Source organism: Streptomyces sp. NPDC059166, assembly GCF_042755185.1.
In the GTDB taxonomy this organism is placed as follows: Bacteria; Actinomycetota; Actinomycetes; order Streptomycetales; family Streptomycetaceae; genus Streptomyces.
The window spans coordinates 1-57,620 of record NZ_JBHZCI010000046.1 but is presented as its reverse complement, the minus strand read 5'-3'; the positions used below and the strand labels follow the sequence as shown (position 1 = coordinate 57,620).

Sequence of the window (57,620 nt, the reverse complement as noted above, 5' to 3'; positions counted from 1 at the left end):
CGCCCTGGGGGGGCGGGCCCCGCCCCGGGCCGCGACGCCCCCCCCCGGGGTTCGTCGGGGGGGGGGGCGCGTTTCTCTCCCCCCCCCCCGCCCCCCACGCCCCTGTCGGCTCAGACCCCGGCGCCGAGCGCGGAGTTGATCTTCTGGGGGTCTCCGCACGCGATCATCAGCGCACCGGCGCGTTCCCGCGCCTCGGACAGCGCGCGGGCGGCCGTGGCGTCGATGTCGCCGTTGACCGCGACGACGACCACGGCACGCGGAGCGCAGCGGTCCGCGTCCGTCGTGCGGGCGAAGAAGACGTCGTCCCCGGCGTCGTGCTGGGCCCAGTAGGCGGCCTCGCCGAAGGACAGCTCGTGAGACGCCCACGGGTGCTGCTCACCGGTGGTGAGCACCAGGATGTCGCCGGGCGCCCGACCGGAGTCGAGCAGCAGGTCGACGGCTTCGTCCGCCGCGTCGACCGCGCCGCCGGCCGGGGCGGGGATGAGCTGGAACTGTGCTGCGGAACCGCTCTCGGTCAGCTTCCGTCCGGTCGCGGCCGGAGCTGCGGGGCGTGGACGCTGAGCCGGGGGTGCGGGCCGAGCAGGGCCGCGGCCGGGGCTTCCGGGACGCGGGGTGGACGCGGAACGCGGTCCGGGTACGGGACGAGGGGTCGGCGCGGTGCGGCCGGCGGCCGGTGTAACGCGGGGACCCTGGGCGCTCTCGGGAATCTGAGGCTCCTCGGGGGATGAGAGGCATGAATGGTTGTCTGTCACTGCCGACGCACACACGTCGGCGCATGGGTACGCCTGCGCGATCAGAAGTCGAAGCCGAGCTGGCCCCCGCTTTCCAGTGCCGCCGCCTCGTGGGAGAAACGGACCTTCTTCAGGTGCTGCCACCGGGGCAGCGCGTCGAGGTAGGCCCAGCTGAGGCGGTGGTGAGGCGTAGGCCCCAGCTCCTCAAGCGCGGCCCGGTGCACCGGTGAGGGGTAGCCGGCGTTCGCACCGAAGGCGAAGTCCGCGTACTGCCCCGTCTCCGCGCCGAGTTCGGCCATCATCGTGTCCCGCCGGACCTTGGCTATCACCGAAGCCGCGGCAACGGCGATGCATGACTGGTCGCCCTTGATCACCGTACGGACGTTCCAGGGCGCCCCGAGGTAGTCGTGCTTGCCGTCGAGGATCACGGCGTCCGGCCGCACGGGCAGGAGCTCGAGAGCCCTGACCGCCGCGAGGCGGAGTGCCGCCGTCATGCCGAGCTCGTCGATCTCCTCGGGTGACGCGTGCCCCAGCCCGTAGGCCGTGACCCACTTCTCCAGCGTCGCGGCGAGTTCCGTCCGGCGCCTCGGGCTGATCAGCTTGGAGTCGGTGAGGCCCTCGGGGGGCCTGCGGAGTCCGGTGACCGCGGCGCAGACGGTGACGGGGCCGGCCCACGCTCCGCGTCCGACCTCGTCGACACCGGCGACGGTCCTGGCACCGGAGGTGGCGCGCAGTGAGCGCTCGACGGTGTGCGTGGGTGGTTCGTACGGCATGGCGCCTGCCAGGGTACGCCGATGGAACCGGCAGGAACACCCCGGGGCGGCGTGCGGCGCTCCGGCACCCCCGGAACCACGACCGGAATCACACATTCCGCAGCTTCGCCGAGGTGCGGCGGCTTCGTCCCGCCCCAGGGCGAGGGTGTCGACCGAGGCGGCCACCGTCGAGCGAACCCGGCCACTCCTTCACTGGTGCACACAAGAGGATCGAACACATCCCAGCCAAAGCCCGCCCGGAATAGGAGAGAAGCAGCCTGCGCGGCACCAAGGATCACCGTAGCGAAGACTGAAACACGGCACCGGCCGCAGGAACGATCTTGACGGTTCGCAGCGCTCACACCGCCCGGGGACCAGGCGCCCGCTCACGCCCACCGGCCTCACCCGGATCCGTACGCTCCCCTCGAACATCTCCGGTGCAAGCGAGTGTTCGAGCTCATGAGCAGGGTTCACCGCATCGATCGCGCCGTCGTCCGGGACTGCTCGCCGGGACCTCGCGCCCCGGGCACGGGCACGGCTCCCGGCGACGCCCGCTCAGTACGGGTCGTAGGTGCTCTCGCCCTCCACGCCGTCCCGGTCGTCGACCTCCGGGCCGATCCGGTAGCAGTCGGTGCCCTGGTTCCGGGCCGGGCGCTCCTCGAGGATGTCCCGCGCCCTGGCCTCGCCCCAACTGGTCGCGTACCAGGGGGTCTCGTGGACGGCGAGTTCCCTCTGGAAGTTCTCCAGCGTGCAGGACCTCAACGGTTCCGGCAGTTCGTCCAGCGCCGGCACGGCGTCCGCGGAGAGCCCCTTGAGGTAGTCGATGTCGATCGTCCCGTGGCTGCCGTAGCGCTGCACGTTCTGCTCGGCGATCAGCCCGTCCGGCGAGATCAGGCCGAAGGCGAGCACCCCGGCGGCCGCACTCACCGCGATGGCGCGGGGCAGCATCCTGGCTCCGAGGATCCCGGCGGCGAGGATCAGGACGAGCACCACACCCAGCCAGAGCTCCACCGCGGCCACCGAGATCCTCAGCCGGGTGAGCCCGAAGGCGTCGACGTAGAGGTCCATCCGGCGGAGCGCGGAGGCGACCACGACCAGTGTGAGCAGGCACAGGGTGCCCAGGACTCCCCTGACGAGGTTGCGGTCACCCGGCGCGCCTCTCGGCGCCCAGCGCAGTGCGAGCGCGATCACCAGCAGGGTGAGGACGGTCGCCCAGAGGAGCTGCCAGAAGCCCTGGCGCGCGTACTCGGCCGGCAGCATTCCCGTCTCCTCCAGCACCTTGTCGTACCCGCCGAGCAGGACGGCCAACTGGAGCGCGATGAAGGCGGCGAAGAGCAGGTTGAGAACGATCAGCGGTACGGCCCACTCGGCCCGGCTCCTGGACGTTCCCGGGCGCACGGTGATGCGGTCCCAGCGCACCGGCGCGGCCGCGCTGTAGGCGGCTGAGAGCGCTCCTGCCGCTCCGAGCAGGAAGAGGAAGACGCGCCAGGGGGCCTCACCGACCGACAGGTCAGGGGTCAGGTCACCGAGCAGGTCCGCGAAGGCGGCGTCCGCCGAGGCGAACAGTCCGCCGAAGACGAGGAGGAGAACGACGGCCACGACCGTGGTGCGCACCGCGGTCCGCAGGCGGCCCCGGGACCCGCCGGTACGCTCACGCACCCCCTGCCAGCCCCAGCGCACGCCGCCCGCGGCGGAGGTGAACAGCCCGAACGAGCCGAGCAGGACTCCGGGCCAGCTGCGGCTGCCGTGCAGGGCGAGCGACCCCAGGGCGATCGCCGAGACCAGGGCGAGGAAGACCGGCCACCCGGCGTCCCGGAGCGCCGGAACCACCAGCAGCGCCAGACCGCCCATCGCCCACACCGCGGTCCACGGCCGCAGGACCCGCCCCGCGGAACGTGCGGCGAAAGAGGCGGCAAGAGCGGCGGGCACCGCCACGATCAGCGCGTTGACCCCCAGCCCGTCACCGAGCAGCAGGGCACTCAGGAGGGCGGTGGCGAGGACCGCCCAGAGCGTTCCCGGCAACACGCCGGGCGGGGAGGGATTCCTCAGACGGGCCGACAGACCGGGCTGCCTCTCCTGAGGCTTCCGCTGCCAGACGTCCCCCTGCTGGGGACGGCGCGCGTAGGCAGGCACCTCGGGCACCTCGGGTCCTGCATCCTGCGGCGGCACGGGCGGGGTCGAGGCCCGGTCGCGCCCTGCGGTCGTCGCCTCCCCCACGGCACGGGCTCCGGGAGCCGGACCGTCCTTCGTCGCGCGCGCTCCGAGGGCGGCCGCGGCCTCACGCTCGGGCTCATCCGGCGTGCCGGACGCGTCGGACTGCTGATCGGACATGAGGCCCCTCCCCCACCGGGACCGTCCGCCCGCGGTCCTGCGGCGGCGCGGCGGTTCCGGCATCTCCAGACACACCCACCAAGATCGATGGGGTCGCAGGCCGAAAGCGTAGAGGCTGAGCGATCCGTACGACCGTTCGGAGTCACGCTGTGGCAGTACCGTGACAAGCGGGCGGCCGGCGACGCCGAGGAGTGTCCGCCTCGGCCGGTGGCGCGCCCCGGGTCAGCGGCGCGCCGGTGCGGACGGAACCCAGTCGGGCAGGGCCTCCGTCCGGGCCAGCCACTCGTCCGGAGGTGCGCCGCCCGGACCGGCGGCGAGGATCCCGCCGACGATGGCGCAGGTGGTGTCGACGTCACCGCCCGCCTGTGCCGTCACCCAGAAGGCCCGCTCGAAGTCCCCGAGGCCTCGTGCGGCGGACCAGAGGGCGAAGGGCACCGTGTCGTGGGCACTCGTGCGACGGCCGTTGCCGAGCACCGCCGCGACCGTCCCCGCGTCCTGGTAGTCGAGCATGTCGCGTGCTCTGCGCAGACCGGCGCCGACCGCGCTGCGGGGGGTCAGGGCCACCACGCCGTCGAGCAGGTCCTCGGCGGACGGCGGCCCACCGGGCGCGGCGACGAGGGCGGCCGCGGCCGCCACGGCCATCGACCCGACCACGGCCTCACGATGCTGATGGGTGGTGTACGACGAGATCTCCGCCTGGTGGGTGGCCTGCTCCGGATCGTGCGCGTACCAGGCGCCCAGGGGTGCGATCCGCATCGCCGAACCGTTCCCCCAGGAGCCCTGCCCCTTGAAGAGCGCGGATGCCAGCTCACGCCAGTCGCCGCCTTCCCTCACCAGCCTGAGCAGGCGGTTCACGGCAGGGCCGTACCCCCGGTCGAAGTCGTGGTGGGCCGCGAAGGAGTGCGCCAGCGCGTCCTGGTCGATCCGGTCATGAGCGGCGAGCACGGCGAGCACGGAGCAGGCCATCTCGGTGTCGTCGGTCCACTGCCAGTCACCCGCCGGCAGGTCCTGGGTCCTGAGCAGGGGGTAGTTGGCCGGGACGAAGAACTGGGATCCGAGGGCGTCCCCCACGGACAGTCCACGCAGGCTGGCCAGAGCGCGTTCGAAGCGGCCGGAAGCAGAGTCAGCGGTCATGGTCATCGCCCTGCCACTCTAGCCGCCGTAGGGCTCCGGGGTACGCCAGCGCTCGAAGGGGCGGTCCAGCGTGTACCGGCCGTCGCCGCCCAGGAGAAGCGTCCTGGACTCTCCGTTGCCCGGGTTGGACAGTGACTCGAACTCCGCGACCGACCAGTGGAACCAGCGCATGCAGAAGAGCCGCATGGTCAGCCCGTGGGTGACCAGCAGGACGTTGGGGGGATGGTCGGGGTCCTCGAAGCTGCGGTGGAGACTCTCCAGGAACGCGTCGACGCGGTCGTACACGTCGGCACCGGACTCACCCTGGGCGAAGCGGTAGAAGAAGTGGCCGTAGGCGTCCCGGTAGGCCTTCTGCAGCCGTACGTCGTCCCGGTCCTGCCAGTTGCCCCAGTCCTGCTCGCGGAGCCGGGGCTCCTCCCGGACCCGTACGTTTCCGGGCTCGAGACCGAACGCCCTGAACGTCTCGTGGGTGCGGCGGTAGGGCGAGACGTAGACGCTGACGCGGTCGTCACCGAAGGTCTCACGCAGGCGCTCACCTGTCGCCCGCGCCTGGCCGAGGCCCTTGTCCGTGAGCCTGAGCGCGTGGTCGGGCTCCCGTTCGTACACCGTGTCGTCGGCGTTCCCCTCGGATTCACCGTGCCGGACGAGGACGATTCGCTGCGGTCGTGCCATGTGACGACCCTAGTCGTGCCATGTGACGGCCCTTGTGGGCGCTCCGTCCGGTCCGGCACCCGTACGGCCCGCACCAGGCATCGTGCGTCCGAGCGAGCTGCGGACGGACGCGGCGCGCCCGACCGAGGAGGCCGGGGCCGGACAGGGCGCGTGCGGCCGGGGAGTGCAGGGCGAACAGGGCGTGTGCGGCCGAGGGAGTGCAGGGCGAACAGGGCGTGTGCGGCCGAGAATGGGCTGCGCGCGGGCCCGTCAGACCGTCCAGGAGGGTTCGAGACCGACCACGTCACCGGTGAGCGTCCGCACGTCCGCCTCGGTCTCCGCCCGGGCCGAGAGCCTGGCGATGCTTTCCGGCCGGTACTTGCCGCGCTCGGCACTCGACTGCCACATCGACAGCACCAGGAACTCGTTCCCCGGTGCCTCTCCGAAGAGTCCGCGCAGCATGCCCGGCGATCCCGCCATGGCGGGGTTCCACACCTTCTGCTGCATGAGGGCGAAGTGCTCGGCGCGCTCCTCGTGGACCCGGCTGTGCGCCACCCTGACCACGTCCGCGTCGGTGAATTCCGGCTCGAATCCGGTCTTCACGTCGAAGCGGTACTCGAAGAGCTGCGCGCTCAGGTCCTTGTACATGCCCGGCTGCGGCGCCGTGGGCCGGTCGTGCGCGCGGGCCATGAAGGAGTCGTAGAACACCCGGTTCTCCCAGAAGGCGAACACATGGGCGACTTCGGGTGTGCTCCGGCTCCACCCGCCTCCCTGCCCCCGGAATCCCGGCTCGTCGAGCAGCCCCGCCCACCTACGCTGCCCCCGCTCGAAACCGTGGCGGTCCACCACGGTGCAGCGACTCCACTTGACCAGCACTGCGCCATCGTACGGCTCGCGGCGTGGCGCGGGTCACGCTCCGGGCGTACAGGTGGACTTCGCCCACTGTTCCGCGCGGGCGTGCCGGGCGGTGGCCCGAATGAGACGCCTGTTCCCGACGCGGTTGGATCCACGGTCGGTTACCGACATCATCTGGGGGTGGAAGAGGTCTGTCGGCCCATCAGCGAGGAGTCACGTCCGATGAGCGCTCCCAACAAGGACATCGAAAAGGTCGAGGTACGGGTCAAGTGGGACCCCAGCGCTGTCGGCGAGCCCGCCAACGACCTCGACATCATCGCGGCGGCCTACGGGACGGAGGCGCCCTACGGCAGCCCGGTCTACCTCGTCCACTTCGACAGCAGGTCACCGGACGGGACGATCACCCTGAACCGCGACAGCCGGACGGGACAGGGCTTCGGATTCGACGAGGTCATGACGCTCGAACTCGACCGGCTGTCGGAGGTCTACGCCAGGGTCGTGGTCGGTGTCGCCATCCAGCAGCGCGACGGCCGCAAGACCTTCGGCCAGATAGCGCACACGGCCGTGCAGATCCGCGAGGGCTACACGAATCTTGCGGAGGACGACTTCTCCGCCGTGTCCGGCGCCACCGCCGCGGTCGTCGCGGAATTCGTGCGGGACGCCTCCGGGTCCTGGGGCTTCGAGGGAGCCGTACGGGGGTTCGACGGCGCCCCGGGCTCGTTCGCCGAGGCGATGGGGAGCCGTGACGGCTGACATCCAGCGGGGCGCGCGCCCCCGAACTCCTCGTGAGGACGCATGAGAAAGATCATCCTGATGATTTCCACGTCCCTCGACGGCTTCTTCGAGGACGAGGACCGGGGTATCGACTGGCACCGTGTCGACGAGGAGCTGCACCAGCACTTCAACGACCGCACCAGGGCGGTGAGCGCCTTCCTGGAGGGGCGGATCACCTACGAGCTGATGGCCGAATTCTGGCCGACGGCCGACCAGGACCCCTCGTGCTCCCCGGTGATGGCCGAATTCGCCCGGCTCTGGAGGGACATGCCGAAGTTCGTGTTCTCCAGGACCATGGAGAAGGCGGACTGGAACACCACGGTCATGCACGACGTCGTCGCCGAGGAGATCCGTGCTCTGCAGGAGCAGCCGGGAGGGGACATGGTGGTCGGCGGACCGGACCTCGCCGCGTCATTCCTGCGTCTGGGGCTGATCGACGAGTTCCACCTGTACGTCCACCCGGTCGTCCTCGGCCGCGGCAGGCCGCTGTTCCCGCCGTCGGACCTGACCCCGATGGCGCTCCGGCACACGGGCACCCGGTCCTTCGGCAATGGTGTCGTCCTGCTCCGGTACGAACGCGCGGACGCCACGGGCTGACCGCGCGACCGCTCCGTCAACGGGGCCGTCGCCGTACGGAGGTGATCGGGGGTACGTCCCCGCTGCCCGTGTACGGCGGGAGGGGCACCGGCTGTCGCCGGTGCCCCTCCCTTGTCACTGCTGTCACCGCCCGCCCGGGCTACGCCCGCGCGAGGGTGCTCAGCTGCAGCCGCTGGTCGAGCCGCAGCCCTCGCAGATGTAGCAGGAGCCGGCGCGCTGCATCTTCGTGCCGCAGGAGAAGCACAGCGGTGCGTCCGCGCTGATGCCGAGCTGCATCTCGACCAGTTCGGCCGAGGTGTGCGCGGTCTTGGGGGCCGGCTTCTCCGCCGTCTCCTCGGGCGACGCGACGGCCTTCAGGGGCTCCACCCGGACGGGCGCGGACTGGGCCAGGCCGTCGAGGTCCTCGTCGCCGAAGGCGGGCTCGTACGACCCGGTGTCGAGGTGGCGCTGACGCTCCTCGGCCGAGTGGATGCCGAGCGCCGAGCGCGTCTCGAACGGCAGGAAGTCGAGCGCCAGGCGGCGGAAGATGTAGTCGACGATCGACTGCGCCATCCGCACGTCCGGGTCGTCCGTCATACCGGCCGGCTCGAAGCGCATGTTGGTGAACTTGGAGACGTAGGTCTCCAGCGGCACGCCGTACTGCAGACCGACGGAGACCGCGATCGAGAAGGCGTCCATCATGCCCGCGAGGGTGGAACCCTGCTTGGACATCTTCAGGAAGACCTCGCCGAGACCGTCGTCCGGGTAGGAGTTCGCGGTCATGTAGCCCTCGGCGCCGCCGACCGTGAAGGAGGTGGTGATGCCGGGACGGCCCTTGGGCAGGCGCTTGCGGACCGGGCGGTACTCGACGACCTTCTCGACGGCCTCGCGGATCGTCGCCTCGGTCTTCGCGGTGACCTCGGTCTTCTCCTGCTCCTTCTTCTTCGCGGAGAGGGGCTGGCCGACCTTGCAGTTGTCGCGGTAGATGGCGAGCGCCTTGACGCCCATCTTCCACGCCTCGAAGTAGACCTCCTCGACGTCCTCGACCGTCGCCGTCTCCGGCAGGTTGACGGTCTTGGAGAGGGCACCGGAGATCCACGGCTGGATGGCGGCCATCATGCGGACGTGGCCCATCGCGGAGATGGAGCGCTCGCCCATGGCGCAGTCGAAGACCTCGTAGTGCTCGAGCTTGAGGCCGGGGGCGTCGACGACGTTCCCGTTCTCGGCGATGTGGGCGACGATCGCCTCGATCTGCTCGGGCTGGTAGCCGAGGCGGCGCAGCGCCTGCGGCACGGTGCCGTTGACGATCTGCATCGAACCGCCGCCGACGAGCTTCTTGAACTTGACCAGCGCCAGGTCGGGCTCGAGGCCGGTGGTGTCGCAGGACATCGCGAGACCGATCGTGCCGGTCGGAGCGATGACCGAGGCCTGGGCGTTGCGGAAGCCGTTCTTCTCGCCGAGGCGGATCACGTCCTGCCAGGCCTCCGTGGCGGCGGCCCAGACCGGCGAGTCGAGGTCGTCCACGCGCACGGCCACGGTGTTCGCGTCCGCGTGCTGCTTCATGACGCGCTGGTGGGGCTCGGCGTTGCGGGCGTAGCCGTCGTACGGGCCGACGACCGCGGCGAGCTCGGCGGAACGGCGGTAGGACGTACCGGTCATCAGGGAGGTGATGGCACCGGCGAGGGCGCGGCCGCCGTCGCTGTCGTACGCGTGGCCCGTCGCCATCAGCAGGGCGCCGAGGTTGGCGTAGCCGATGCCGAGCTGGCGGAAGGCGCGGGTGTTGTCACCGATCTTCTGCGTCGGGAAGTCGGCGAAGCAGATGGAGATGTCCATCGCGGTGATGACCAGCTCGACGACCTTGGCGAAGCGCTCGGACTCGAAGGACTGGCGGCCCTCGCCGTCGTCCTTGAGGAACTTCATCAGGTTCAGGGAGGCGAGGTTGCACGAGGTGTTGTCCAGGTGCATGTACTCACTGCAGGGGTTCGAACCGTTGATCCGGCCGGACTCCGGGCAGGTGTGCCACTTGTTGATGGTGTCGTCGTACTGGATGCCGGGGTCGGCGCAGGCCCAGGCTGCCTCGGCCATCTTGCGGAAGAGGGACTTGGCCTCGACCTCCTCGATGACCTCGCCGCTCATGCGGGCACGCAGCCCGAACTTCCCGCCGGTCTCGACGGCCTTCATGAACTCGTCGTTCACGCGGACCGAGTTGTTGGCGTTCTGGTACTGGACGGACGTGATGTCGTCGCCGCCCAGGTCCATGTCGAAGCCCGCGTCCCGCAGGGCGCGGATCTTCTCCTCCTCCTTCACCTTCGTCTCGATGAAGTTCTCGATGTCGGGGTGGTCGACGTCGAGGATGACCATCTTGGCCGCGCGGCGGGTGGCGCCACCGGACTTGATCGTCCCGGCGGAGGCGTCGGCGCCCCGCATGAAGGAGACCGGGCCGGAGGCGTTGCCACCGGAGGAGAGCAGCTCCTTGGAGGAGCGGATACGGGAGAGGTTCAGGCCGGCGCCGGAGCCGCCCTTGAAGATCATGCCCTCTTCCTTGTACCACTCGAGGATCGACTCCATGGAGTCGTCGACGGCCAGGATGAAGCAGGCGGAGACCTGCTGCGGCTGGGGCGTACCGACGTTGAACCACACCGGGGAGTTGAAGCTGAAGATCTGGTGCAGGAGGGCGTAGGCCAGCTCGTGCTCGAAGATCTCGGCGTCGGCGGGGGCGGCGAAGTAGTTGTGGTCCTCGCCGGCCTTCCGGTACGTCTTCACGATCCGGTCGATCAGCTGCCGCAGGCCGGTCTCACGCTGCGGCGTGCCGACGGCGCCACGGAAGTACTTGCTGGTGACGATGTTGACCGCGTTCACCGACCAGAAGTCGGGGAACTCGACGCCACGCTGCTCGAAGTTGATCGAGCCGTCGCGCCAGTTGGTCATGACGACGTCACGGCGCTCCCACGCGACCTCGTCGTACGGATGCACGCCGGGAGTCGTGTGGACGCGCTCGATGCGCAGGCCCTGCTTGGTCGCAGTCGACTTGGCTCCCTTGGTGCGGGAACCTCGTGCCGGGCCGCTCGCCGTCTCTGTCATGCCGCCTCCCATATGTGGGCAAAAACGCCCTGAAGTGCCCAGTTCTTCCCAGGGCACAGTGTGTGTCCGACGCTCCGGACGCCGCGCACAGCGTCTCGGAACAGGTATTGGTGCCGCGCGCCGCCCGCCCGGCCGCCCCGAAGGGCGGACGGGTGATCAATCAGCGGCCACCGCGGCGGGGGCGGGGACCCCTGGGGTCTCGCCGCTCCCGCTCCGTTCTGCACGAGGCCGTTCTTCGCGGAGTTCCGCGATGGCTGCCTCGAAGTCCTCGAGCGAGTTGAACGCCCGGTACACCGACGCGAAGCGCAGGTATGCGACCAGGTCGAGCTCCCGCAGCGGGCCGAGTATGGCCAGGCCCACGTCGTGCGTGGTCAGCTCGGCACTGCCGGTGGCCCGTACGGCCTCCTCGACCCGCTGGCCGAGCTTCGCCAGGGCGTCCTCGGTGACGGGACGCCCCTGGCACGCCTTACGGACCCCCGAGATGACCTTGGTGCGGCTGAAGGGCTCGGTCACGCCGCTGCGCTTGACCACCATCAGCGAGCAGGTCTCCACCGTCGTGAAGCGACGGGAGCAGTCCGGGCACTGCCGGCGCCGGCGGATCGACGTCCCGTCGTCCGTCGTGCGGCTGTCCACGACCCGGCTGTCGGGGTGCCTGCAGAAGGGGCAGTGCATGTCTCCGATCCCTCCTTCCACAGCACGACTGAATAGCCCTCGCAGGTCCGTCAAGGACCCCCGAAGACAGCCACAAGCATAGGCGATGAACTCGCTCCCGAAGGACCAGGGACCACTACTTGTGGGTGGCCATAACAGCACGACCACTACATCTAGGGTTTCGCACCATCTCGCGCCCCCGCGCGTGTCGGGCTTCCCGGCAGACCGTGGGGCAGCCTACGACCCCGGAAGAGGGTACGGGAAGCGGTTGGGCGCGGCGCCCCGGGCCCTCCGCGGCACCGGGACCCACGGCCCTCGGGGGATCCGCCCGCGGGGGCCGTTCGGACGTCACCGTCACAGGCGGGCCGGGAGCGCCGGACCGGCGGTCCGCACCTGCGGCCCGCACCGGCGGGAGAGCCGGGAAGCGCCTGCGTGAGCACTCCCCGTCCGGCGGACGAACCCTCTCGCCGCGTAAGCTCATACACCCCTCGACATGCCTACAACAGCCCCTTTTCTGTTTTTCACTCGAACGTGTGTTTGGCGCAACCTTTCGAAAGCTACTACCGTTGCCTAACCAGGGAGACCATTCGAGAGGGGCCGACGTGACGACCACCGCAGACAGTGCCACCATCACCGCCCAGGACCACCGCTCCCAGGGCCGACTTGAGCCGGTACACGCCATGAATGACACAGTCATGAACGCGGAGGGGCCCGAGCCCACCCGACCAGCACGCTCCTTGCCCGGTCGGCCTCCCGGCATCCGGGCGGACAGTTCCGGGCTCACGGACCGGCAGCGGCGGGTGATCGAGGTGATCCGGGATTCCGTGCAGCGGCGGGGGTACCCCCCGTCCATGCGCGAGATCGGCCAGGCGGTCGGGCTGTCCAGCACGTCATCGGTCGCCCATCAGCTGATGGCCCTGGAGCGCAAGGGGTTCCTGCGCCGCGACCCGCACCGTCCCCGCGCGTACGAGGTGAGGGGCTCGGACCAGCCCAGCACCCAGCCGACCGACACCACAGGCAAGCCCGCGGCCTCCTACGTCCCGCTGGTCGGCCGGATCGCGGCAGGTGGGCCGATCCTCGCCGAGGAGTCCGTCGAAGACGTCTTCCCTCTCCCCCGCCAGCTCGTCGGTGACGGCGAGCTCTTCGTGCTCAAGGTCGTCGGCGACTCGATGATCGAGGCAGCGATCATGGACGGCGACTGGGTCACCGTCCGCCGCCAGCCCGTCGCGGAGAACGGCGACATCGTGGCCGCCATGCTGGACGGCGAGGCCACGGTCAAGCGGTTCAAGCGCGAGGACGGCCACGTGTGGCTGCTCCCTCACAACTCCGCCTACCAGCCGATCCCCGGCGACGAGGCGACCATCCTGGGCAAGGTCGTGGCGGTGCTGCGGCGGGTGTGAGCCCCTGCAGGTTCGGACTGGGCCCCGGGATCTCTGCGCCGATCCCGGGGTCCTGGCATGCCCGCCCGGTCCGGGCGCTCATCTGGCGGCTCTGGCCGCCTCGTCGATGGCCGCGAGGGAGCGCCGCACCTGGTTCCGGTCGGTGGTGTACCAGAAGTCGGGCAGGGAGGCGCGGAGGTAGCTGCCGTAACGCGCATTGGCAAGACGAGGGTCCAGGACGGCGACCACCCCCTTGTCGCCCGTGGCCCGCACCAGGCGGCCCGCGCCCTGGGCCATCAGCAGTGCGGCGTGGGTCGCCGCAACCGCCATGAAACCGTTGCCCCCGGCTTCCTCCACCGCCTTCTGGCGCGCGCTCATCAGCGGGTCGTCAGGCCGGGGGAAGGGGATGCGGTCCATGACCACGAGCTGGCAGCTCGGCCCCGGGACGTCCACGCCCTGCCACAGCGAAAGAGTCCCGAAGAGGCACGTCTCGGGATCTGCCGCGAAGTTCTTGATCAGCTCCCCGAGGGTCTCCTCGCCCTGCAGCAGGACCGGCCTGTCCTGCCGGCCACGCATCTCCTCGGCGGCAGCCTGCGCGGCACGCATCGACGAGAACAGGCCCAGGGTGCGCCCGCCCGCCGCGTCCACCAGTTCGGCCAGCTCGTCGAGCATGTCGGAGCGTGAGCCGTCCCGGCCGGGCGTCGCCAGATGCCGGGCCACGTAGAGGATGCCCTGCTTCGGGTAGTCGAACGGTGAGCCGACGTCCAGGCCCTTCCACTGCGGGAAGTCGTCACCCGCCGTGCCCTCGGGTGCGAGGCCCAGTGAGGCCCCGACGCCGTTGAAGTCGCCGCCGAGCTTGAGCGTGGCCGAGGTCAGCACCACCGAACGGTCGGTGAACAGTTTCTCGCGCAGGAGACCTGAGACCGAAAGGGGCGCGACACGGACGGAGGCACCGAAGCGGTCGTGCCGCTCGTACCAGACGACGTCGTACTCGGAACCCTGGGTGATGCGCTCCGCGACGTCGTGGATGGACTCCACCGAGGCCATGGCCTGCTTACGCACCGCGTCCTCGTCCTGCACGGACTTGTCCCGGGTGCCTCCGAGGGCGGAGATCACCGTGCGCGCCGCGTCGCGCAGGGCCATCAGCGCGTACCCGAGGTCCTCGGGCACCTCCTCGAGGCGCCCCGGCAGCGCCAGCTCCATGACCCTCTCGAAGCCCTCCGACGCGGTGAGCAGGGCATCGGCGGCCTTCTCGTTGACCAGCTTGGCCGCTCGGCGCACCGCACGGTTCACCTGGCCGGGTGTGAGCTCCCCGGTGGCGACCCCGGTGACCCGGGAGACCAGTTCGTGGGCCTCGTCCACGATCAGGACCTCGTGCTTGGGGAGCACGGGGGCGCCCTCGATGGCGTCGATCGCGAGCAGGGCGTGGTTGGTGACGACGACGTCGGCGAGCTTGGCACGCTCCCGGGCCGCCTCCGCGAAGCACTCGGCGCCGTAGGCGCACTTGGTGGCTCCGAGGCATTCACGCGAGGAGACGGAGATCTGCGACCAGGCCCGGTCCGAGACACCCGGTGTCAGAGCGTCCCGGTCGCCGGTCTCCGTCTCGTCCGACCAGTCACGCAGGCGCAGCAGGTCCTGGCCCAGCTTGCTCGACGGCGCGGCCGCCTCGAACTGGTCGAAGAGACCCTCCTCCTCGTCCTGCGGCGCCCCCTCGTGGAGCCGGTGGAGACAGAGGTAGTTCGACCGGCCCTTGAGCATCGCGAACTGGGGCCGCCGGCGCAGCAGCGGCTGGAGCGCCTCCACCGTCCGCGGAAGATCGCGCTCCACCAGCTGGCGCTGGAGGGCGAGCGTGGCCGTGGCGACCACCACTCGCTCACCGTGCGCCAGAGCGGGCACCAGGTAGCCGAGGGACTTGCCGGTCCCCGTTCCGGCCTGGACGAGCAGATGGGCGTTGTCGTCGACGGCCTCGGCGACGGCCTCGGCCATGGAGACCTGGCCGGGCCGTTCCGTACCGCCGACCGCGGCGACGGCGGCGTGGAGGAGCTCGGGGAGAGATGGCTTCGTCATAGCGCGTCCACCCTACGGCGCCCCACCGACAACGACGATCGGTCCCGGACTCATGCGGAGGGATGCAGCGGGTTGGGCACCGCACCGTGGATCGCGGCGTGCGGACGCCGCGGCCGGTCACGGTAGCCGTCCAGATGCAGACGGTTGCGGTTGAGGCAGAGCCTCTCGATCGTCGGAGTCAGCATGTCGAAGATCTCGAACCGCTCCTTGAGCTCGGGGAAACGGGCGTGGTACCGCAGGATCTCCGCTCGGACGAGTGACCAGAATGCGCGCTCCGGCACACCGAGCTGTTCCTCGCAGATCGGGGACAGGTACCGGAACACGCCCACGAAGAGCCCGGAATGGATGAACTGGGTGAGGAAGGACGGGTCCTCCGTGAGCAGTACGTCCTTGACGTCCTGCGGCATCGTCCCGTGCTCGGGCAGAGGCCGCGAGCTGACGTTGACGTCGTCGACGAAGTCCTTGATCGCCAGGCGCACGGGGACGTCGTTCTCGTCGTAGACGACGATGGCGTTCTCTCCGTGTGGGGAGAACACGGTCCCGTAGCGGTAGAGGAAGTGCAGCAGCGGTGGCAGCAGCGAGGCGAAGAGCCGGGTCAGCCAGGCCGTCGGGCTCAGTCCCGAACGGGCGACCAGTTCGGCGGTGAAGGCCCGGCCGTCGGGGTCGGTGTGCAGCAACGAGGCGAGGGTACGCGCGCGTTCCCCCGGAGCGAGACTCGGCTGGAGGGGCTCCCGCCAGATCGCCCCGAGGATCTCCTTGAACTGGTACGGCACCTCAGGGAGATGGTCGTACAGGGGGTGCTCGACGGCGACGGAGGCCACTTCGCCGAGGAGGATCACGCCGCAGGTGTCCCTCAGGAAGGGGTCGCCGTCCCGGATCCCCTGGACCCAGGCCGTGACGGCCGGGGCGGCAAGGGTGCGTTCGGTGGGCAGGCCCCGCCAGACGAGGGTGTTGAGGATCGAGAGCGGCAGCTTCACCGTGTGCCGCTCGGGGCGCTCCACGTTGGTGAAGGTACGGATGGACTGCTGAGGCAGCCGGAGGTCGCCGTCGGTGTGCAGGGGCACGATGTCGCCGGCAGCGAGCGCCGGCGCGAACAGCGGGACGATCCATTCGTCCCACTGCCAGGGGTGCACCGGCAGGAGGAGGTAGTCGGCGGGGTCGTGTCCGCGGTCACGCAGGGCGGCGGCGAAGGACTCCCTGACGTCCGCGCTCAGTTCGTGCGCGTACAGGTCCTCCGGGGTGGCGACCCGGCCCACCCCTCGGAAGCCGGCTATCCGGGTGCTGACGGCGATCCAGGGCAGCGTGGCGGCGGACCTGGACTCCGGGGTGAAGCGGCTGGAGTCGGTGGCCGAGAATCCGAGCCGGCCCTTGTTGGCGACGAGCCAGGGATGGCCCGTCTGGTGTCCTTCGAGCTCGGCGTAGGGAAGATCCGCCAGCTGTGCGGCGGCGAGTGCCGTGCGGTCGAGGCGTGCGTCGGCTGCGAGCGTGGCCGTGAGCTCGCGGATGAGATGCCCGAGGGTGGCCCCGTCGAGTCCGAGCAGCCGGCTGCCCCTGGCAAGGAAGCGCAGCGGGTCACGGAACGGGGTGCCGTCGCTCTCGCCGTTCCCCTCGCCGGGGGTGAGCTCGTGGATCGACCCGGGGTCGACGCGCCAGCTTCCGTAGACTCCACGCCGGGCCCGGAAGGCGAGGGTCGCCCCGTCGTCGAGCCGCAGGGAGTAGGCCCCGGCGCGGTCCCCCGCACGCGGTTCGGGTTCGAGGACCTCCTCGTAGGCGAACTCGCCGATCATCTTCGCGAGGAGCCTCGCCGCCGCACGGTCCCAGACGGTGCGGTCGAGTTCAGGGGTGGCGAGCGGATCGTGGCCCTCCGCAGGACGACGGCTCGCGGGACATGTCGGCACGTGGACTCCTCCGGGTGGGACCGATGGGGCTCGAACGGGATGAGCGGTGCGGTGGGGTGCTCACAGACGGCCACGAAGGGCTCGGTCGCGCACCATGAGGGCGGCACGCTTGTCCGGCAGGTCGACTTCCTCGCAGAAGCGGAAGCCGGCGCTCAGGAAGGCTGACACGGACGGGGTGTTGCGCAGATCGGGCTCCGCGACGACCCGGGCGCAGAGTGGGCGGTTGTCGAGCACGAGGTCGGAGACGGCTCTCAGCAGGACGCTCCCGATGCCCCGCCCGCGATTGCCCACACCGCCGATGAGGAGGTGGAGGCCGATGTCGTGGGGCCGTGCGGCGTAGTGACGGGCCAGGGGGTCCAGATCCGCGCGGTAGATCTCCCAGTAGCTCATGGGCACACCGTCGAGGATCCCGAGGCAGGGGACGCTGCGGCCGTCCCCGTCGAGCTGGGCGCGGAGATGGCCGGCGGTCACTGGCTCAGGTCCGGCCAGCTCCCAGAAGGCGGCCACCGCGGGGTCGTTCATCCAGCGGCTGATCAACGGCACGTCCCGTCCCGCTTCGACCGCGGCGAGCTGGAACACTCCTGCGGGCGTCTCGACGGAGCTCCACGAGCCGGGATTTCCCACGAGCGTCGAGGCGGCGGCCGCCGCACCCGCGCCGGGGTCCTCCCCGAGCAGGGCCAGGAGCTCCTCGGTGAGCAGCAGTTCGAGGGTGTCCTCGGTTCCGGAGGTGTCGGGCGGGACTGCGCCTGAACCGTTTCCGGCATCCGCGTCGGCATCGGCTTGACGCACCGTGGTGTGCTCCTCTCGGTCGGGTCGGGGCTGTCCGGTTCCTCACCGGTCAGCCGTGGAGCGGGTTGTCGATCGTGACGTACACGGACTGGGTGTCGACCGGCCCGACGAGCTCGTCGAGTCCGTGCATCCGGGTCAGCATGTTGGCCTTGCACCGCAGCCGGTCCGTTTCCAGAAGATAGGCGGGCAGGGACGAGCCGAGGGGCACGGCCCGCTCGAGGAAACCTCGGAAGGCGGCGAGCAGCAGCTGTTCGTCGGCGAGCCGTTGTGCGCCGAACGCGCCGATCAGTCCGAACACGTTGTTGATGCCGAGGTAGTAGGCGAGCCGCTCGTCGGTGACTGCGTCGGAGACGAAGGTGTCGCTGACGGCACCGATGCCCGGAAGACGGCGTTCGAGGGAGGACCGGCGCGACTCGCGGAAGTAGTAGCCCTGGTTGTCGCGGTACCTCCCCCCGGCGGGCCAGCCGTCCGCGTCGAGGAGGACGAGGGTGTTCTGCTGGTGTGCTTCCAGGGCGACGCCCGCGTGCGCGTCGAGCCAGAGGACCGGGAGGACGACGCGGTCGAGGTAGCGCAGGAACCACTCCGCGCAGACTGCCGCGGTGGTCCTTCCGGTGCGCGCGGCCAGTGAGGAGACCGTTTCGGCGAGCCGGGAGTGGGTGCCGGAACGTCCGGGCCAGGGACGGGGGGCGGTGAGACCGGCGATGCAGACCGCGTCGTCCGGGGACCGGAACGGGTTGTGGCGGAGGATCACGTCGAGTCCGTGCACGGGGCCGCCGTCGGGGTGGTCGACGGCCAGCCAGGCGGGGTCACGGACGATGTCGAAGCCCGGGTGGGCGGTCTGCCACAGCTCGGCCAGTCCGGTGCGGAGCAGCCGGTGGACCTCGGCGCCGCGGTGGAGCTCCTTGCGGAGGTTCTCCCGGCGCGAGTTGGTGATGCGCACCCCGAGGGAGAGCTTCAGCATGAGGTCGGAGCCGGGCCGGTGCACGGTGCGGACGGACGAGGTGGGGTGCCAGTGTTCCCCGTACGGACCGAGGTCGTGCAGCAGGCGCTTCTCGCAGAGCGCGACGACCTCGGGGCGCCGGAGCACCTCCGTCGCCTGCCAGGGGTGGAAGGGGACGGCCGCGGTTCCTTCGGGGATCCGCAGCCCCTGGCGATGGGGCGCGAGGAGCGCTTCCGCGGTGACCGGCCTTCCGGCCCTGGTCCAGGACGAGTCCGTGGCCAGCACGGAGCGGTCTACGGCCATCCAGTGCAGCGGGAAGGATCCCCGCAACTCCGGTGAGTAGAGCAGGGTCTCGGACTCCGAGAGGCCCTCGCGGCTCTTCGGTGTGGGGTGCAGGGGGTGGCCGAGGACGAGGGACTGCTCCGCGGTGAGGAAGCGGTCGGTCTCGGTGGGGAGCTCCGGTGTCCGGCGGCGGTCCGCGAGGAAGACCGCGGTGTTGCGCACGGAATCGGCGACCCTGGCGACCAGGTCGAGCCCGGTGTCGCGCCCGCCCTCGCGGCTGAGCAGGGCCGCCACGGTCGCGGCGTCGGCCGCCGGGGCTCCGTCGGGGGCGTTCTCCAGGACTGCAGCCCCGAAGCGGTGCCAGCCGGTCCGGGACCAGTGGATGACGGGGACCAGGAGCGCGGTACCACTCGCCGGGAGGGGGATGCGCAGGGTGTCACCCGCCGGACGGGGCAGGTCGTTCTCCCTGGTCCAGCAGCGCAGGAGGTTCTCCGAGCCCGCGTGGTCCGCGGCGCGGAGCGGGTCCGGGTGGTCCAGGGGCTCCTGCCACGCGGGGCCGGGGCCCGGATCCACGGGGGCGCCGGCTCGTGCTTCCGCGCCGGCACGCGGGATTCCGTGCGGTCCGGCCTTCTGTCGCGGCACGGTCGTCGACTCGACGGCGAGGGGTCCGTCCGGTGGTTCTTGTCCTCGCTGCTGACCGGGGCGGGTGCCGTCGGCGTCGGGCGCGGGAGTGGGGTTCACGGCGGTCTTCCTTGTGAGAGGTCCGGGATCAGCGGGTCGGCCCGCCGACTGCCCGGCGGTACGGAGAGCACTCGGCCGCTCTCAGCGCGTCGGCGAGGCGGTCGACGACCGCGGTCGCCTGCTCGTCGGTGAGCGTGAGGGGAGGGAGCAGCCGGACCACGGCGCTGTGGCGTCCGCCGAGTTCGACGATGAGCCCGCGGCGCAGGCATTCCTGCTGTACGGCCGCGGCGAGGGCGGGGTCGGGCGGCGGGGCGGAGCCGGTCTCGGCGGTGACGGTGACCGGCTCCGCCCCGGGATCCACCAGTTCGATGCCGAGCATCAGGCCGCGGCCGCGCACGTCGCCGATGCTGGGGTGCTCCGAGGAGAGTGCCTGGAGCCGGGCGAGCATCCGGGCGCCGAGGATCCCGGCCCGTTCGGCGAGCCGGTTCTCCCTCACGTACGCGAGCGTCGCGGCTCCGGCGGCCATGGCGAGCTGGTTGCCGCGGAAGGTCCCGGCGTGGGCGCCTGGTTGCCAGCGGTCGAGCTCGGAGCGGTAGACGATCACCGCGAGCGGCAGCGAGCCTCCGATCGCCTTGGAGAGCACCATGACGTCGGGCACGACGCCGCTGTGCTCGACCGCCCAGAACGCGCCGGTCCGGCCCACTCCGGTCTGCACCTCGTCCGCGATCAGCGCGATCGAACGCTCACGGGTGATGCGGCGCATCCGGCGCATCCACTCGTCCGGTGCGGGGTTCACCCCTCCCTCACCCTGGACCGGCTCCAGGATCATGGCGGCCGGGGCGGGTACCCCGCCCTTGGGGTCGTCCAGGAGGTGCTCGGTCCATCGGGCGGAGAGGTCCGCGCCGCGCTCACCGCCCGCTCCGAAGGGACAGCGGTAGTTCTGCGGGAACGGCAGCCGCGTCACCCGCACGTCGGGGGCACCTCCCGACGCTCCGAGGGCTCCGGCGGTCATGCCGTGGTAAGCGCCTGTGAAGGCGAGGAGTCCGCTGCGCCCGCTCGCCGCCCGGACCAGTTTGAACGCGGCCTCGACGGCGTCGGTGCCCGCGGGGCCGCAGAACTGGATCCGTGCGTCGTCGGCCAGTTCCCGCGGCAGGGTGGCGAACAGCTCGGTCGTGAAGTCGTCCTTGACGGGTGTGGCGAGATCGAGCACGTGCAGGGGTGCCCCGGAGTCGATGACCTTTCTGATCGCCTCGAGCACCACGGGGTGGTTGTGGCCGAGCGCCAGGGTGCCCGCACCGGACAGGCAGTCGAGGTAGCGCCGGCCGTCGGCGCCTTCGATGGTCATGCCCCGGGCGCGCACCGGCACGATCGGCAGGGACCGCGCATAGGTGCGGGCCGCCGATTCGCGTAGCGCCTGACGCCGCAGGATCCCCTCGTGTGCGGGGGGCGCTGCCACCGGAGCTGGTTCGGTCACGGCCACGGCTGTCGGTCCTCCTGCGATAACGGTTGCGTTGCGTCTTGGTGCTTCTTCCGAGGACGGACCGCGCCTGTGAACGCCTGACGGAGGTCCCCCGTACGTACCAACGACGCGGAAGGCGGGAGATCACGGGTAAATCGGAAGATCCTTGCGGCTGCGGAACCATGGGCCTGCCGAGCGCCGTCCCCCAGGGCACCGGCATAGTAGGGGCCGCACGCGGGACGGGTCGCCTCTCCAGGAGTGTGCGCCGCGGCCCCCAAGGGCGGTGCGGCGCGCGCCCGTTCCGCGCAGCGGCAACGAAGTCAGTGACGAAGTCCCAGGGGGATCAGCAGATGCGACGCACGCGCCCGATCGACACCGCACCGCGCGGAGGGAGCCTTCGCCGAACGCCCCGGGTGTTCGCCGCCACGGCCCTCGCCGCGGTCCTCACGCTCACCGCCGCCGCGTGCGGGCCGGAGGAGGACGGGGCGGCCGGTGAACCGAGCAGTTCGGCCGCGCAGTCCTCGGACGGGAAGGTCGTGATCCCGGACGACCTGAAGGACCGTCTGAAGGAGCACGGGATCGACCTCGACCAGTGGCGGAAGGGCGAGTGGAAGAACTGGGACAGGGACACCTGGCTGCGCGAGGCCAAGGACTTCGTCAACCCGATCATCGAGGACCTCTGGAACCCGGACCGGATGAGGGAGGCGCAGAAGCCGCCGGAGACCCCCGTCGCTCCCGACATCTCCGGTGACGAGGGTGTCACGGACCCGACTCCGGCACCGGTGAGGGCGGTGAACCTGGCGACGCCGTACCACGACGCCGCGCCGGCGTCCGGGAAGCTGCTCTTCGACGGCCCCGAGGGCTCGATGGTCTGCTCGGCGACGGTCGTCCAGGACCCCGCCCACCCGGGCAAGTCCAACATGGTGTGGACCGCGGGCCACTGCGTGCACGCGGGCAAGAACGGCGGCTGGTACCGCAACATCGCCTTCGTGCCCTCGTACAACGACAGCGGCATGTCGACGGCGGAGCTGGAGAAGGCGACCCGGGAGGAGGTCGCTCCCTACGGTGTGTGGTGGGGCCAGTGGGCCCAGACGTCCGACCAGTGGATCAGCCAGGGCGGCCCGACCGGCGGGCAGGGTGCCCCGTACGACTTCGCGGTGCTCCAGGTCGCGCCCGAGAAGGGCTCGACCGGCAAGTCCCTGGAGGAGACCGTCGGTTCGGCACTGCCCGTGGAGTTCGACGCTCCGGCGGTCCCGGAGATCGAGTCCATGACGGCGACCGGCTATCCGGCGGCCCCGCCCTACGACGGCCAGAAGGCCCTGCAGTGCACCGACGAGCCGGGGCGCCTCGCCGTCTTCGAACAGCAGCCGACGATGTACCGCATCGGCTGCACGATGACAGGTGGCTCCTCGGGCGGCGGTTGGGTCACCGAGGGCCGGGACGGCAAGCCCGCCCTGGTGTCCAACACCTCGATCGGTCCGGTGACGGCGGGGTGGCTGGCCGGTCCGCGCCTGGGCGAGGAGGCGAAGGGCGTCTACGAGGCGGTCAGCAAGAAGTACGCCGGGCGGTAGGGCGCGAACGCCCGCTCCCGGTACGGCGGTGGCCGTCCGGGGCGGGCGCGCCGGAGGCCGGGTTCCCCACGCGAGGTGGGGAACCCGGCCTCCGGTGTGTACGGTCCGCCGGTGTGCCTTCCGGCAGGGTGCGTTCCGTCAGTGCGCGGCCAGGACGAAGACGGCGAGTTCCGCGGCGAGTTCCTCGTGGACCCGGGCCTTGAGCAGGGTGCCCTCCGCGGTGTGCTCCTCGGAGATCACCTCGCCCTCGGCGTGGACCCGCGAGACGAGTGCGCCCTGGATGTAGGGCACGAGCGCCTCGATCTCCACGGAGGGCCGCGGGAGCTCGGCGTCGATGAGCGCGAGCAGCTCGTCGATCCCGGCACCGGTCCGCGCCGACACCGCGATGGCGTGCTTCTCCGTGCGCAGCAGCCGCTGCAGGACGAGCGGATCGGCGGCGTCCGCCTTGTTGATCACGACGACCTCGGGCACGTCGACCGCGCCGACCTCCCGGATCACCTCGCGCACGGCGGCGAGCTGCTCCTCGGGCACCGGGTGCGAGCCGTCGACCACGTGGAGGATCAGGTCGGAGTCTCCGACCTCCTCCATGGTGGAGCGGAACGCCTCGACCAGGTGGTGGGGCAGGTGCCGGACGAATCCGACGGTGTCGGCCAGGGTGTAGAGCCGGCCGCTCGGGGTCTCGGCCCGGCGCACGGTCGGGTCGAGGGTGGCGAAGAGGGCGTTCTCCACGAGGACGCCCGCTCCGGTGAGCCGGTTGAGCAGCGAGGACTTGCCGGCGTTGGTGTAGCCGGCGATCGCCACGGAGGGCACCTTGTTGCGCCTGCGTTCCTGCCGCTTGATCTCGCGGCCGGTCTTCATCTCCGCGATCTCCCGGCGCATCTTCGCCATCTTCTCGCGGATCCGGCGCCGGTCCGTCTCGATCTTGGTCTCACCGGGACCACGGGTGGCCATGCCGCCGCCGCCGCTGGAACCGCCGCCGCCCATCTGACGGGAGAGCGACTGCCCCCAGCCGCGCAGGCGCGGAAGCATGTACTGCATCTGCGCCAGCGACACCTGCGCCTTGCCCTCGCGGGACTTGGCGTGCTGGGCGAAGATGTCGAGGATCAGGGCGGTCCTGTCGACCACCTTGACCTTGACGACGTCTTCCAGATGGATCAGCTGGCCGGGGCTGAGCTCACCGTCGCAGACGACGGTGTCGGCCCCCGACTCGAGCACGATGTCCCGGAGCTCCATGGCCTTGCCCGAACCGATGTACGTGGCCGGGTCGGGCTTGTCGCGCCGCTGGAACACGGCGTCGAGAACCTGGGCGCCCGCCGTCTCGGCGAGAGCGGCGAGCTCCGCGAGCGAGTTCTCGGCGTCGTGCACGGTGCCCGAGGTCCACACGCCGACGAGCACCACGCGCTCCAGGCGCAGCTGCCGGTACTCGACCTCGGTGACGTCCTCGAGCTCGGTCGAGAGGCCCGCGACACGGCGCAGCGCCGCACGCTCGGAGCGGTCGAGCTGGTCGCCGTCCCTCTCGCCGTCGATCTCGTGGCTCCAGGCGACGTCCTCTTCCATCAGGGCGTCGGCCCGAAGGCTCTCGGTGCGGCTCTCGGATTCGTTCTCCGGGGCGCTCTGCGCGTCCTGCGCGTCCTGGGGAAGGGAGGAAGAGGAGGTCATTGGATCCTTACGTCGATAGAAGTCGTGTATGCCAGTCACAACGCGTGACCCCGCCGGAAGATTCCCATGCGCCGGGACGACCGGCCGGCCGCCGTGCCGACGCGTCGATAGTGGCATGTCCCCGCCCGGCGCGTCACTCGGGTTTCGGTGCCCGGCGCGGGTCAGCGCCGGCGTCGCGGGGTGTCTCGCTGCGCCAGTCCGGGTGCCCCGGCATCGGCGGGGTCTTCGTCCCGTACAGCCAGCCGTCGAAGAAGTCCGTCAGGTCCCGTCCTGCGATCCGCGAGGCCAGCGCGGTGAAGTCGTCCGTGGTGGCCGAGGCGTCGCGGTGGGTGCGCACCCAGGTCCGCTCCAGGCGGTCGAACGCTGCCTGGCCGATCTCCGCGCGCAGCGCGTAGAGGATGAGCGCGCTGCCGTCGTAGACGACCGGCCGGAACAGGCTGATCTTGTGGTCCGGGGTGGGGACGTCCGGCCGTGCGGGCGGGCCTCCGGCCGCGCGCCAGGCGTCCGAGCGGGCGTACGCCTGGCGCATCCTGCTCTCCAGGGGCTTCTTCGCGTGTTCCTCGGCGTAGCGGGCCTCGTACCAGGTGGCGTGGCCCTCGTTGAGCCAGAGATCGGACCAGGACCGGGGGGAGACGCTGTTGCCGAACCACTGGTGGGCGAGTTCGTGCACCATGACGGAGTCGACGTACCACTCGGGGTACCCGGTTCCGGTGAACAGGGACCGTTCGAAGAGCGACAGCGTCTGGGTCTCCAGCTCGAAGCCCGTCACCGTGTCGGCGACCAGCAGTCCGTACGTCTCGAACGGGTACGGTCCGACCTGCTCCTCCATCCAGGCCAGCTGCGCAGGGGTCTTGCGGAGCCAGGGCTCCAGCTTCTCGCGGTCGGCCGCGGGGACCACGTCGCGGACCGGCAGTCCGCGCGGCCCGGTCCGGTTCAGGACCGCCGAGCGGCCGATGGACACCTGCGCCAGCTCGGTGGCCATCGGATGCTCGGTCCGGTAGGTCCAGGTGGTCTCGGTCCCGTGCTCGTGCCTGCCCGCCGGGAGGCCCCCGGCGACGACGGTGAAGGCCTTGGGCGCGGTCACCCGGAAGGTGAACCACGCCTTGTCGGACGGGTGGTCGTTGCCCGGGAAGACACGGTGCGCCGCGTCGGCCTGGTTCGCCATGACGAGCCCGTCGGCCGTGGGCACCCAGCCTCCGCTGTCCCTGTCGCCGGAGGGGTCACTGGTGTGCCGGACGGTGATCCGCAGAGGGGCGCCGGCGGGCAGCGGGGCGGGGGGGTCCACGACGAGGTCCTCGCCCGCGGTGGCGAACCGCGAGTTCCTCCCGTTGACCTCCACGGAGCTGACGGTGCCCCGGGCGAAGTCGAGGTTGATCCGGTCCAGGTGCGCCGTGGTCCGCGCGTCGATCCTGGTGACGGCGGGCAGGGGCTTGGTGTTGGCTCCCTTGTAGGTGAGCGAGATGTCGTACGCGAGTACGTCGTAGCCGGGGTTGCCGAGGTGCGGGAAGAGGCGGTCGCCGAGGCCGAGCGGTTCGGGTGCGGGCAGCGTTGCGGCGACGAGCGTGACCGACGCGGTGGCCAGCAGGGCGGCGCGCAGTCGGCGCGAGGTGAGCGGCATGGACTACGGCTACCAGCGCGCACCGGCCGGCGGGGTGTGGCGCGCGCCGCGCCACCCGAAAGGGTCGCCCGGTGGGGGCGGTCAGCCCGTCGAGGCCGGCTGCTGGGCGCGGCTCACGTCGTAGACACCCGGTACGTCGCGCATGGCCCTCATGAGGCCGGGAAGCCCGGCGGCGTCAGGGAGCTGGAGCGTGTAGGTGTGCCGGACGCGCTGTTCGCTGGGGGGTTCCACGTTCGCCGAGACGATGGCGGCGTCCGCCGTCGCGATGGCCTCGGTGAGATCCGCCAGGAGCCGGGGCCGGCCGAAGGACTCGGCGACGAGGGTGACCCGGTAGTCGGCCGCGCAGCCCAGGTCGCCCGGGTCGTTCCACCGTGCCCCGACGGCGGCCCGGCCGGTGCCGCGCATCCGGGCCACGGTGGGGCACTCCTCGCGGTGCACGGTCACGGCGCCGCCCCTGACGGTGAAGCCCAGGATCCGGTCGGGCGGGACCGGGGTGCAGCACCTGGCGAGCCTGACCGGGGCGCCCTGCGCCTCGACCGCCAGGCTGAGGTGCCTTCCCGTGGGCCGCCCCCGGCTGCCCGGCCCGTCGTCGATGGGCTGGAGCTGCGGCCTCCGCGCGTCCTGCCCGTGGGGCCCCTGTCCGCCCGCGGGGTGGGTGTCGAGCCACGCCGTGATCGCGATGCGGGCGGCCGGTGTACGGGCGTGGTCGAGCCACTCGGGCGAGGGACCGGAGGAGGCGTCCTGGGCCAGCAGCAGCTGCACCGTGTCGCCGTCGTTCAGTACGGTGCTGAGCGTCGCGAGGCGGCCGTTGACGCGCGCTCCGATACAGCCGTGGGCCTCGTCTCCGTGCTGTGCGTAGGCGGCGTCGACACAGCTGGCGCCCGCCGGGAGCCCGAGGGTCCCGCCGTCGGTCCGGAAGACGGTGATCTCACGGTCCTGGGCCAGGTCTTCTCGGAGTGTGGCCCAGAAGGTGTCGGAGTCGGTGGCGGACTCCTGCCAGTCCAGGAGGCGGGAGAGCCAGCCCGGCCTGGTCGGGTCCGCGCGCTCGCCGTCCGCGGGTTCGGCCTGGTTCGCGGCGGTGCCGTCCTGCGCGTAGGGGTTGCCGAGCGCGACGACGCCGGCCTCCGCGACCTTGTGCATCCGGTGCGTCCGGATGAGGACCTCGGCGACCGCGCCCTCGGAGCCGACGACGGCGGTGTGGAGCGACTGGTAGAGGTTGAACTTGGGGGCGGCGATGAAGTCCTTGAACTCGGAGATCACCGGGGTGAGACAGGTGTGGAGCTCGCCCAGGACCGCGTAGCAGTCGGCGTCCTCCCCGACCAGGACCAGCAGGCGCCCGAAGTCGGTGCCCCGCATCTCCCCGCGTTTGATCCTGACCCGGTGCACGGAGACGAAGTGGCGCGGCCTGATGAGGACCTCGGCGCTGATGTCCGCCTCCCGCAGGGTGGCCCTGACCCTGTCCGCGATGTCCGTGAGCGGGTCCTGGGCTCCTTCCCAGGCCGAGATCAGCGCCCGGGTGCTTTCGTACTCCTCCGGGTGGAGGATGGCGAAGACGAGGTCCTCCAGCTCCGTCTTGAGGGCCTGCACCCCCAGGCGTTCCGCGAGCGGGATCAGTACGTCCCGGGTGACCTTGGCGATCCTGGCCTGCTTCTCGGGGCGCATGACGCCGAGGGTGCGCATGTTGTGGAGCCGGTCAGCGAGCTTGATCGACATGACCCGGACGTCGTTGCCGGTGGCGACGAGCATCTTCCGGAAGGTCTCGGGCTCGGCGGCGGCGCCGTAGTCGACCTTCTCCAGCTTGGTGACACCGTCCACGAGGTAGCAGACCTCGTCGCCGAACTCCGCGCGCACCTGATCCAGCGTCACATCGGTGTCCTCGACCGTGTCGTGGAGGAGCGAGGCGGTCAGGGTCGTGGTCTCCGCGCCGAGTTCGGCGAGGATCAGGGTCACGGCCAGCGGATGGGTGATGTAGGGCTCGCCGCTCTTGCGCATCTGGCCCCGGTGCGAGGACTCGGCAAGGACGTACGCCTTGCTCAGCACGGCCAGGTCGGCGTCCGGGTGGTGCGCGCGATGGGCCTCCGCGACGTGCCCGATGGCGTCGGGCAGCCGGTCACGGGAGACCGGCCCGAGCAGGGCTACACGGCCCAGCCTGCGCAGATCGATCCGTGGACGACCGCGCTTGCGAAGGGGAACACCTGGATTGGTGGCCTCTGCGCTCATGGGGCACCTCCGGCAGCGTCGACCGGCGGTGGAGGGATGCGGTTACACCCCCGGGCCGGTGCTTGATGCTATCGACCCCACCACGTGGCGCAGTCCACCTCTCGCTCAGCGTGAAACGGATCACCCATTCGAGCGAAGCTCTAACCGATCATCGTTTCGAGCCAGGTGGGGTCGATGACGCCCTCGGCGACGATGACGGCGGGCCCGGTCATGTCGATGCCGCCGTCCGGGTACTCGGTGATCACCAGGGTGCCGCCCGGCAGGTCCACCGTGTACGTGGCGGGGGCGCCGGTCAGCGCGGGGTCGGCGCCGTCCCGGCGGGCGGCGGCGACCGCCACGGCGCACGCGCCCGTGCCGCAGGAACGGGTCTCTCCGGAGCCCCGCTCGTGTACACGCATCGCGACGTGTCCCGGTCCGCGGTCCACGACGAACTCGATGTTGACCCCGTCCGGGTAGACGGCCGGGGGGCTGAACGGCGGTACGGAGCGGAGCTCACCGGCGTGTGCGAGGTCCTCGACGAACGCGACGGCGTGCGGATTGCCCATGTTCACGTTGCGGGCCGGCCAGGAGCGGCCGTCGACCGTGACCGTGACGCCCTCCTCGGGCAGCTCCGCCCGGCCCATGGACACGGTGACGGCACCGTCCTTGGCGAGGTGCACCCGCTTGACGCCGCCCCGCGTCGCGACTGCCAGGTCCCCTTCGGCGACGTGCCCGGCGCGCTGCAGGTAGCGGGCGAAGACCCGCACGCCGTTGCCGCACATCTCGGCGACGGAACCATCGGCGTTGCGGTAGTCCATGAACCACTCGGCCTCCCCGGCCATGCCCCGGGCCTCGGGGTGCGCCTCGGACCGCACGACGTGCAGCAGCCCGTCGCCGCCGATCCCGGCCCGGCGGTCGCAGAGCCGCGCGACGACGGGTGCCGGCAGGTCGAGGGTGTTGTCCGGGTCGGGAACGATCACGAAGTCGTTCTCGGTGCCGTGGCCCTTGAGGAAGCTGATCTGCGGAGTGGTCACACTGCCACTCTACGAGGCCGCGGGCCGCCGGTCGGCCCGGGGCCGGTCAGCGCAGCCGGGCCACTCGCCAGACCGCCAGGGCCACCAGCACGGAGCAGACGGCCACGTACAGCGCGATCATCCGCCAGTCGGGGCGCTCGTCCTCACCCCTGCCGGGCAGACCGGGCCAGGTGTGGCCCACGCGGCGGGCCGCCATCATGCCCCAGCCGGCGGCGCAGCAGCTGATCAGGAGCCCCAGCATCGCGACGACGGCGCCGCCTCCGCCGAACTCGAAGGCGAGCGGGAAGGCGAACATCAGGGACCCGACGGCCGCCAGGGCCACGATCGGCGCGAGCTGCCAGATCCGCATCCGGCGGACGGGCCGCAGCTCGACCTCGACCTCGGGGGCCGCCTGCGGCTCGTCCGGCCCGTCGGAGCTCAGGCGCCCCGCCTCGTGCCGCGTACCCGCTGCTTCCCGGTCTGTGTCGCGAGGGCCGGCCTCCATCGCCACGCGCCCTCCCAACTCGGACTCCACTGGTGGATCGATGCTCGATGATGGCACGCTCCCGGCTGCCGAAATGACGACCGGAGCGTCCCGATGCCATCACGTGATCAGGCTGTAACCGCTCGTTCGACCAACGCCAGCGCCCGCTGCGGGAGTTCCCCCCGCTGCGTATCGGCGCCGTTCAGCCACCGCACGCGCGGGTCGCGCCGGAACCACGAGTCCTGACGGCGCGCGAAGCGCTTGGTGGCGCGCACCGTCTCGGCGCGGGCCTCGTCCTCGGTGCACTCCCCCGCGAGCGCCGCGAGGATCTGCTGGTAGCCCAGGGCGCGGGAGGCCGTGCGCCCCTCGCGCAGTCCGAGGGTCTCCAGTGCGCGCACCTCGTCGACGAGCCCGGCGTCCCACATGCGGTCCACGCGGGTGCTGATCCGTTCGTCGAGTTCGGGCCTGCCGACGTCCACACCGATCTGAACCGCGTCGTAGACCGGTTCGTCGCCCGGGAGGTTCGCGGTGAAGGGTCTGCCCGTGATCTCGATGACCTCCAGGGCGCGGACGATGCGCCGCCCGTTGCTCGCCAGGATCGCGCGGGCGGCCCCCGGATCGGCGGCGGCGAGCCGGGCGTGCAGGGCTCCGGACCCGAGCTCGTCCAGCTCCCGTTCGAGTGCGGCCCGCACCTGGGGGTCCGTCCCGGGGAACTCGAGGGCGTCGATCGCGCCCTTCACGTAGAGCCCCGACCCGCCCACCAGCACGGGGGTCCTGCCCTCGGACAGCAGGCGGTCGATCTCGGCGCGCGCGAGCCGCTGGTACTCGGCCACGCTCGCGGCCTCGGTGACGTCCCAGATGTCCAGGAGGCGGTGGGGGACCCCGTCGCGTTCGGCGAGGGTCAGCTTTGCGGTGCCGATGTCCATGCCGCGGTAGAGCTGCATGGAGTCGGCGTTGATCACCTCACCACCGAGCCGCTGGGCGAGGAACACTCCCAGATCTGACTTGCCGGCGGCGGTGGGGCCGACGACGGTGATGACGCGGGGGGCGGGAGGCGGTCTTCTCACCGGGACAGTCTCCCAAACTCCGGGACGCCCACGGACCGGGTGCGGCTTCCCCGGCGGCCTCCGGTGGTCACGCAGGGACACGGTGAGTCACGCATGATTCCTGACAGACGGGTAAAATGTGATCACAGTCCCCCAGCACGGAAGGTGACCCATGGGTTTCCTGGACAACCTGAAGACCAAGCTGGCCCCGGCCAAGGAGAAGGTCGGCGACCTCGCGCAGCAGCACGGGGGCAAGATCGAACAGGGCCTCGACAAGGCCGCTCGTACGGTCGACGAGAAGACCAAGGGCAAGTACAGCGACAAGATCGTGTCCGGCACGCAGAAGGCCAAGGACGCGGTCGACCGTCTGGGCAACAAGGACACGGGCGGCACTCCCCCGCCGCCGCCCCCCGCGTCCTGACCTTCGGCCTGAGGGCCCGGGGAGCGATCTCGCTCCCCGGGCCCTCAGGTGTGCCGGTGCCGGGTGGAGCAGGTGCTCACGACCACGCGGCGACGGCGTAGCCGACGCCGTACGGGGCGTCCTCGTACAGCAGCCGGCCCCCCAGCGCTGCGCTCCGGGCCGCACCGGCGAGCACCTGCCAGGGGGCTCGTCCCGCCGCCTTGAGTTCGTACGCGAGGGTCTGGTCCAGGGCGCCGAGCGCGGCCACGTCCGCCGCGCCCAGCGCGCGGGCGGCGGCGGCGTCGAAGCCGGTGGCGCGCTCGTCCAGATAACCGGGCGACTTGACCGTGCGGCAGGCGCTGCCGTCCCCCATGACCAGCAGGGCGACCCGGCCGGCCCGGTCCGCCAGCGTGGCTCCCTCGGTGAGGCATTCCTCCGCGGGAAGCGTCTCCCGCACACCGAGCCCCTCGACCGGGGCGCCCCTCCACCGGACGCGCTCCAGCAGCCACGCGGCGACGGCCAGGGACGGCGGGAGCGGACGGCCCGAGGGACGGGCCCCGGCGCCGGGCTCTCCCAGCCGGACCGTCGTGTCCACTCCGAACCCGGCGAACGACCCGACGGATCCCGAGGGGTAGGCCCCGGCCTCGGCGGCGCCCGTCGGCCCGGTCACGACGAGCAGATCGGGCTGTGCGGCGGCGAGCACGGCGAGGGCGTCGAGGCAGGCGTTCCTCGCTGCGTCCAGTTCGGGCCCGGCTCCCGCGGCCACCTCGGGGACCAGCAGCGGCGGGCAGGGGCAGACGGCGGCGGCGACAAGCATGCCGGTCAGCGTACTCAGTCGCAGCCGCACCCCGGGGCCGCGGCCACGGGCAGGGGCGCGGGTGCGCCGATGCCGGGCAGGCCGAGCATGACTCCGGCAGGCCGCTCCGCGGGGGCGGCGTTGCGCTTCTCCCAGGCGTCTCCCGACCGGGTGCGGCGGACGCCCAGCGGCGTGCCCTCGGCGAGCAGGTGGTGCGGTGCGGCGTAGCTGATCTCCACGGTCACCACGTCCCCGGGACGTACGTCCTCGGCCGGCTTGGTGAAGTGGACCAGCCGGTTGTCCGGGGCGCGGCCGGAGAGCCGGTGGGTGGCGCCGTCCTTGCGGCCCTCCCCCTCGGCGACCATCACCTCGAGGATCCGGCCGACCTGCTTCCTGTTCTCCTCCCAGGAGATCTCCTCCTGGAGGGCCGACAGCCGCATGTAGCGCTCCTGCACGACCTCCTTGGGGATCTGCCCCTCCATGTCGGCGGCGGGGGTCCCGGGACGCTTGGAGTACTGGAAGGTGAAGGCGTTGGCGAAGCGGGCCTCGCGCACGGCGTGCATGGTCTGCTCGAAGTCCTCCTCGGTCTCGCCGGGGAAGCCGACGATGATGTCGGTGGAGATGGCGGCGTCCGGCATGGCCGCGCGTACCTTCTCGATGATTCCGAGGAAGCGCTCCTGGCGGTAGGAGCGGCGCATGGCCTTGAGGATCGTGTCGGATCCGGACTGCATCGGCATGTGCAGCTGCGGCATCACGTTCGGGGTCTCGGCCATCGCGGCGATCACGTCGTCGGTGAAGTCGCGCGGGTGGGGCGAGGTGAAGCGGACGCGTTCGAGGCCCTGGATCGTGCCGCAGGCGCGCAGCAGCTTGGAGAACGCCTCGCGGTCGCCGATGTCGGAGCCGTAGGCGTTGACGTTCTGGCCGAGCAGGGTGATCTCGCTCACGCCCTCGGCGACGAGCGCCTCGATCTCGGCGAGGATGTCGCCGGTGCGGCGGTCCTTCTCCTTGCCGCGCAGCGCGGGGACGATGCAGAAGGTACAGGTGTTGTTGCAGCCCACGGAGATGGAAACCCAGGCGGCGTAGGCGGACTCGCGGCGGGTGGGCAGCGTCGAGGGGAATGCCTCGAGGGACTCGGCGATCTCGACCTGCGCCTCCTCCTGGACCCGGGCGCGTTCCAGGAGGACCGGCAGTTTGCCGATGTTGTGCGTCCCGAAGACGACGTCGACCCAGGGGGCGCGCTTCACGATCGTGTCGCGGTCCTTCTGCGCGAGGCAGCCGCCGACGGCGATCTGCATGCCGGGGCGCTTGGTCTTCATCGGGGCGAGGCGGCCGAGGTTGCCGTAGAGCTTGTTGTCCGCGTTCTCCCGCACGGCGCAGGTGTTGAAGACGACGACGTCGGCGTCGCCGTCGGATCCTTCGGGCGCCCGCACGTATCCGGCGTCCTCCAGGAGACCCGACAAGCGCTCGGAGTCGTGGACGTTCATCTGGCACCCGTAGGTGCGCACTTCGTAGCTCTTCTGGACGTCCACTGCATCGCTCCGGTTGCCGCTGGTCATGGAACAAGGGTAGGCGGTGGCCGGGGTGCGGCCGTACGGCGGAGCAGACCAGGTCCGTGCGGGGAGGCGGTGCGGGCCGGGGAGAGGGCCCGGGGGCCGATGAACGGCGCCTTCCGGTCGGTTCTTATGCTGATCGTTCCACGCTTGAAAGGTGCATGTGATGGTCCTCTCTCTCCTCCGCGGCAGGCGATCCAGGACGGCCTCCGGTGGCGGTGAGAGATTCACCTTCCCGGTGCCCGAGGGGGCCGGCACGGTCACCTGTGAGGTCGTCGAACCCATGGGCCAGCCGCTCGGCGGCGCGGAGATCACGGTCACCGCGATGAACTCGGCCCGGACCGTCGCCAAGGGGACCACGGACCTGTTCGGGATGTTCGTCGCCGCCATGCCCCCGGGCGACTACCGTCTGCTGATGACCGCGGAGGGCATGCAGCCGGCCAGCTGGACCTTCGAGATAGCGGCGGGCGAGACCCTGTCGATGGGGCGGGTGCAGCTGGACGTCGCTCGGCAGCTGGAGCCCCCGACGCCCGGCACCTGGCTCTTCGACCCGCCGCACACCGCCATCCGCTTCATCGCCAAGCACGTCGGCATGGCCAACGTGCACGGGCGCTTCACCTCCTTCGAGGGCGGGGTACGGGTCGCGCCCACGGTCGAGGACTCCCAGGTGGAGATCCGCATCGACGCGTCGAGCATCGACACGGGGAACAAGACCAGGGACAACCATCTGCGTTCGGCGGACTTCCTCGACGTGGAGAACTTCCCGTACCTGCACTTCGCGAGCAGCCGCTTCATCAGCCGGGGCGGGAACAACTGGACCGTCCAGGGAGGGCTGACGATGCACGGCGTCAGCCGCTCCGTCTCCCTGGACACGCAGTACCTCGGTGCCGTCAACGGCGGCTACGGCGAGGAGCTGCGGTGCGCGGCGCGGGCCACGGCCGAACTGCACCGCGAGGACTACACCCTGAACTGGCGCAACATGCTCGCCAAGGGCATCGCCATCGTCGGCCCCACCATCCAGCTGGAACTCGACATCCAGACCATGTTCCAGGGCCCCGACACCCCGACCCCGCCGGAGTAGCGGCGCCAGCGCCCACCCGGTGGCCACCGCCCTGGCCTCCGGGGGTGTGCGAATGGCAGGATCGCGCCATGCTGCACGCACTGTCCGGATCCGGCAGGCGACGCACCCTCCAGGGGGGCGCCGCCGCCGCGGTCGTGCTCGGACTGCTGCTGTGGTGGGTCCTCCCGCTCGGCGAGGAGGAGCCGAGCGGGTCGCTCACCTTCTCCACCGGTGTGCGCAGCGGTGTGTACCAGCGCTACGGGCAACGGCTCGAAGGCGCGCTGGCCAAGGACATGCCCGGGGTCTCGATACGGCTGCGGAACAGTGAGGGATCACAGCAGAACATCGAGCGCGTGGCCACCGGGAAGGCCGACTTCACGATCGCCACGGCGGACGCGGTCGCCACCTATCTGCAGAGCGAGAAACCGGGTTTCGAGCGGCTGCGGGGCTGCGTCCGCCTGTACGACGACTACGTCCAGCTGATCGTGCCACGGGACTCCGCCATCCGGACGGTCGCCGATCTGCGTGGGGCGAGGGTCGGCGTCGGCCAGACGGGTTCGGGGGTCCTCCTCGTCGCGGACCGGCTGATGAGGGCGGCAGGCATCGACCCGGCCTCGGACATCACCCCGGTGCACGCCGGCATCGACACGATGCCGCAGCGGCTGACCGACGGGCGGCTCGACGCCTTCTTCTGGTCGGGCGGGCTGCCGACCGCCGCCGTGGAGCACCTGTCGGAGAAGCTCGAGATCCGTCTGGTGCCGCTGGAGGAACCTCTGATCACGGAGCTCCAGGCGGTCGGCGGATCGACCCGCTACTACCGGTCTGCGGTGATGCCGGCGGATGCCTACCCGGGCGCCCAGCAGGGCATGTCCGTGCAGACGGTCGCCGTCTCCAACCTGCTGATCACCACGGACCGTACGGACCCGCTGACCACCGAGGCGTTCACCCGGACCGTGATCGACAGCCGGGACCGCATCGGCCGGGAGGTGCACTCGGCCCAGCTGGTCGACCTGCGCACGGCGATCTACACGGATCCGCTGCCCCTGCACGAAGGGGCCAGGCGCTACTACCGCTCGGCCAAGCCCTGACGCTCCGGCGTCACGCCCGGACGTGCGGGCGCCCAGGCCGGAACCCGTCGTGCCCAGCCTTGCGGGGCGCCGGGTGGAGCCTTCGTCCCGCTCACCCTTGCGGGGCGTCGCGCGGAGCCCCCGTCTCACCCGGCCTCGCGGGGAGTCCCCGTCCCACCCGGCCTCGCGCGGCACGGCGCTTCGCCCAGCCTTGCGGGGCGCCGGGTGGAGCTTTCGTCCCGCTCACCCTTGCGGGGCGTCGCGCGGCACCGTGACGGTGACCTTCAGCCCGTGCGGCTCGTGGACGGAGTAGCCGATCGATCCGCCGCCCGCCGAGAGCAGGGCACGCGAGATGGAGAGACCGAGGCCGGATCCCTTGACGTTCTGGTGCCGGCCACTGCGCCAGAACCGGTCTCCGATGCGCTCCATCTCCTGCTCCGTGAGGCCCGGTCCCCGGTCCGCGACCACGACCGCGGCCCCCGTGCCGTCGGCGCCGGCCGTCACCCTGACCTCCTCGCCCGCCGGCGTGAACTTCAGCGCGTTGTCGATCACCGCGTCCAGCGCGCTGGACAGGGCGATGGGATCGGCCCAGCCGGTCACCGCACGCGATCCGTCCAGGGTCAGCCGTACGCCCTTCTCGTCGGCCAGTGGACGCCAGGAGGCCACGCGCTCCGCCGCGAGCGCCCCGATGTCCGTGAGCCGGAGATCCGCCGTCGTGTGCTCGGCGAGCGCGAGGTCGAGAAGGTCGTCGAGCACCTGCGCGAGCCGCTTGCCCTCGGTCCGGACCGAGGCGATCTCCTCGTTCCCCTCGGGGAGTTCGAGCGCGAGCAGTTCGATCCGGAGCAGAAGCGCGGCGAGCGGGTTGCGCAACTGGTGGGAGGCGTCGGCGACGAAGGCCCGCTGCTGCTCCAGCACCTCCTCGACGTTGTCGGCCATCTCGTTGAAGGACCGGGCCAGACGCCTGAGTTCAGGCGGTCCGCCCGATGCGACGACCCGTGACCTCATGCGGCCGCTGGCTATGTCGTGGGTGGCCGCGTCCAGCACGCGGACGGGGCGCAGCACCCACCCGGTGAGGCGGAACGCGGCCCCGACGGCGACGAGCATCGCCACCGCTTCGCCGAGCGCGATGAGCAGCCAGCCACGCAGGATCCGGGAGCGCATGGCTCCGGTGGGCGAGTCGGTCACGACGACGGCGACCACGTCCCCGTCCCTGACCACCGGCGAGGCGACCACGATCCGGTCGTCCTGCCATGGCCAGACCTGGGGCGGGTCGTGGGACCGGCGGCCGAGGAGCGCCTCCTGGAAGGCGGCCCGGCCCTCCCCGTCGACGGGCAGCGCCCAGGACGCGGGGGCCTTGGCGAGCGCCGAGTCGTCCCGGTAGAAGACCCCGGCCCTGATGCCGTACACGGAGTCGTAGGACTCGAGTTCGGTCTGCAGGGTCCGCTGCCGCTCGTCGGTGCTGATGGCGGTCTCGCTGACGAACTGCGCCAAGGCGCCGAAGCGCGCGGTGTCGTCGATCCGGTCGATGACGACCCGCTGTTGCTCGGCGGCCGCCACCCGCACCGCGAGCGGGAAGCCGAGGGCGAGCAGGACGGCGGCCATCAGGACGATGAGCAGGGGGAGCAGACGGGTACGCACCGGCGGTGTACGTCCTCAGGCCGTCGGCGACACGAGCCGGTACCCGACGCCGCGTACGGTCTCGATCAAGGCGGGGAGACGCAGTTTGGAGCGGAGCGAGGCGACGTGCACCTCCAGCGTGCGCCCGGTCCCCTCCCAGCTGGTCCGCCAGACCTCGCTGATGATCTGCTCACGGCGGAAGACCACCCCGGGGCGCTGCGCGAGGAGCGCGAGCAGGTCGAACTCCTTGCGGGTGAGCTGGACCTCCTGACCGTCCACGCTGACCCTGCGGGTGGGCAGTTCGATACGGACGGGGCCGAGCAGCAGCGCCGCGAGCGGGGTCTGGCCGGTGTCCTCGCCTGCGGTCCTGCGCCGGGCCACGGCGTGGATGCGGGCCAGGAGTTCGCCGGTGTCGTACGGCTTCACGACGTAGTCGTCGGCGCCGAGGTTCAGGCCGTGGATGCGCGAGCGGACGTCGGACCGCGCGGTCACCATGATCACCGGGATCGCGGACCGCTTGCGGATCTTCCCGCACACCTCGTAGCCGTCCTGGTCGGGGAGACCCAGGTCCAGGAGGACGACCCCGAAGGGTTCCTTCTCGGCGGGGAGCAGTGCCTGGAGGGCCTCCTCTCCGCTGCGGGCGTGGACGACCTGGAACCCGTGCCGGGAGAGCACGGCGGAGAGGGCGGCGGCGACATGGTCGTCGTCCTCGACCAGCAACAGCCTCATGCGCCCTCCTCTCGTGTCGGCGTATCCCGGGCGGGGATTTCCCGGGCCCGCTTCCGGGCCGAGCGAAACTATCCGTGATGACGGACGGATGTTCCACCCGGCGAACCTTCGCGTAGGCGACGATTCACGTCATCCTGCACCAGGGCATCCACCCCGATGACGCATGTGTCAGTCAAGACCCTCCCCGTTACCAGAGGGTTTCCGTTACCCACCCGGTACGACGGCCCACGCGCCGTGGTGTCCAGTTCACGCGGTGTGTCCGGTTGAAGCCGGATCGTTATGCTCAATTTCCGCTCAGATGTAATGACGTTGGTAGCACTGCGTCACTAGGGTCCTTCTCTAACCGAGGAGGACGGAGCAAGAAGCCGATGAGCGGAGTTTCAGTGACCAAGGCCGCCGAGGATGCCGCACCCGCGGGGGACGACCTTGTCGTACTGAGCAACGTCAACAAGCACTTCGGCGCGCTGCATGTGCTCCAGGACATCGACCTGACCATCGCCCGTGGCGAGGTCGTCGTAGTCATCGGGCCCTCCGGGTCCGGGAAGTCCACGCTGTGCCGCACGATCAACCGCTTGGAGACGATCGACTCGGGCGCCATCTCGATCGACGGCAAGCCGCTGCCCGCGGAGGGCAAGGAGCTGGCCAGGCTGCGTGCCGACGTCGGCATGGTCTTCCAGTCGTTCAATCTCTTCGCCCACAAGACGGTGCTCGAGAACGTGATGCTGGGCCAGCTCAAGGTCCGCAGGACGGAGAAGAAGCTCGCCGAGGAGAAGGCGCGGGCGCTGCTCGACCGGGTGGGCGTCGGAACACAGGCCGACAAGTACCCCGCACAGCTCTCCGGCGGCCAGCAGCAGCGCGTCGCGATCGCCCGCGCGCTGGCCATGGACCCCAAGGTCATGCTCTTCGACGAGCCCACGTCGGCCCTCGACCCGGAGATGATCAACGAGGTGCTGGAGGTCATGCAGCAGCTCGCCCGGGAGGGCATGACGATGGTCGTCGTCACCCACGAGATGGGCTTCGCGCGCTCGGCGGCCAACCGGGTCGTGTTCATGGCCGACGGCCGGATCGTCGAAGAGGCCACGCCTGACCAGTTCTTCAGCAATCCGCGCAGCGACCGGGCCAAGGACTTCCTGTCGAAGATCCTTCACCACTGACACCAACGACCCACGACAAAAGGATTGTTGACATGAAGCTCCGCAAGTCGGCCACCATCGCGGCCATCGCCGTGCTCGCCCTGACCGCGACCGCCTGTGGCGGCAAGGAAGGCTCCGCAGGTGACAAGCCATCGGGGGTCAAGCCCGGTTCGTCGGAGGCGCCCAAGCTGCCGACGTACACCGTCGCCACCGGTGTCGACCTGGACTCGCCCACCTTCAAGGAGGCGAAGAAGCGCGGCAAGCTGGTGATCGGCGCCAAGGCCGACCAGCCCTACCTCGGCTTCGAGGACCAGTCGACCAAGAAGCGCTCCGGCTTCGACATCGAGATCGCCAAGATGGTCGCGGCCGACCTCGGCTTCTCGGACAAGCAGATCGAGTGGAAGACGGTCGACTCCGGCATCCGTGAGACCGCGATCTCCAAGGGCCAGGTCGACTACTTCGTCGGTACCTACACGATCAACGACGAGCGCAAGAAGCAGGTCGGCTTCGCGGGCCCGTACTACAAGGCCGGCGCGGACCTGCTGGTACGCAAGGATGAGAAGTCCATCACCGGCAAGGAGTCGGTAAAGGGCAAGAAGGTCTGCTCGATCGTGGGTTCCACCCCGCTCCAGGAGATCAAGAAGCCCGAGTACGGCGCTCAGGTCGTCGAGCTCGCCAAGTACTCCGACTGCGTGCAGCAACTCCTGACCAAGCAGGTCGACGCCGTCACCACCGACGACTCGATCCTCAAGGGCTACGCCGCCGCCAACTCCGGCAAACTCAGGGTCGTCGGCAAGCCGTTCACCGACGAGCCCTACGGCGTCGGCCTGAACAAGGACGACAAGACGCTTCGCGAGGCGATCAACAAGTCGCTGGAGACCCACATCCAGGACGGCACGTACAAGAAGATCTACGAGGCGACCCTGGGCCTGTCGGGTTCGGACTACACCGAGCCGCCGGCCATCGAGCGCTACTGACGCAGCCTCATCGCTGACGTCCCGTCACTGACGACACCCGCGTGAGTGGGGCCTCCCGTATGCCGCCGCCCTGAGCACGGCAGCGTACGGGACGCCCCTTCCCCTGCCCTGATGCCGCTGACTGCCGACGCGGAGACCCCATGAACGTATTGCTCGACAACTTCCCGGATTACCGCGACGGCTTCATAGGCACCGTGTCGATCACCGTCATCAGTTCGGTCATCGCACTGGTCTTGGGTGTCGCCATTGCCGGCTTCCGCGTGTCGCCCGTGCCGCCGCTGCGCTTCTTCGGCACCGCCTGGGTGACCCTGCTGCGCAACACCCCGCTGACGCTTCTTTTTCTGATCTTCTTCTTCGTGGTGCCGGAGATCCTCTTCCCGGGCATGAGCCCCTTCCTGCTCGGTTCGCTCGCTCTCGGCTTCTACACCTCCTCCTTCGTGTGCGAAGCGGTTCGCTCTGGCATCAACACGGTCCCCCTGGGACAGGCCGAGGCCGCCCGCTCCATCGGAATGACGTTCACCCAGACCCTACGGATCGTGGTTCTCCCGCAGGCCACCCGCTCCGTCATTCCACCGCTGAGCAGCATCTTCATCGCGCTCACGAAGAACTCGGCCATCGCCGGCGCCTTCAGCGTCGCCGAACTCTTCGGGTGGCAGAAGCTGATGAGCGACCGGGGCTACGAGATCACGCCCGTCTTCATCTGGGTGGCCCTCGGCTACCTGGTCGTCACGTTCGCCATCAGTGGTCTCTTCCGGCTGCTGGAGCGCCGCATGGAGGTCGCCCGATGAGTGCCAGCGTTCTCTACGACGCCCCAGGTCCCAAGGCAGCCATACGCAACCGGATCTATGCCGTGGCCGTCAGCCTCACCATCCTGGGCCTGATCGCTGTCAGCCTGATGCGGCTGTCCGACAAGGGGCACCTCGCCCCTGAGATGTGGGATATCTTCAACTACGCTGGCATCCGGCAGAACATCGCGGACGCCGCGCTCGCCACGCTCAAGGCCTTCGGGCTGGCGGCGGTCGGATCGCTGATCCTCGGCGTCCTGCTCGCCGTCGGCCGGCTCTCCGACCACAAGACGGTCCGCTGGGCCGCTGCCACATTCATCGAACTCTTCCGCTCGATCCCGCTGCTGATCACCATCTACACCATCTGGGTCGGCTTTCTTACCGACTACTCGATGTGGGCCCTGGCGCTCGGCCTGTCGGTTTACAACGGCTGCGTCCAGGCGGAGGTGCTTCGCGCCGGCATCAACTCGGTGCCCAAGGGCCAGAGTGAAGCTGCCTATGCCTTGGGCATGAGCAAGACCCAGGTCATGGTCAGCGTACTAATGCCTCAGGCGGTCCGCGCAATGCTGCCGACCATCATCAGCCAGCTGGTGGTGACCCTGAAAGACACCTCGCTCGGCTTCATCATCCTGTACCCAGAGCTGCTCCAGACCGCTCGTCTGATCGCCTCCAACACACAGGTCAACGGCCAGTACCCTTACGTATCGACCATCGCCGTGATCGGTACAATCTATGTGGCGATGTGTCTTCTCCTATCGACGCTCGCAACCTTGATCGAAAAGCGCGGCAGGCGGGCCAAGACCGGAATCGCGGTTGCCCACGCCGCCGCGACGCCGGAAGCCGACAGTCTCGTCGGCTCTCGTACCGAAGACCGGGCTGCGGAAAAGCACAACGAAAACGAGGGACCCGACAATACGAATTATTGATCGGAGGCTCATATGGTTCCCGTCCAGGACGTACCGGACGTGCGGGCCGTCGAAGTAGCCGCAGACGATGTGTGGCCGGCCCCGGCGCCTGCAGAAGACGAGTCTGAGCTGTACCGAGTTTCGTAGAGTCCGGTAATCTTGCTTCAGGCGGACTGCGGGGTTTACTCCTGGCTTCGCCAGAAGGCTTCCTCGTGCTCGGTCGGCGGCACGTAGTCGAGCGCGGAGTGAAGACGCTCTTCGTTGTACCAGGTGATCCACTGGAAGATCGCCCGCTCGACCTGGTCGACGTCCTTCCAGGGGCCCTGCATCTCGATCAGCTCGGCCTTGAAGGTGCCGTTCAGGGCCTCGGCCATCGCGTTGTCATACGAGTCCGCGACCGAGCCGACTGACGCGGAGGCGCCGATGTCGACGAGCCGGTCGCCATACCGAATTGATACGTATTGGGCGAGTTCAATTGGTCGTTGCAACACGGGGCTGTTGCAGCGAGCGTAGCTGTTCCTCGAAGACCTCGGCCGGTGTCCGCTCCGCCAACCGAGTACTTTGCGGGGCCGGTTGTTGATCGCCAGCGCGACGGCTTCGAGGTCCTCGGACGACCACCGGGACAGGTCGGTTCCCTTCGGGAAGTACTGACGCAACAGCCCGTTCGTGTTCTCGTTCGTCGGTCGTTGCCAGGGCGAGTGCGGATCGGCGAAGAAAACCTTCGTGCCGGTGTCGATGGCGAGCTGGGCGTGGCCGGAGAGTTCCTTCCCGCGGTCCCAGGTGAGGGTTTTGCGCAGCTGCTCGGGCAGCTGCGTCATCGACGTGGTGAGCGCCGCGTTCATCGCGATCGCGCCATAGCCCCCGAGTGAGGTGCCGTTCTTCACCGGCGGGCTCTCGCCCCAGCCTTCGAGCCGGGGCAGGTGCACCAGGAGCGTGGAGCGGCTGCTGCGCTCGACCAGCGTGCCGATCGCGGAGCGGCCCGTTCCGATGATCAAATCGCCTTCCCAGTGTCCGGGGACCGCGCGGTCCCCGGCCTCGGCGGGGCGTTCGCTGAGGACGACGTCCGCGGTGACATGCCCTTGCGGCTTGTTCGGCGACCGTGCACGGGGAGTCCGTAGTGCCCGGCCGGTACGCAGACACGTGACCAGCTCCCGCTTGAGCGCACCGCGGCCCTCGATGAACAGCGCCTGGTAGATCGCTTCGTGGCTGATGCGCATGGACTCATCATCGGGGAAGTCGACGTGAAGGCGGCGCGAGATCTGCTCCGGGCTCCAGGCTGTCGCCCATCTTCTGTCCTGGCGGTGCGGCTTGTTCAGTCCCTTCCACGCGGGCGTCGTGGGCCCGGTGACGATCGTGCCGTCGGGACGACGGACACTGCCGGCAAGCCGTTCCTGTACGTATTCACGCAACCTGTCGTTGCCTACGAGTTTCGCAGCTTTCGGGCGCTTCGCGGCCTGCTGTGCCTTCCACTGCGCGACCGTGGCCCGGTACTCCTGCTTCCCGCCGCGGGTGGCGGCGTTGCGGCGCAACTCGCGCGAGATGGTCCCCGGGTCACGTCCGATCGCGCGGGCGATCTCGCGCACGCCTTTGTCCCCGGCGCGCAGAATCACTATCTCCTCGCGCTCCTCGAAGCTCAGGTAGCGGCCGGTGGGCTCGGCCAGAGAGATCGGCGGCATGCCGCCAGCGTGACGGAACCACCGAGTACCGACCGGCACCGACACCCCGACCGCCAGCGATGCTTCAGCCGTCGTGACCCCGGTGGCGATCAGCCGCCAGAACTGCCGCTGCACCACCCGCGACGGATCAGGCCGGCCAGGCGAACGCATCGCCGGCCTCAGCGCCCGGTCAGCACGCCACTGCCGGCGAAGATCCTCGGGCGCATCGCCGGTCTTTCTGCTCCAGTCCTCCGTAGCGATCTTGAACACCTCCGAAATCAAGGTGTTGCGACGACCGATTGAATCCGCCTTGCGCCCCTCGGTCGCTGTGATGAATGAGGCCGGAGTCCTTCTTGATCCTCCGTCTCCACAAGGCCATCTCCAGGGTGTCCAGGGGGAGTTCGGTCCGCATATGGTTCGCGATCTGCCACCCAACGATCATCCGCGAGTGCACGTCCAGGACGAACGCCACATACGCCCACCCCGACCAGGTGCGGACATAGGTCGTGTCCGCCACCCACAGATGATCAGGCCGCGAGGCGGTGAAGTGGCGGTCGACCAGGTCCGGCGGACGCGGCGCCGACGGCTCTGGAACCGTGGTCCGGCGCCGACGGCCACGGATGACGCCCTCCAGACCCAGCTCGGCCATCAGCCTCTCGACGGTGCAGCGGGCCACCTCGACGCCCTTGCGCCCCAGGGCCCGCGTGATCCGGCGGGCACCATAGGTGCCGCCCGACTCGGCATAAATCTCTTCGATCAGCGGCATGAGCTGTTCGTCCCGGAGCCGGCGGGCCGACTTCGGCTGCTTCTTGCGGGCAAAGTACGTCGACGGGGACAGCTCCAGCACCCGGCAGACGGGATCGACCCCGAGGCCGTGTCCACGCAGGTGGTCGATCACCTGCTCGGCCTCGTCCGGGGACTGTCGATCTCCTGGGCAAAAACACCGAGGCGGCTTTCAAGATCTCGTTCGCCCGCCTCAACTCTGGGACTTCCCTGCGGAGTTGCTTCATCTCGTCGAGCTCGGTGGTGGTGAGCCGGTCGTCCCGCTCGCCGCGGTCGACATCAGCCTGACGGACCCAGCCACGCAGGGCTTCTTTGTGGATGCCGAGGTCCTTCGCGACGTGGGCAATGGGGCGGCCGGTGGTGCGGACCTCGCGAATCGCGCGCTCGCGGAGTTCGTCAGGGTATTTACGGGGTGCTGCCATGGTGCTGGTGGTTCTCCTTCGCCAGGACGGTAACCCTGGCATCAGGGACTCCACAAATCTCGGTACAGCTCATACCGGCTGGCTCATGTTCCGCCGCCGCCTGGCCCGCGACTACGAAACCCTGCCCACCCGCTCCGAAGTCGTCATCCACATTGCCGTGACCGACCTCATGGCCCGCCGCCTCACCAGCGAGAGCACCATCTCCTGGCGTGACCCGAAAACAAGCACAGAACATGCCATTGCAGGATGACACATCGGACAAAAACGACCCCTGAGAGGGCATTTGATCTAGGCGTATTGCCCTGTATGCCCTAGTAGGTTCCTCGCCAGGTTGGAGTGGTCTCGTCTGTTATGCGCTTGGCGAGGTTGTCGATCGACGCGATGTGGATCATGGCTTCGGAGCTGGCGGTGAGGCAGGGCTTCGGCATAGTCGGCTGACGTCCGCTTGCTGACGGATGGCCAGGTCTGGGGTCTGGCGGGGTCCGATGCGGAACAGGCACGGACATCCGTGATCATGGAGTTCTCTACGCTCTGTGATCCTGGGAAGCCCGTGCCTGCCGACGCATCATCTCTGATCCCGCCTGCTTTGATCCAGCTCGGCCCTCATCCGGGAGCCACCCCTGGAGAGATCCCCGACCTGCTCCAACGCTCGCGCAGGTCCCCGACCCGCGTGATCCCCGCGGTCTGCGGCACCCTCTCGTCACGGTGCTGGCCCTGACCGCCTGCGCGGTCCTGGCCGGCGCGAAGTCACTGCTGGCCGTGAGCGAGTGGGTTTCCGATGCCCCGGCAGACCTCCTCGAGCGGCTCGGTATCCGCGTCGACCCACTCATCCCCCAACGCTCCTGGCCTGCGGAATCAACGATCCGCAGACTTCTGTCCAGGGTCGACGCGGACGCTGTGGACCAGGCGGTGGGAGCCTGGCTCGCCGACCGGCGACACCCTGCGGACGGCCTGCGGGCGCTGGCCGTCGACGGGAAGTCATTGCGGGGAGCCGCCCGCGCGAAGGGCCGCAAGATCCACCTCCTGGCCGCCTGCGACCATGTCGGCGGTCTGGTCCTCGCGCAGACGGACGTCGGCGAGAAGACCAACGAGATCACACGGTTCCAGCCCTTCCTCGACACGCTTCCCGACCTGTCCGCCACGGTCGTGGCCAGCGATGCCCTGCACACGCAGGCCGACCACGCCACCTACCTGCTCGGCCGGGGCGCCCACTACATCGTGATCGTGAAACGCAACACGAAGAAGCTCCGCGAGCAGCTGAAGGCATTGCCCTGGAAACAGATCCCGCTCCAGGACCGCACGCGCGCGACCGGTCACGGCCGCTCCGAGATCCGCAGACTGAAGGTCTGCACCGTCGGTAACCTGCTCTTCCCCGGCGCCCGTCAGGCCATCCAGATCGTCCGCCGCCGCGTGCACCGCGCAACCGGGAAGATCAGCCTCAAGACCGTCTACGCGGTCACCAGCCTCACCGCGGAACAGGCCCCACCCGCTCGACTCGCTCAACTGGTCCGCAGACACTGGACGGTCGAGGCCCTGCACCACGTCAGGGACGTCACCTTCGCCGAAGACGCCTCCCAGCTGCGGACCGGCAACGCACCCCGGGTGATGGCGACCTGCAGAAACCTCACGATCGGCGCCCTCCGCCTCGCGGGCATCCGCAACATCTCCGCCGGCCTCCGGCAGACGGCCCGGAACCCATCCCGCCCCCTCGTCCTCCTCGGCCTCACATGATCAAAAAGGACGAACCATAACTACGCCGAAGCCCTGGATCTGCTCGACCGTGACGCCCGGGCAGCGGTACCTCGCGACCCGCACGACGTCCTCGCGGAATTCCTGGGGATAAGGCTTGGGCACAGCGACATCCTTCCCACCTGCCCTACAAGGCAAGGCAGTTCAGATGTCACCCGATCGTGCGGCAGACCCGATTATGTAGGTGCCGTTGTGTATTTTGCGCGTCGGGCAACAAGCACGCCGATGACTTGGTTGCGAGGACAAGGGCCGTGCCGCTTAGAGTCGATGCTGAGCGGATCATCTCCGATGACGAGAATATGACCAGCAGGAACTTTCCCCTGACCCCTGACCTGCGTTGGGTAATCATCTCCACCGATCGCAGCCACGCGCTTTATTGACCAGGTGCGCGTCATGGCATTGATCTCCAACTCTTGACTTTTCGCCCATCCCGTTTCACCAGCTGGGCGAATTACTACAACCACTTGCCCTCTACGGATACTGCGACTGCCCCGGCGAATTAGAACTCGGTCACCTGTATTGTACGTGGGGCTCATGCTCTCGCCGATTACTGAAATCAACATGAAGGTACGCCGGATTGCTGCAGCGCCGACCATGAGCCCTAGGAATAGTGAAATGATGAATAACCCAGACCAGTACACCCCCTACCCCTCCACCTTCTGACAGACTATTGCCGACGAGGGCTCTTCGATCTCGCATTCTGCGGAACCTTCGTAACCTGAAGCTTGAAGAGCAAACAAGCGTGCATACTCCCCGCCGCTTTCTATAAGTTGCGCGTGATTCCCTGTTTCAGTAATTCTTCCGTCCTGCAGAACGGCAATTAGGGCGGCCCGCCGGACGGAACTCAATCTGTGTGAGATAAGAATAGAGGTGGCGCCAGCCTGGTAGTGCTGGAGCTTTTCATGCATATCCCGTTCAGCTTCAGCATCGAGACCAGCGCTGGGTTCATCCAGAATTAGCAGATCGCGGCCCTCTCGGACTAGTGCGCGAGCTAGCGCGATACGTTGCCACTGGCCTCCTGACAAAGAGGATCCCTCGGTTGGATCAGTACCTTCACTCTGGAAGAATATCCGTGTCAGCACGGTTTCATATCCATGCGGCAGGCTCTCTATGTGCTCACGAATTCCTGCACGCTCCGCTGCAGCGCGGATACGCTTCGAATCATCGGCAAACCTCAAATCCCCAATAGCGATGTTTTCGGTCACCGACAAATCGTAAGATGTATAGTCTTGAAAAACTGCACTTATGCGGTTTCGCAAATCATCAACCGCGACATCTCGGATGTCGATGCCATCCCAAGTGATATGTCCTTCGGTTGGGTCGTAAAGTCTGCAGAGCAACTTTACTAGAGTGCTTTTTCCTGCCCCGTTTAGCCCGACCAGGGCGAGCGAATAGCCGTACGGGATGGTTAGAGTGACGCCGCACAGCACCCAGGGGCTGTCATCAGTGTAACGAAACCAGACATTCTCCAGATGTATGCCTTTCTGGAGAGAGGGAAGGTTTTTCGGATTATCGACAATAGGTAGATCCGGCTCCGTCTCGAGGACATCCAGATAGTGCCCAAACTGCAGCAATGCTTGGTAGCTGGCCGATACGCCGTATACAGCACCACCCAGCGCATTCTGGACCCCTGCTACTGCAGCGATGAATGCTGAAACGTCGCCGATACTGAAATCACCTCGCGTTGCGGCTCCAACCATCCATACCAACCCAGCTGCTGCGACGACCGCGCCAAACACGGATAGCGGTCCTTGACGCGTGGCTATTCTACGATCGATGCGTTCTTCGGCCTGGTTGATGGTTTTTATCTCGTCGCTCATACGCGCAAGGAAAAATGAAGAAGTGCCGAATAGTCTCGTCTCCTTGATCACGGCCAAATCAAGCATAAGTTTTTGGTAAAATAGCTGCCTTCGGGTACGAGGGCTTACCTGCCACATCATTTCGGATTGCTGTCGTCGAATCGACAGTTGAATGAACAGTGCAGGCATAGATGCGGCAATTGTGATAATGGCCATGAGGGGGCTAATTGTGATCAGAACACCCAAGAAACTAAATACAGTCAAGAATGATTGAATTATTCCGAATGTCGATGCGACCACCTGCTCCGGCGCAGAGGACGCCGCCTGTTGAGCCAGTCGGAGCCGATCCAAGAACTCCGGACTCTCGAATCTGGTCAAACCCTGGAATCGATTGACCGTGGAATAGAGGCGATGCTGCACAAGCAGGATCAAGCCTCTCTGCAGACGCCCGCGTGCGTATTCTGACACATGCGGCAGCACTGCCAGAAGGGCACCACAGATGCCGATTAGAAATACAGCTTGCATTGGTGACATGCCCGGTGAAGATATCTTCGATTCACCAACAGTTGGGGTACTACCCAGCTGGATGCCATCGATCAGCCACTTGGTGAGAAGAGTAATTACAGCGGGGAAAAGGCCTTGAGAGATGGTTACTAGCAGGTAAATCGAGAATGTCGCAGGCCCGGCTTGCCAGCCAAGGCGGATGGAATGGGCAAAATTCCTTCTTGCGCCGCTAAATCCACCGAGAGAAGTTATGCTTGACATCCTTTTTACATGAGTCCTTTCTGTGGGAGTATCCCTTGGCTTTTCCCGGATCGGACTACTATGCCATTGCCATCGACTACCACATAGGCGGGAATTCCTGATATTCCAAAGCTTCCTGACACCGACCCGCCAGGGCCATCCAGGATGATCGTTGCAATTCCGCTTAGTTTGGTGATGTACTCGGTGGCATCGCTAGGATCGCCAGAAATTATACTGACGATTTGATCAGATTTTACATTGTGTTTTTGAGCGTATTCAATTAGCTCCGGTATTGCTGTTTTGCATGTGGAACAGCCGGTGTCAAAGAACGCGAATATCGCCTCAGACCCTATGAGGCTTTCGTTGGTAAAAGTTGCGCCGGATATTGTCTCGCCTAGAAACGCGGGCGCACGGCTGCCTGTAGGTACTTCCAGGAGGTCTGGCTCATTGGGTGTTAGATAGGACGGTCGCGTCCGAAGCCTTTTTATCACTGCCATCGTCAATAGCAAATTGACTATCGCGACGATTCCGATTACAGCGATGGCAACTATCAGTAGCCGCATAAGGTTGCCGTACTTTCTCGTTAGTGAGCCTTCTCCAGTGCGCGGCGTGCGTACCGGCCGAACGAGTCGTCGAGAGGCCTCCAGAGCTATGGAGACCTGCTCAGAGCCTGTGCCGACTACGGAAGACCGGCCATCAACAATTCGCTGACTGGTATGGATGCCAGATTGAAAGAGGCTCAGTGATCTTCGTTAAGAAAATCTATGATGTCATCATAGAAAGTAGTCAAAATCGTCACCACAAGGGCTGCGAATAGTGCGATGCCGGCTCCTCCGATACTTGCAGATTTATCTGGCAGGTGACTAGCGCCCAGCATTGCAGCGCTTACTAGGGTCAGGAGAGCGAGATTGCGCCAAACGTGCCGCCATCCAAGCTGAGCTACCCCGCGGCCAAAGCATGCACAGGATATTTTGAAATTCGTGCGCGCCGAGAATGCGGCCACTGCAGTGAAAGCCAACAGAAGCGCAGTCGCAGCAATCAGGGCAGGGTAAACTGCGACACTGTCAAACAATAGCGTGGCGCCTACGATTACTTCTCCTATGGCAAGCACCCAAGATGCGCCCTTAGCCCACGCTATCGCTGATGGCCAGAAACGTTTCAGAAGCGCTATCCACATGGCTTGAGTACTGTTGATGGAGTAGCACTTAGCAATTCCTGATGAAATGAAAACGAGAGCAACGGTGAGACGGAACCCCATTAGTACATAGAACACCGAATTGCCCTTCGGCGGATTATCTGCACCAGTTGATAGCGCAGCGTTTGGTGGCGCGAGCGGGGGGGCGATGAATCCGGGTCGGCTCGACGACGATTCATCGAGCCGACCCAGTCTCTTGTCAGTTCGACATTGCTCTCGAACAGACGAAAACTAGCGAACTAGCAACAGCCGATCCGCTCCCACTTGCCGTAGCTGGGGCCGCTGTGTCCAGCGCACACCAACCGCCGAAAGCGCGTCACGCGCGACCCGGCGCAATACGGGAGGTCACACTCGTATCCATAGGTGCACTCTCCCGTGTCGGCGAGTGCAGTTCCTTCCGGCACGAGACGACTGAGCATCCGGTCACCGAAACTGCTTACTATGCTTCTCAGGGGCACTTGAATTTTCCTAACCTAGAGGAAAACGGAACCATCCGATCCGAAAAGGGATGGCTGTTGCAGTGGCTGAACGCTTTTGATCGTAATTAATTCACCTGTAGATCGCAATGGTTGACGTGGCGTCACACGCCTTGTATGGGTGAGACGATTCAGGAGGACTGGCCTGGTTTGCCCATGTCGAAACGAGAGTGCATGGGCTATTGGTTCAGGCCGTAGTGGCCGATTTGAACCGTCAAATTAAGCGCCCGCGGACGCGACTTCGGCACAGTTCGACCTTGTCCCTTTTACTCAGCTAGTAGGGTGTTTCGCCCCGTGGTTCATCCTGAATTGCTGCGGTGTGTGTAGTTCATGCCCTGCGCCATGTTGGGGGAGCATGCGGTGAGTCTGCGGGGCAGGAGGTTGATCATGGCTTCGGACCGATGTGGGTGGGCTTCGTAGTCGCGGGCGAGGCGCCGGAGGTTGATGAGCCATCCGAGGTCCGCTCGACGGTCCAGCGGCGGGGCAGAACGGTGAAGCCCTTGGTGGCGGGGTCGCGGCGGACGATGTGCATGTCGACGCACCGAGGGCCTGCTGTGTCCGCGCCGACCGCTGGAACCGCCTGGCCCCGACGATGACCCGGGGCGGCCGCACCACTGGGGACCCGGCCGGACGGATGACCGCCGAGGCCGCCGCCGAGGTGATCGAGCGCCTGGCCGACGCCGCCGGCCTAACCTCGCGCTTTCATGAGGCGGGCTGTCCGGCAGGTGGTCAGGCAAGCAGAAAGTGCCTCTGACCAGCAAGAATGAGGATTGTCGAGTTCCTTGTGGCTTTATCGGGTTTGGGAGGCGCCCCGATCCACGGATGGGTGATGTCGACGAGTTTGGGAGGCATCAGGGTTTTTGCCAGGGCAGCATCGAGGTGCCTCTGGTGAAAGGTGCTGGTCATGCTGCAGATGTCGAAGGTCGAGCTGTACGCGGCGATCCGGCGTGACCACCGTGGCGGCATGTCGATGCGGGAGCTTGAGCGCAAGCACGGCGTGACGTGGCGGACGGTGCGGAAGGCGTTGGACTCGTCGTGGCCGGAGCCGCGCAAGAAGCTGCCGCCGCGGGCGACCGGGCTGGACGGCTACAAGCCGGTGATCGACGAGATCCTGCGGGCGGACCTGGACGCGCCGCGCAAGCAGCGGCACACGGTCACCCGGATCTTCCACCGCCTGGTCGAGGAACACGGCGCCGACGTCTCCTACGGGATGGTCCGCTACTACATCGCGGCCCGGAAGCCCGAGATCCTGGTCGAGTCGGGCAAGGCTCCGCTGGAGGCGTTCGTCCCACAGACCCACAAGCCCGGTCACGAGGCGGAGGTCGACTTCGGTGACGTGACGATCCGCCTCGCTGGCGAGCTGGTCACCTGCTACCTGTTCTCCTTTCGCCTGTCGTATTCGGGCAAGGCCGTCCACCGCGTGTTCGCCTCGGCCGGCCAGGAGGCGTTCTTCGAAGGGCACGTCGACGCGCTGCGGACGCTGGTCGGGGTTCCGCGGAGCAAGGTCCGCTACGACAACCTCAAGGCCGCCGTCGCCCGGGTGCTGGGACTCAGCCGGGCGAGGGTGGAAGCTGACCGGTGGATCGCCTTCAAATCGCACTACGGCATCGAGAGCTTCTACTGCCGCCCGGGCATCGAAGGCGCCCACGAGAAGGGCGGCGTCGAGGGGCAGATCGGCTACTTCCGCCGCAACCACTTCGTCCCGGTCCCCGAAGTGTCCTCGCTCGCCGAGCTGAACGAGATGGTCGAGCAGTGGGACCGGCAGGACGACGCCCGCAGGATCGGCTCCAGGTCCAGGACCATCGCCGAGGACTTCGCCCTCGAACAGCCGCTGCTGATGCCGCTGCCTCAGGAGCCGTTCGAGACCGGGCGGCTGTTCACCCCGCGGGTCGACCGCTACGGTCAGATCCCGGTCCGCACGAACCGGTACTCGGTTCCCATCCGGCTGATCGGTAAACGGGTCAGGGTCATCCTTCACGCCTCTCACCTGGTGGTTTACGACCAGAACGTGGAAGTGGCCCGGCACGAGCGGCTGATCGCCAAGGGAGCCGTCCGCCTGGAGCTGGACCACTACCTGGAGGTCCTGGTCCGCAAACCGGGCGCTTTCCCCGGCTCGACCGCTCTCGAACAGGCCCGCTCGGCGGGCAAGTTCACCCCGGTCCACGACGCCTGGTGGGACCAGGCCATGAAGATCCACGGTGAACGGGACGGCACCCGCGCTCTGATCGATGTGCTTCTGCTGGGGCGGCATCTGCCACACGAACACGTCGTTGCCGGCCTGGCCGCGGCTCTGCGGGCCGGGGCCCTGACCGCGGACGCGGTCGCCCTGGAGGCCCGCAAGGCCGCCCAGGCCGAGACCGAGACCGCACCAGACGTCCGGGTTCCCGGCCAGGCGTCGGTGACGTCCCTGCACGAGTGGCGCCTCGCACACCTTCCGCCGGACACCAGGCCGCTGCCCTCGGTGTCTCACTACGACCAGTTGCTCCGACGCCGCCGCACCAGCGGCAGCGATCACCGTGAGGGAGAAGCGCGATGACCATGCCCCGCCAGCGAGGCTTGACCGGCAGGCCGCCGACGCCGCCATCGACTCCGCCTGCCGTCTGTTGCGCCTGCCGTCGATCCGCAACGAGTTCTCCGACATCGCCGACCGCGCGATCAAGGACCAGATGAGCTACCGCGGCTTCCTCGCCGAACTGCTTGATGGCCGAGTGCGACGACCGGGCCCGCCGCAGGTCGGAGAGGCGGATCAAGGCAGCTGGCTTCCCCCGGGAGAAGTCCCTGCGGACCTTCGACTTCGACGCCAACCCGAACATCGACCCGGCCACCATCCACACCCTCGCCAGCTGCGAATGGATCAAGAAGAGCCAGCCGCTCTGCCTCATCGGCGACTCCGGCACCGGCAAGTCCCACATGCTCATCGCGCTAGGCACCGAGGCCGCGATGAAGGGCTACCGCGTCCGCTACACGCTCGCGACGAAGCTGGTCAACGAGCTCGTCGAGGCCGCGGACGAGAAGCAGCTTAACAAAACGATCGCCCGCTACGGCCGCGTCGATCTCCTTTGCATCGACGAACTCGGCTACATGGAACTCGACCGGCACGGTGCCGAGCTCCTCTTCCAGGTCCTGACCGAACGGGAGGAGAAGAACAGCGTCGCGATCGCCTCGAACGAGTCGTTCGGCGGTTGGACGAAGACGTTCACCGATCCCCGGCTCTGCGCTGCAATCGTCGACCGGCTCACGTTCAACGGCACCATCATCGAGACCGGCACCGACTCCTACCGCCTGGCCAGCACCCGAGCCCGAGCCGAGGAACCCGCCAAGGTCGGCTGACCGCCCCAACAGCCGGCCGAAAGATCCCGGCTATGTGTCCGCGCGGGTCCAGAACTGACGCGGCGCGAACCCCTCGCGCCGCAGCCAGTGCTCGGTATAGACGATCCGCTCGGCCTCGATCACGACGAGCGGCCCCGACGGCGGTTCGTCGAGAGAACGCGACCGCTCGACATGGTCGGACTGCCAGCGGAAAGCCGGCCAATAGTGCTCGAAGCCCGGATCGTCCTCGGACAGTACGCGAGCCTGGCCGAAGAGCTGGGCACCTCGGCTGCTGGCCTGCCCGACCAGCGGAGCGAAGATCCCCACCGACACCCGGGGATCCGCGGCGAGATTCCTCATCTTCGGCGAACCCGCGGCTGTCGAGAACATCACCGCGAAGTCGAGGTGGAAGTACCGCACCGGCGTCGCGAGCGGCCCCTCCGGCCCTCCCGTCGCGAGCACGCACATGTTCTGCGACGACAGCAGATTGAGTATTCGCTCTTCCAGACGCTCGCGATCGAGCCGCTGCTTCGGAGACGGGCCGGCCAGCCACGGATTAGTCACAGGCATGATCAAGTATCCCACGCCCTGCCCCGGGGCTCTCCAGCCCGGACGGCCACGACCGTCGGCAGTGCCGTCAAAACTCGTCGACATCTCCGCAGCCGTTGATCGCCAACTGCCGCCGGAAGTCATCGACAAACGCTGTCGCTTGAAGTCAACGAAGCCATCCTTGTTCCTGCCACCGCCGGAGGCACTTCCCAGGTGAAGCACTCTATCGGGTCCTACCCCCGCGTCCGTGTGCAGGACGACGGCCGCCAGGTCGTCTCCCAGGCCGGGTCGGTCCTGCTCCTCGAAACGGTCCGCAAGACCGGCCTCGATCAGGCCATATCCCAGGCCCTGGCTCCGTGGCGCAAACCGCGGGCCGTCCACGATCCGGGCAAGGCCCTTCTGGACGTCGCCCTGGCGGTCGCGCTGGGCGGGGACTGTCTCGCGGACGTCGCGATGCTGCGGTGTGAGCCGGCCGTCTTCGGCCCGGTCGCCTCCGACCCGACCATCTCCCGCCTGATCGACACCCTCGCCGCCTCCGGCGAGAAAGCCCTGCAGGCCATCCGGTCCGCCCGCTCCGAAGTCCGCAACCGGGTCTGGTCATTGGCCGGCAAGAACGCCCCGGACGCCGACGGTCAGATCATCATCGATCTCGACGGCGTCCTCGTGGTCGCGCACTCCGACAAACAGGACGCGGCCCCGACCTGGAAGAAGAGCTACGGCCATCACCCGCTGACGGCCTTCGACCACGGACCGGGCGGAACCGGTGAGCCCGTCGCCGCCCTCCTCCGGCCGGGAAACGCGGGCTCCAATACGGCAGCCGACCACATCACCACCGCCTGTCGGCGTACAAGTGAACGTCCCCACCTGCGTACGGATGAAAAGGGACAGTTGTTGATGCGGTGAGACCTGCTGCTCGGCACTCTGCTGCTTGGTCGGTGAGAGGTGGCGGAAGGCGGTCGGCCGTGGTGTTGGATCCGCGTCGTTGGTTGGAACTACGGCGTTTTCGAAGCCTGTTGGAATCTGGGGCGATCAGCCTGTCGGAGGTCGCTCGGGAGACTGGGCTGGACCGGAAGACGGTCCGTAAGTATCTGTCGGTGCCGGGGGCGGCGACCCCGCCGCGCCGGTCGCAGACCGGGCGGTTGAAGGCGAGGGTGATCGACGAGTTCGCGCCGCTGGTCGACTCGATGCTGCGGGCCGAGATCCTGATGAAGGCTGCGGTGATCCACGAGCGGCTGGTGGCGGAGTACGGCTTCACGGGCAACTACCAGCGCGTCAAACTCTACGTTCAGGAAGCCCGCCCGAGGGTCGCCGAAGAACTTGGCATCACGCCGAAGGAACTGGCCGGCATGCACCGCCGCTTCGAGGTGATCCCCGGCGCCCAGGCCCAGGTCGACTGGGGCGACGAGGGCAAGATCCTCGCTCACATGGGCATCGGGAAGGTCTACTCCTTCCACATGACGCTGTCGTACTCGCGCGACCCGTTCTGCTGTTTCACCACCAGCCAGGACCTGCAGACGTTTTTCGACTGCCACCGTCGTGCCTTCGCCCACTTCGGCGGAGTGCCGATGACGATCGTCTACGACCGGACCAAGACCGTCGTCCGACGGCATGTCGCTCCGGGCGAGGCGGTCCCGCTGCATCCGGAAGCGGCCGGGTTCGCCGGCCACTACGACTTCGACATCGACGTGCTGGCCGCCTACCGGCCCACCGGCAAGGGCCGCGTCGAGCGCCAGGTCCTGATCGTCCGTGACCACGTCCTGTCCGGCCGGTCCTTCTCCTCCGTCGAGGAGATGGACGCCGCCTTCACCACCTGGCTCCCGCAGCGTCGGGCTCAGGCCCACAGGACCCATCAGCAGATCATCGGCGAGCGAGCGGCCCGCGACCACATGGCCCTCAAACCACTGCCGCCGACCCCGTATCTGGTGGCCGAGCGGCACCTGCGTCCGGTCGGCAAGGACTGCCTGGTCGCCTTCGGCGGCAACCTCTACTCGGTGCCCGCCCGCAGGGTCCGGCCGCGTCAGCTGGTGGAGATCCGGGCCACGAAGTCGCAGGTCATGCTGCACTCCACCGTCGCCGACTCCAACGGCGAGACGTTGCTGGCCACCCACCCACGGGCGGTCGGCCGCGGAGTCCGCGTCGTCGAAGAGGCCCACTGGGACGGCCTGCCCACGGGCAAGGGACGCCGGACCACCACCGGCGAGGTTCTACCACGGCCCCGCCGTGAGCGTCCGCTGGGCGACGAGGCAGGACCTCTGCAGGCCCTGCTGAACCGGGCCGCGGCCAGCCGCATCGAGGTCGGCCGCCGTCCGCTGTCGGTCTATGACGAGCTGACCGGAACCCGTCCCTTCACCACACGTCCGAGCACAGGGGAAACGTCTTGAGCGAGTTGGTCTCCACCCGCATCCGCAACACGGCCGACAAGCTCGGCCTGCCCCACCTGGCTGTAACGATCAACGAGTACACGCGGCGGGCTGACGAGGGCAAGATGGGCTATCTCGACTTCCTCGACCTGGTGCTGTCCGAGGAGCTGGCCGTCCGTGATGACCGCCGTTTCCGCCAGGGCCTGCGGCTTTCCCGGCTACCGCACCACAAGACGCTGGATGAGTACGACTTCTCGTTCCAGCCCGAGCTCGACCCGCGCAAGGTCAAGGACCTCGCCACCCTCTCGTTCGTCGAGGGCAAGGCGAATGCCGCTCTGCTCGGGCCGCCCGGGGTCGGCAAGACGCACATCGCCGTCGCCCTGGCGGTCGCGGCCTGCCGGGCCGGCTATTCGATCTACTTCACCAGCCTCGACGACATGGTCCGCAACCTCAAGGCCGCCGAGGCCGCCGGACGTCTGACGAACAAGCTCGGCACCTACCTGCGGCCCGGCGTCCTCGTGGTCGACGAGGTCGGCTACCAGCCTCTCGAACGGGCCGAGGCGAACCTGGTCTTCCAGGTGATCTCCAAGCGTTACGAGAAGGGCTCCATCATCCTGACCTCGAACAAGACCTTCAGCGAGTGGGGCCAGGTCTTCGGCGACGAGGTCCTCGCCACCGCCATCCTCGACCGCCTCCTCCACCACTGCGAAGTGATCTCCATCAATGGCCCCAGCTACCGGCTCAAGAACCGCCTCCAGGCCATCGAGCGGGAGAACGACGTGGCCTGACAGCTGGGGACGTTCATCCGTACGCAACTGAGGAGGAAAGTGGCTCTGGCAAGATATTCGTAGGCGAAGATCATCTCGGTGGCACGATCGGCCGGTCGGCATGGTGTCGGCGGAGGTGAGCGATCAGGACGACGCGGTGGCGGAGGAGACG

The 57,620-nt window shown here is 68.6% G+C and carries 42 protein-coding genes and 10 pseudogenes; 18 read left to right on the top strand and 34 right to left on the bottom strand.

All coding sequences use genetic code 11. The features are described 5' to 3' along the window. Positions 1 to 110: 110 nt before the first annotated feature. From ACFXOA_RS27790 to ACFXOA_RS27765, 6 genes and pseudogenes are all read right to left on the bottom strand, one after another. Positions 111 to 735 (bottom strand): annotated as a pseudogene (locus ACFXOA_RS27790) (hypothetical protein). 58 nt (positions 736 to 793) lie between these two features. Next, complete coding sequence (locus tag ACFXOA_RS27785; protein ID WP_385034133.1) at positions 794 to 1,504, bottom strand: ribonuclease HII; 711 nt, start codon at positions 1,502 to 1,504, stop codon at positions 794 to 796. A 534-nt stretch (positions 1,505 to 2,038) separates the two neighbouring features. Continuing rightward, a complete protein-coding gene (locus ACFXOA_RS27780; protein ID WP_385034130.1) occupies positions 2,039 to 3,814 on the bottom strand; it encodes a DUF4153 domain-containing protein in 1,776 nt (591 codons plus the stop codon). 222 nt (positions 3,815 to 4,036) lie between these two features. Further along, a complete protein-coding gene (locus ACFXOA_RS27775) occupies positions 4,037 to 4,948 on the bottom strand; it encodes an ADP-ribosylglycohydrolase family protein (RefSeq protein WP_385034141.1) in 912 nt (303 codons plus the stop codon). A gap of 18 nt (positions 4,949 to 4,966) precedes the next feature. Continuing rightward, positions 4,967 to 5,620 carry a histidine phosphatase family protein gene (locus ACFXOA_RS27770; RefSeq protein WP_385034127.1) on the bottom strand — a complete coding sequence of 218 codons (654 nt, stop codon included), beginning with the start codon at positions 5,618 to 5,620 and terminating at the stop codon, positions 4,967 to 4,969. 249 nt (positions 5,621 to 5,869) lie between these two features. Continuing rightward, a complete protein-coding gene (locus tag ACFXOA_RS27765; RefSeq protein ID WP_385034124.1) occupies positions 5,870 to 6,475 on the bottom strand; it encodes a DUF4937 domain-containing protein in 606 nt (201 codons plus the stop codon). 201 nt (positions 6,476 to 6,676) lie between these two features. Between ACFXOA_RS27765 and ACFXOA_RS27760 the strand changes: the two genes are divergently transcribed. Together ACFXOA_RS27760 and ACFXOA_RS27755 are read left to right on the top strand one after the other, a co-directional pair. Next, positions 6,677 to 7,207, top strand: a complete 531-nt coding sequence (locus ACFXOA_RS27760) for a TerD family protein (protein WP_385034121.1) — start codon at positions 6,677 to 6,679, stop codon at positions 7,205 to 7,207. Positions 7,208 to 7,249: 42 nt separating this feature from the next. Further along, on the top strand, positions 7,250 to 7,825 hold the full coding sequence (locus ACFXOA_RS27755) for a dihydrofolate reductase family protein (RefSeq protein ID WP_385034118.1): 576 nt from the start codon (positions 7,250 to 7,252) through the stop codon (positions 7,823 to 7,825). Positions 7,826 to 7,984: 159 nt separating this feature from the next. Here ACFXOA_RS27755 and ACFXOA_RS27750 read toward each other — a convergent pair whose 3' ends face one another. Together ACFXOA_RS27750 and nrdR are read right to left on the bottom strand one after the other, a co-directional pair. Next, positions 7,985 to 10,885 carry a vitamin B12-dependent ribonucleotide reductase gene (locus ACFXOA_RS27750; RefSeq protein ID WP_385034115.1) on the bottom strand — a complete coding sequence of 967 codons (2,901 nt, stop codon included), beginning with the start codon at positions 10,883 to 10,885 and terminating at the stop codon, positions 7,985 to 7,987. Between the two features lie 156 nt (positions 10,886 to 11,041). Further along, positions 11,042 to 11,557: a transcriptional regulator NrdR gene (gene nrdR, locus ACFXOA_RS27745; RefSeq protein ID WP_385034112.1), complete on the bottom strand. Its 516-nt coding sequence runs from the start codon at positions 11,555 to 11,557 to the stop codon at positions 11,042 to 11,044. A gap of 581 nt (positions 11,558 to 12,138) precedes the next feature. Between nrdR and lexA the strand changes: the two genes are divergently transcribed. Beyond that, on the top strand, positions 12,139 to 12,936 hold the full coding sequence (gene lexA, locus ACFXOA_RS27740) for a transcriptional repressor LexA (RefSeq protein WP_385034109.1): 798 nt from the start codon (positions 12,139 to 12,141) through the stop codon (positions 12,934 to 12,936). 78 nt (positions 12,937 to 13,014) lie between these two features. Here lexA and ACFXOA_RS27735 read toward each other — a convergent pair whose 3' ends face one another. From ACFXOA_RS27735 to ACFXOA_RS27715, 5 genes are read right to left on the bottom strand one after another with little or no spacing between them, the layout of a single operon-like run. Next, the gene (locus ACFXOA_RS27735) at positions 13,015 to 14,982 is read right to left on the bottom strand and encodes an ATP-dependent DNA helicase (RefSeq protein WP_385034106.1); all 1,968 of its coding nucleotides are present in this window, start codon (positions 14,980 to 14,982) and stop codon (positions 13,015 to 13,017) included. 50 nt (positions 14,983 to 15,032) lie between these two features. Continuing rightward, positions 15,033 to 16,880 (bottom strand): IucA/IucC family protein, encoded by a 1,848-nt coding sequence (locus tag ACFXOA_RS27730; RefSeq protein WP_385034103.1) that lies wholly within the window; start codon positions 16,878 to 16,880, stop codon positions 15,033 to 15,035. A gap of 60 nt (positions 16,881 to 16,940) precedes the next feature. Next, positions 16,941 to 17,669, bottom strand: coding sequence for a GNAT family N-acetyltransferase (locus tag ACFXOA_RS27725; RefSeq protein ID WP_385034100.1), 729 nt, complete (start codon positions 17,667 to 17,669; stop codon positions 16,941 to 16,943). Between the two features lie 49 nt (positions 17,670 to 17,718). Further along, positions 17,719 to 19,632 carry an IucA/IucC family protein gene (locus ACFXOA_RS27720; RefSeq protein ID WP_385034097.1) on the bottom strand — a complete coding sequence of 638 codons (1,914 nt, stop codon included), beginning with the start codon at positions 19,630 to 19,632 and terminating at the stop codon, positions 17,719 to 17,721. Between the two features lie 28 nt (positions 19,633 to 19,660). Next, positions 19,661 to 21,052, bottom strand: coding sequence for a diaminobutyrate--2-oxoglutarate transaminase family protein (locus ACFXOA_RS27715; protein WP_385034094.1), 1,392 nt, complete (start codon positions 21,050 to 21,052; stop codon positions 19,661 to 19,663). A gap of 329 nt (positions 21,053 to 21,381) precedes the next feature. On the opposite strand from ACFXOA_RS27715, the gene ACFXOA_RS27710 reads away from it, so the two are divergent. After that, a complete protein-coding gene (locus tag ACFXOA_RS27710) occupies positions 21,382 to 22,602 on the top strand; it encodes a trypsin-like serine peptidase (protein WP_385034091.1) in 1,221 nt (406 codons plus the stop codon). 138 nt (positions 22,603 to 22,740) lie between these two features. Here ACFXOA_RS27710 and hflX read toward each other — a convergent pair whose 3' ends face one another. From hflX to miaA, 6 genes are all read right to left on the bottom strand, one after another. Continuing rightward, positions 22,741 to 24,261 (bottom strand): GTPase HflX, encoded by a 1,521-nt coding sequence (hflX, locus tag ACFXOA_RS27705; RefSeq protein ID WP_385034088.1) that lies wholly within the window; start codon positions 24,259 to 24,261, stop codon positions 22,741 to 22,743. A 133-nt stretch (positions 24,262 to 24,394) separates the two neighbouring features. Next, positions 24,395 to 25,879 (bottom strand): M1 family metallopeptidase, encoded by a 1,485-nt coding sequence (locus ACFXOA_RS27700; RefSeq protein ID WP_385034085.1) that lies wholly within the window; start codon positions 25,877 to 25,879, stop codon positions 24,395 to 24,397. 81 nt (positions 25,880 to 25,960) lie between these two features. Beyond that, positions 25,961 to 28,099 (bottom strand): RelA/SpoT family protein, encoded by a 2,139-nt coding sequence (locus ACFXOA_RS27695; protein ID WP_385034082.1) that lies wholly within the window; start codon positions 28,097 to 28,099, stop codon positions 25,961 to 25,963. A gap of 140 nt (positions 28,100 to 28,239) precedes the next feature. Continuing rightward, complete coding sequence (gene dapF / locus ACFXOA_RS27690) at positions 28,240 to 29,112, bottom strand: diaminopimelate epimerase (protein WP_385034079.1); 873 nt, start codon at positions 29,110 to 29,112, stop codon at positions 28,240 to 28,242. Positions 29,113 to 29,158: 46 nt separating this feature from the next. Then, entirely contained in the window at positions 29,159 to 29,596 is a 438-nt protein-coding gene (locus ACFXOA_RS27685) for a hypothetical protein (protein WP_385034139.1), read from the bottom strand. A gap of 107 nt (positions 29,597 to 29,703) precedes the next feature. Further along, the gene (miaA, locus tag ACFXOA_RS27680; RefSeq protein ID WP_385034076.1) at positions 29,704 to 30,642 is read right to left on the bottom strand and encodes a tRNA (adenosine(37)-N6)-dimethylallyltransferase MiaA; all 939 of its coding nucleotides are present in this window, start codon (positions 30,640 to 30,642) and stop codon (positions 29,704 to 29,706) included. Positions 30,643 to 30,793: 151 nt separating this feature from the next. Between miaA and ACFXOA_RS27675 the strand changes: the two genes are divergently transcribed. After that, a complete protein-coding gene (locus ACFXOA_RS27675; protein WP_385034073.1) occupies positions 30,794 to 31,042 on the top strand; it encodes an antitoxin in 249 nt (82 codons plus the stop codon). A 76-nt stretch (positions 31,043 to 31,118) separates the two neighbouring features. Here the strand turns inward: ACFXOA_RS27675 and ACFXOA_RS27670 are convergent, their stop codons facing one another. Beyond that, the gene (locus ACFXOA_RS27670; RefSeq protein ID WP_385034070.1) at positions 31,119 to 31,838 is read right to left on the bottom strand and encodes a class III extradiol dioxygenase subunit B-like domain-containing protein; all 720 of its coding nucleotides are present in this window, start codon (positions 31,836 to 31,838) and stop codon (positions 31,119 to 31,121) included. 14 nt (positions 31,839 to 31,852) lie between these two features. Then, positions 31,853 to 33,373: a tRNA (N6-isopentenyl adenosine(37)-C2)-methylthiotransferase MiaB gene (gene miaB / locus ACFXOA_RS27665; RefSeq protein ID WP_385034068.1), complete on the bottom strand. Its 1,521-nt coding sequence runs from the start codon at positions 33,371 to 33,373 to the stop codon at positions 31,853 to 31,855. Positions 33,374 to 33,533: 160 nt separating this feature from the next. On the opposite strand from miaB, the gene ACFXOA_RS27660 reads away from it, so the two are divergent. Continuing rightward, entirely contained in the window at positions 33,534 to 34,448 is a 915-nt protein-coding gene (locus tag ACFXOA_RS27660; protein ID WP_385034065.1) for a YceI family protein, read from the top strand. Between the two features lie 68 nt (positions 34,449 to 34,516). Next, complete coding sequence (locus ACFXOA_RS27655) at positions 34,517 to 35,515, top strand: TAXI family TRAP transporter solute-binding subunit (protein ID WP_385034062.1); 999 nt, start codon at positions 34,517 to 34,519, stop codon at positions 35,513 to 35,515. 222 nt (positions 35,516 to 35,737) lie between these two features. Here the strand turns inward: ACFXOA_RS27655 and ACFXOA_RS27650 are convergent, their stop codons facing one another. Together ACFXOA_RS27650 and ACFXOA_RS27645 are read right to left on the bottom strand one after the other, a co-directional pair. After that, positions 35,738 to 37,132: an ATP-binding protein gene (locus ACFXOA_RS27650; protein WP_385034059.1), complete on the bottom strand. Its 1,395-nt coding sequence runs from the start codon at positions 37,130 to 37,132 to the stop codon at positions 35,738 to 35,740. Positions 37,133 to 37,147: 15 nt separating this feature from the next. Then, on the bottom strand, positions 37,148 to 37,840 hold the full coding sequence (locus ACFXOA_RS27645; protein ID WP_385034056.1) for a response regulator transcription factor: 693 nt from the start codon (positions 37,838 to 37,840) through the stop codon (positions 37,148 to 37,150). A gap of 368 nt (positions 37,841 to 38,208) precedes the next feature. Here ACFXOA_RS27645 and ACFXOA_RS27640 point away from each other — a divergent pair, with 368 nt between their 5' ends. The 4 genes from ACFXOA_RS27640 to ACFXOA_RS27625 all read left to right on the top strand — a co-directional run bounded on the left by ACFXOA_RS27640 (position 38,209) and on the right by ACFXOA_RS27625 (position 41,661). Further along, complete coding sequence (locus tag ACFXOA_RS27640) at positions 38,209 to 38,994, top strand: amino acid ABC transporter ATP-binding protein (RefSeq protein ID WP_385034053.1); 786 nt, start codon at positions 38,209 to 38,211, stop codon at positions 38,992 to 38,994. Positions 38,995 to 39,026: 32 nt separating this feature from the next. Beyond that, entirely contained in the window at positions 39,027 to 39,950 is a 924-nt protein-coding gene (locus ACFXOA_RS27635) for a transporter substrate-binding domain-containing protein (RefSeq protein WP_385034050.1), read from the top strand. Between the two features lie 140 nt (positions 39,951 to 40,090). Further along, positions 40,091 to 40,738, top strand: coding sequence for an amino acid ABC transporter permease (locus ACFXOA_RS27630; protein ID WP_385034047.1), 648 nt, complete (start codon positions 40,091 to 40,093; stop codon positions 40,736 to 40,738). Further along, the gene (locus tag ACFXOA_RS27625) at positions 40,735 to 41,661 is read left to right on the top strand and encodes an amino acid ABC transporter permease (RefSeq protein ID WP_385034044.1); all 927 of its coding nucleotides are present in this window, start codon (positions 40,735 to 40,737) and stop codon (positions 41,659 to 41,661) included. The genes ACFXOA_RS27630 and ACFXOA_RS27625 overlap by 4 nt, the downstream gene beginning before the upstream one ends. A gap of 161 nt (positions 41,662 to 41,822) precedes the next feature. Here the strand turns inward: ACFXOA_RS27625 and ACFXOA_RS27620 are convergent. The 4 genes and pseudogenes from ACFXOA_RS27620 to ACFXOA_RS27605 form a co-directional block, all read right to left on the bottom strand. Further along, positions 41,823 to 41,990: pseudogene (locus ACFXOA_RS27620) on the bottom strand (integrase core domain-containing protein); the annotation flags it as partial. Positions 41,991 to 42,111: 121 nt separating this feature from the next. Next, positions 42,112 to 43,316 (bottom strand): annotated as a pseudogene (locus ACFXOA_RS27615) (IS30 family transposase). 169 nt (positions 43,317 to 43,485) lie between these two features. Then, positions 43,486 to 44,193 (bottom strand): IS3 family transposase, encoded by a 708-nt coding sequence (locus ACFXOA_RS27610; protein WP_385034041.1) that lies wholly within the window; start codon positions 44,191 to 44,193, stop codon positions 43,486 to 43,488. Positions 44,194 to 44,326: 133 nt separating this feature from the next. Beyond that, positions 44,327 to 44,500 (bottom strand): annotated as a pseudogene (locus tag ACFXOA_RS27605) (transposase); the annotation flags it as partial. 76 nt (positions 44,501 to 44,576) lie between these two features. On the opposite strand from ACFXOA_RS27605, the pseudogene ACFXOA_RS27600 reads away from it, so the two are divergent. Continuing rightward, positions 44,577 to 44,750: pseudogene (locus ACFXOA_RS27600) on the top strand (IS5/IS1182 family transposase); the annotation flags it as partial. Positions 44,751 to 44,811: 61 nt separating this feature from the next. Here the strand turns inward: ACFXOA_RS27600 and ACFXOA_RS27595 are convergent. Further along, positions 44,812 to 44,913: pseudogene (locus ACFXOA_RS27595) on the bottom strand (IS5/IS1182 family transposase); the annotation flags it as partial. A 292-nt stretch (positions 44,914 to 45,205) separates the two neighbouring features. On the opposite strand from ACFXOA_RS27595, the pseudogene ACFXOA_RS27590 reads away from it, so the two are divergent. Further along, positions 45,206 to 46,072, top strand: a pseudogene (locus tag ACFXOA_RS27590) (ISAs1 family transposase); the annotation flags it as partial. Positions 46,073 to 46,425: 353 nt separating this feature from the next. Here the strand turns inward: ACFXOA_RS27590 and ACFXOA_RS27585 are convergent. From ACFXOA_RS27585 to ACFXOA_RS27565, 5 genes and pseudogenes are all read right to left on the bottom strand, one after another. Then, positions 46,426 to 46,845: a S26 family signal peptidase gene (locus ACFXOA_RS27585; RefSeq protein WP_385034136.1), complete on the bottom strand. Its 420-nt coding sequence runs from the start codon at positions 46,843 to 46,845 to the stop codon at positions 46,426 to 46,428. A gap of 48 nt (positions 46,846 to 46,893) precedes the next feature. After that, positions 46,894 to 48,813 (bottom strand): ABC transporter ATP-binding protein, encoded by a 1,920-nt coding sequence (locus ACFXOA_RS27580; RefSeq protein ID WP_385034038.1) that lies wholly within the window; start codon positions 48,811 to 48,813, stop codon positions 46,894 to 46,896. A 5-nt stretch (positions 48,814 to 48,818) separates the two neighbouring features. Next, on the bottom strand, positions 48,819 to 49,289 hold the full coding sequence (locus ACFXOA_RS27575; protein ID WP_385034035.1) for a TlpA disulfide reductase family protein: 471 nt from the start codon (positions 49,287 to 49,289) through the stop codon (positions 48,819 to 48,821). Between the two features lie 242 nt (positions 49,290 to 49,531). After that, the gene (locus ACFXOA_RS27570; protein WP_385034032.1) at positions 49,532 to 50,065 is read right to left on the bottom strand and encodes a MauE/DoxX family redox-associated membrane protein; all 534 of its coding nucleotides are present in this window, start codon (positions 50,063 to 50,065) and stop codon (positions 49,532 to 49,534) included. A 726-nt stretch (positions 50,066 to 50,791) separates the two neighbouring features. Then, a pseudogene (locus ACFXOA_RS27565) lies at positions 50,792 to 51,001 on the bottom strand (IS5/IS1182 family transposase); the annotation flags it as partial. A gap of 366 nt (positions 51,002 to 51,367) precedes the next feature. Between ACFXOA_RS27565 and istA (ACFXOA_RS27560) the strand changes: the two are divergent. Further along, entirely contained in the window at positions 51,368 to 52,999 is a 1,632-nt protein-coding gene (gene istA, locus ACFXOA_RS27560) for an IS21 family transposase (RefSeq protein WP_385034030.1), read from the top strand. Continuing rightward, a pseudogene (istB, locus tag ACFXOA_RS27555) lies at positions 52,996 to 53,793 on the top strand (IS21-like element helper ATPase IstB). Before istA (ACFXOA_RS27560) ends, istB (ACFXOA_RS27555) begins: the two are co-directional and overlap by 4 nt. Positions 53,794 to 53,823: 30 nt before the next feature. Here the strand turns inward: istB (ACFXOA_RS27555) and ACFXOA_RS27550 are convergent. Then, positions 53,824 to 54,342 (bottom strand): pyridoxamine 5'-phosphate oxidase family protein, encoded by a 519-nt coding sequence (locus tag ACFXOA_RS27550; RefSeq protein WP_385034027.1) that lies wholly within the window; start codon positions 54,340 to 54,342, stop codon positions 53,824 to 53,826. A 192-nt stretch (positions 54,343 to 54,534) separates the two neighbouring features. Here ACFXOA_RS27550 and ACFXOA_RS27545 point away from each other — a divergent pair. The 3 genes and pseudogenes from ACFXOA_RS27545 to istB (ACFXOA_RS27535) form a co-directional block, all read left to right on the top strand. Further along, a pseudogene (locus ACFXOA_RS27545) lies at positions 54,535 to 55,206 on the top strand (transposase); the annotation flags it as partial. A gap of 77 nt (positions 55,207 to 55,283) precedes the next feature. After that, a complete protein-coding gene (istA, locus tag ACFXOA_RS27540; RefSeq protein ID WP_385034024.1) occupies positions 55,284 to 56,702 on the top strand; it encodes an IS21 family transposase in 1,419 nt (472 codons plus the stop codon). Next, complete coding sequence (gene istB, locus ACFXOA_RS27535) at positions 56,699 to 57,469, top strand: IS21-like element helper ATPase IstB (protein ID WP_385034021.1); 771 nt, start codon at positions 56,699 to 56,701, stop codon at positions 57,467 to 57,469. Before istA (ACFXOA_RS27540) ends, istB (ACFXOA_RS27535) begins: the two co-directional genes overlap by 4 nt. Positions 57,470 to 57,620 lie beyond the last annotated feature (151 nt).

Excerpts from the sequence above, each read along its gene's own strand:
- ACFXOA_RS27785 (WP_385034133.1), bottom strand. The coding sequence starts at position 1,504 with ATGCCGTACGAACCACCCACGCACACCGTCGAGCGCTCACTGCGCGCC.
- ACFXOA_RS27780 (WP_385034130.1), bottom strand. The coding sequence starts at position 3,814 with ATGTCCGATCAGCAGTCCGACGCGTCCGGCACGCCGGATGAGCCCGAG.
- ACFXOA_RS27775 (WP_385034141.1), bottom strand. The coding sequence starts at position 4,948 with ATGACCGCTGACTCTGCTTCCGGCCGCTTCGAACGCGCTCTGGCCAGC.
- ACFXOA_RS27770 (WP_385034127.1), bottom strand. The coding sequence starts at position 5,620 with ATGGCACGACCGCAGCGAATCGTCCTCGTCCGGCACGGTGAATCCGAG.
- ACFXOA_RS27760 (WP_385034121.1), top strand. The coding sequence starts at position 6,677 with ATGAGCGCTCCCAACAAGGACATCGAAAAGGTCGAGGTACGGGTCAAG.
- ACFXOA_RS27755 (WP_385034118.1), top strand. The coding sequence starts at position 7,250 with ATGAGAAAGATCATCCTGATGATTTCCACGTCCCTCGACGGCTTCTTC.
- ACFXOA_RS27750 (WP_385034115.1), bottom strand. The coding sequence starts at position 10,885 with ATGACAGAGACGGCGAGCGGCCCGGCACGAGGTTCCCGCACCAAGGGA.
- nrdR (WP_385034112.1), bottom strand. The coding sequence starts at position 11,557 with ATGCACTGCCCCTTCTGCAGGCACCCCGACAGCCGGGTCGTGGACAGC.
- ACFXOA_RS27735 (WP_385034106.1), bottom strand. The coding sequence starts at position 14,982 with ATGACGAAGCCATCTCTCCCCGAGCTCCTCCACGCCGCCGTCGCCGCG.
- ACFXOA_RS27710 (WP_385034091.1), top strand. The coding sequence starts at position 21,382 with ATGCGACGCACGCGCCCGATCGACACCGCACCGCGCGGAGGGAGCCTT.
- hflX (WP_385034088.1), bottom strand. The coding sequence starts at position 24,261 with ATGACCTCCTCTTCCTCCCTTCCCCAGGACGCGCAGGACGCGCAGAGC.
- ACFXOA_RS27700 (WP_385034085.1), bottom strand. The coding sequence starts at position 25,879 with ATGCCGCTCACCTCGCGCCGACTGCGCGCCGCCCTGCTGGCCACCGCG.
- ACFXOA_RS27695 (WP_385034082.1), bottom strand. The coding sequence starts at position 28,099 with ATGAGCGCAGAGGCCACCAATCCAGGTGTTCCCCTTCGCAAGCGCGGT.
- ACFXOA_RS27685 (WP_385034139.1), bottom strand. The coding sequence starts at position 29,596 with ATGGAGGCCGGCCCTCGCGACACAGACCGGGAAGCAGCGGGTACGCGG.
- ACFXOA_RS27675 (WP_385034073.1), top strand. The coding sequence starts at position 30,794 with ATGGGTTTCCTGGACAACCTGAAGACCAAGCTGGCCCCGGCCAAGGAG.
- ACFXOA_RS27670 (WP_385034070.1), bottom strand. The coding sequence starts at position 31,838 with ATGCTTGTCGCCGCCGCCGTCTGCCCCTGCCCGCCGCTGCTGGTCCCC.
- miaB (WP_385034068.1), bottom strand. The coding sequence starts at position 33,373 with ATGACCAGCGGCAACCGGAGCGATGCAGTGGACGTCCAGAAGAGCTAC.
- ACFXOA_RS27660 (WP_385034065.1), top strand. The coding sequence starts at position 33,534 with ATGGTCCTCTCTCTCCTCCGCGGCAGGCGATCCAGGACGGCCTCCGGT.
- ACFXOA_RS27655 (WP_385034062.1), top strand. The coding sequence starts at position 34,517 with ATGCTGCACGCACTGTCCGGATCCGGCAGGCGACGCACCCTCCAGGGG.
- ACFXOA_RS27645 (WP_385034056.1), bottom strand. The coding sequence starts at position 37,840 with ATGAGGCTGTTGCTGGTCGAGGACGACGACCATGTCGCCGCCGCCCTC.
- ACFXOA_RS27640 (WP_385034053.1), top strand. The coding sequence starts at position 38,209 with ATGAGCGGAGTTTCAGTGACCAAGGCCGCCGAGGATGCCGCACCCGCG.
- ACFXOA_RS27635 (WP_385034050.1), top strand. The coding sequence starts at position 39,027 with ATGAAGCTCCGCAAGTCGGCCACCATCGCGGCCATCGCCGTGCTCGCC.
- ACFXOA_RS27630 (WP_385034047.1), top strand. The coding sequence starts at position 40,091 with ATGAACGTATTGCTCGACAACTTCCCGGATTACCGCGACGGCTTCATA.
- ACFXOA_RS27625 (WP_385034044.1), top strand. The coding sequence starts at position 40,735 with ATGAGTGCCAGCGTTCTCTACGACGCCCCAGGTCCCAAGGCAGCCATA.
- ACFXOA_RS27585 (WP_385034136.1), bottom strand. The coding sequence starts at position 46,845 with ATGGTCGGCGCTGCAGCAATCCGGCGTACCTTCATGTTGATTTCAGTA.
- ACFXOA_RS27580 (WP_385034038.1), bottom strand. The coding sequence starts at position 48,813 with ATGTCAAGCATAACTTCTCTCGGTGGATTTAGCGGCGCAAGAAGGAAT.
- ACFXOA_RS27575 (WP_385034035.1), bottom strand. The coding sequence starts at position 49,289 with ATGGCAGTGATAAAAAGGCTTCGGACGCGACCGTCCTATCTAACACCC.
- istA (WP_385034030.1), top strand. The coding sequence starts at position 51,368 with ATGCTGCAGATGTCGAAGGTCGAGCTGTACGCGGCGATCCGGCGTGAC.
- ACFXOA_RS27550 (WP_385034027.1), bottom strand. The coding sequence starts at position 54,342 with ATGCCTGTGACTAATCCGTGGCTGGCCGGCCCGTCTCCGAAGCAGCGG.